At 70.0% G+C, this 56,165-nt stretch carries 55 protein-coding genes, 1 tRNA gene and 1 riboswitch (2 of these 57 cut by a window edge); of the genes, 37 read left to right on the forward strand and 19 right to left on the reverse strand.

Annotated elements, in window-relative coordinates:
• The 17 genes from sftH to ACZK39_RS13705 all read left to right on the forward strand — a co-directional run.
• Positions 1–1,447: the 3' portion of a DNA 3'-5' helicase SftH gene (sftH, locus tag ACZK39_RS13625; RefSeq protein WP_463613607.1), read on the forward strand. The gene continues 803 nt to the left of window position 1, outside the view; only the last 1,447 of its 2,250 coding nucleotides appear in the window; the start codon falls outside the window, past its left edge; its stop codon occupies positions 1,445–1,447.
• Between the two features lie 146 nt (positions 1,448–1,593).
• A complete protein-coding gene (locus tag ACZK39_RS13630) occupies positions 1,594–1,794 on the forward strand; it encodes a DUF4244 domain-containing protein (RefSeq protein WP_182782125.1) in 201 nt (66 codons plus the stop codon).
• A gap of 20 nt (positions 1,795–1,814) precedes the next feature.
• The gene (locus ACZK39_RS13635) at positions 1,815–2,165 is read left to right on the forward strand and encodes a hypothetical protein (RefSeq protein ID WP_463613608.1); all 351 of its coding nucleotides are present in this window, start codon (positions 1,815–1,817) and stop codon (positions 2,163–2,165) included.
• Entirely contained in the window at positions 2,165–2,524 is a 360-nt protein-coding gene (locus tag ACZK39_RS13640) for an Rv3654c family TadE-like protein (protein ID WP_463613644.1), read from the forward strand. Before ACZK39_RS13635 ends, ACZK39_RS13640 begins: the two co-directional genes overlap by 1 nt.
• 84 nt (positions 2,525–2,608) lie before the next feature.
• Complete coding sequence (mgrA, locus tag ACZK39_RS13645; protein WP_463613609.1) at positions 2,609–3,658, forward strand: L-glyceraldehyde 3-phosphate reductase; 1,050 nt, start codon at positions 2,609–2,611, stop codon at positions 3,656–3,658.
• A 115-nt stretch (positions 3,659–3,773) separates the two neighbouring features.
• On the forward strand, positions 3,774–5,261 hold the full coding sequence (locus ACZK39_RS13650; protein WP_463613610.1) for a DUF7059 domain-containing protein: 1,488 nt from the start codon (positions 3,774–3,776) through the stop codon (positions 5,259–5,261).
• A 91-nt stretch (positions 5,262–5,352) separates the two neighbouring features.
• Positions 5,353–8,034, forward strand: coding sequence for a type I DNA topoisomerase (gene topA, locus ACZK39_RS13655; protein WP_463613611.1), 2,682 nt, complete (start codon positions 5,353–5,355; stop codon positions 8,032–8,034).
• 189 nt (positions 8,035–8,223) lie between these two features.
• Positions 8,224–9,609, forward strand: coding sequence for a hypothetical protein (locus tag ACZK39_RS13660; protein WP_463613612.1), 1,386 nt, complete (start codon positions 8,224–8,226; stop codon positions 9,607–9,609).
• The gene (gene tmk / locus ACZK39_RS13665) at positions 9,606–10,223 is read left to right on the forward strand and encodes a dTMP kinase (RefSeq protein ID WP_370586048.1); all 618 of its coding nucleotides are present in this window, start codon (positions 9,606–9,608) and stop codon (positions 10,221–10,223) included. The genes ACZK39_RS13660 and tmk overlap by 4 nt, the downstream gene beginning before the upstream one ends.
• A gap of 34 nt (positions 10,224–10,257) precedes the next feature.
• Positions 10,258–11,406 (forward strand): DNA polymerase III subunit delta', encoded by a 1,149-nt coding sequence (locus ACZK39_RS13670; RefSeq protein ID WP_463613613.1) that lies wholly within the window; start codon positions 10,258–10,260, stop codon positions 11,404–11,406.
• Between the two features lie 81 nt (positions 11,407–11,487).
• Entirely contained in the window at positions 11,488–12,918 is a 1,431-nt protein-coding gene (locus tag ACZK39_RS13675) for a DoxX family protein (protein WP_463613614.1), read from the forward strand.
• 62 nt (positions 12,919–12,980) lie between these two features.
• Positions 12,981–13,838, forward strand: a complete 858-nt coding sequence (locus tag ACZK39_RS13680; protein ID WP_182782135.1) for a PSP1 domain-containing protein — start codon at positions 12,981–12,983, stop codon at positions 13,836–13,838.
• Positions 13,831–15,486 (forward strand): alpha/beta fold hydrolase, encoded by a 1,656-nt coding sequence (locus ACZK39_RS13685; protein WP_463613615.1) that lies wholly within the window; start codon positions 13,831–13,833, stop codon positions 15,484–15,486. The genes ACZK39_RS13680 and ACZK39_RS13685 overlap by 8 nt, the downstream gene beginning before the upstream one ends.
• Positions 15,487–15,545: 59 nt before the next feature.
• Positions 15,546–15,621: transfer RNA gene (locus tag ACZK39_RS13690), tRNA-Thr, on the forward strand.
• 101 nt (positions 15,622–15,722) lie between these two features.
• A complete protein-coding gene (locus ACZK39_RS13695; protein ID WP_463613616.1) occupies positions 15,723–17,960 on the forward strand; it encodes an AGE family epimerase/isomerase in 2,238 nt (745 codons plus the stop codon).
• Positions 17,961–18,043: 83 nt separating this feature from the next.
• Positions 18,044–19,393 (forward strand): flavin monoamine oxidase family protein, encoded by a 1,350-nt coding sequence (locus tag ACZK39_RS13700; protein WP_182799128.1) that lies wholly within the window; start codon positions 18,044–18,046, stop codon positions 19,391–19,393.
• Positions 19,371–20,468, forward strand: coding sequence for a winged helix DNA-binding domain-containing protein (locus ACZK39_RS13705; protein WP_463613617.1), 1,098 nt, complete (start codon positions 19,371–19,373; stop codon positions 20,466–20,468). The genes ACZK39_RS13700 and ACZK39_RS13705 overlap by 23 nt, the downstream gene beginning before the upstream one ends.
• A 64-nt stretch (positions 20,469–20,532) precedes the next feature.
• Here the strand turns inward: ACZK39_RS13705 and ACZK39_RS13710 are convergent, their stop codons facing one another.
• From ACZK39_RS13710 to ACZK39_RS13730, 5 genes are all read right to left on the reverse strand, one after another.
• Positions 20,533–20,871, reverse strand: coding sequence for a P-II family nitrogen regulator (locus tag ACZK39_RS13710; RefSeq protein ID WP_182782138.1), 339 nt, complete (start codon positions 20,869–20,871; stop codon positions 20,533–20,535).
• Positions 20,868–22,199: an ammonium transporter gene (locus tag ACZK39_RS13715; RefSeq protein WP_463613618.1), complete on the reverse strand. Its 1,332-nt coding sequence runs from the start codon at positions 22,197–22,199 to the stop codon at positions 20,868–20,870. Before ACZK39_RS13715 ends, ACZK39_RS13710 begins: the two co-directional genes overlap by 4 nt.
• A gap of 275 nt (positions 22,200–22,474) precedes the next feature.
• On the reverse strand, positions 22,475–22,966 hold the full coding sequence (locus ACZK39_RS13720) for a SixA phosphatase family protein (protein ID WP_463613619.1): 492 nt from the start codon (positions 22,964–22,966) through the stop codon (positions 22,475–22,477).
• A 44-nt stretch (positions 22,967–23,010) separates the two neighbouring features.
• Positions 23,011–24,015, reverse strand: coding sequence for a TRM11 family SAM-dependent methyltransferase (locus ACZK39_RS13725; protein ID WP_463613620.1), 1,005 nt, complete (start codon positions 24,013–24,015; stop codon positions 23,011–23,013).
• 82 nt (positions 24,016–24,097) lie between these two features.
• Positions 24,098–24,634, reverse strand: a complete 537-nt coding sequence (locus ACZK39_RS13730) for an inorganic diphosphatase (RefSeq protein ID WP_370585717.1) — start codon at positions 24,632–24,634, stop codon at positions 24,098–24,100.
• A 108-nt stretch (positions 24,635–24,742) separates the two neighbouring features.
• On the opposite strand from ACZK39_RS13730, the gene dacB reads away from it, so the two are divergent.
• The 11 genes from dacB to ACZK39_RS13785 all read left to right on the forward strand — a co-directional run bounded on the left by dacB (position 24,743) and on the right by ACZK39_RS13785 (position 34,335).
• A complete protein-coding gene (gene dacB / locus ACZK39_RS13735; protein WP_463613621.1) occupies positions 24,743–26,173 on the forward strand; it encodes a D-alanyl-D-alanine carboxypeptidase/D-alanyl-D-alanine endopeptidase in 1,431 nt (476 codons plus the stop codon).
• A complete protein-coding gene (locus ACZK39_RS13740; RefSeq protein ID WP_255443531.1) occupies positions 26,173–27,144 on the forward strand; it encodes an Rv3626c family coenzyme F420 biosynthesis-associated protein in 972 nt (323 codons plus the stop codon). The genes dacB and ACZK39_RS13740 overlap by 1 nt, the downstream gene beginning before the upstream one ends.
• Positions 27,137–28,102, forward strand: a complete 966-nt coding sequence (gene tilS, locus ACZK39_RS13745) for a tRNA lysidine(34) synthetase TilS (protein ID WP_182799122.1) — start codon at positions 27,137–27,139, stop codon at positions 28,100–28,102. The genes ACZK39_RS13740 and tilS overlap by 8 nt, the downstream gene beginning before the upstream one ends.
• A gap of 11 nt (positions 28,103–28,113) precedes the next feature.
• The gene (gene hpt / locus ACZK39_RS13750) at positions 28,114–28,665 is read left to right on the forward strand and encodes a hypoxanthine phosphoribosyltransferase (RefSeq protein ID WP_182782145.1); all 552 of its coding nucleotides are present in this window, start codon (positions 28,114–28,116) and stop codon (positions 28,663–28,665) included.
• Positions 28,666–28,787: 122 nt separating this feature from the next.
• A complete protein-coding gene (gene ftsH, locus ACZK39_RS13755; protein WP_182799274.1) occupies positions 28,788–30,818 on the forward strand; it encodes an ATP-dependent zinc metalloprotease FtsH in 2,031 nt (676 codons plus the stop codon).
• Between the two features lies 1 nt (position 30,819).
• Positions 30,820–31,386 carry a GTP cyclohydrolase I FolE gene (gene folE / locus ACZK39_RS13760; protein ID WP_182782146.1) on the forward strand — a complete coding sequence of 189 codons (567 nt, stop codon included), beginning with the start codon at positions 30,820–30,822 and terminating at the stop codon, positions 31,384–31,386.
• A 4-nt stretch (positions 31,387–31,390) separates the two neighbouring features.
• Positions 31,391–32,200 carry a dihydropteroate synthase gene (gene folP / locus ACZK39_RS13765; RefSeq protein WP_182782147.1) on the forward strand — a complete coding sequence of 270 codons (810 nt, stop codon included), beginning with the start codon at positions 31,391–31,393 and terminating at the stop codon, positions 32,198–32,200.
• The gene (gene folB / locus ACZK39_RS13770) at positions 32,175–32,627 is read left to right on the forward strand and encodes a dihydroneopterin aldolase (protein WP_463613622.1); all 453 of its coding nucleotides are present in this window, start codon (positions 32,175–32,177) and stop codon (positions 32,625–32,627) included. The genes folP and folB overlap by 26 nt, the downstream gene beginning before the upstream one ends.
• On the forward strand, positions 32,620–33,183 hold the full coding sequence (gene folK, locus ACZK39_RS13775; protein WP_182799119.1) for a 2-amino-4-hydroxy-6-hydroxymethyldihydropteridine diphosphokinase: 564 nt from the start codon (positions 32,620–32,622) through the stop codon (positions 33,181–33,183). The genes folB and folK overlap by 8 nt, the downstream gene beginning before the upstream one ends.
• A complete protein-coding gene (locus tag ACZK39_RS13780) occupies positions 33,180–33,671 on the forward strand; it encodes a DUF3180 domain-containing protein (protein ID WP_182782150.1) in 492 nt (163 codons plus the stop codon). Before folK ends, ACZK39_RS13780 begins: the two co-directional genes overlap by 4 nt.
• 58 nt (positions 33,672–33,729) lie before the next feature.
• Positions 33,730–34,335, forward strand: a complete 606-nt coding sequence (locus ACZK39_RS13785) for a hypothetical protein (RefSeq protein WP_182782151.1) — start codon at positions 33,730–33,732, stop codon at positions 34,333–34,335.
• A gap of 11 nt (positions 34,336–34,346) precedes the next feature.
• Here ACZK39_RS13785 and ACZK39_RS13790 read toward each other — a convergent pair whose 3' ends face one another.
• Entirely contained in the window at positions 34,347–35,447 is a 1,101-nt protein-coding gene (locus ACZK39_RS13790) for an NADH-quinone oxidoreductase subunit D-related protein (RefSeq protein ID WP_459056210.1), read from the reverse strand.
• Between the two features lie 88 nt (positions 35,448–35,535).
• Here ACZK39_RS13790 and ACZK39_RS13795 point away from each other — a divergent pair, with 88 nt between their 5' ends.
• Complete coding sequence (locus tag ACZK39_RS13795; protein ID WP_182782153.1) at positions 35,536–35,856, forward strand: histone-like nucleoid-structuring protein Lsr2; 321 nt, start codon at positions 35,536–35,538, stop codon at positions 35,854–35,856.
• 110 nt (positions 35,857–35,966) lie between these two features.
• Complete coding sequence (locus ACZK39_RS13800; RefSeq protein ID WP_182782154.1) at positions 35,967–38,477, forward strand: ATP-dependent Clp protease ATP-binding subunit; 2,511 nt, start codon at positions 35,967–35,969, stop codon at positions 38,475–38,477.
• Positions 38,478–38,610: 133 nt separating this feature from the next.
• Here the strand turns inward: ACZK39_RS13800 and ACZK39_RS13805 are convergent, their stop codons facing one another.
• Together ACZK39_RS13805 and ACZK39_RS13810 are read right to left on the reverse strand one after the other, a co-directional pair.
• Positions 38,611–38,952 (reverse strand): DUF202 domain-containing protein, encoded by a 342-nt coding sequence (locus tag ACZK39_RS13805; protein ID WP_463613623.1) that lies wholly within the window; start codon positions 38,950–38,952, stop codon positions 38,611–38,613.
• A complete protein-coding gene (locus tag ACZK39_RS13810) occupies positions 38,949–39,311 on the reverse strand; it encodes a YidH family protein (RefSeq protein WP_182782156.1) in 363 nt (120 codons plus the stop codon). Before ACZK39_RS13810 ends, ACZK39_RS13805 begins: the two co-directional genes overlap by 4 nt.
• Positions 39,312–39,413: 102 nt before the next feature.
• Between ACZK39_RS13810 and pgsA the strand changes: the two genes are divergently transcribed.
• Complete coding sequence (gene pgsA, locus ACZK39_RS13815) at positions 39,414–40,016, forward strand: phosphatidylinositol phosphate synthase (RefSeq protein ID WP_463613624.1); 603 nt, start codon at positions 39,414–39,416, stop codon at positions 40,014–40,016.
• Between the two features lie 14 nt (positions 40,017–40,030).
• Here the strand turns inward: pgsA and ACZK39_RS13820 are convergent, their stop codons facing one another.
• The 5 genes from ACZK39_RS13820 to ACZK39_RS13840 form a co-directional block, all read right to left on the reverse strand.
• On the reverse strand, positions 40,031–41,002 hold the full coding sequence (locus ACZK39_RS13820; RefSeq protein WP_182799106.1) for an ABC transporter ATP-binding protein: 972 nt from the start codon (positions 41,000–41,002) through the stop codon (positions 40,031–40,033).
• Entirely contained in the window at positions 40,996–42,660 is a 1,665-nt protein-coding gene (locus ACZK39_RS13825; RefSeq protein WP_463613625.1) for an ABC transporter permease, read from the reverse strand. The genes ACZK39_RS13820 and ACZK39_RS13825 overlap by 7 nt, the downstream gene beginning before the upstream one ends.
• On the reverse strand, positions 42,639–43,685 hold the full coding sequence (locus ACZK39_RS13830; RefSeq protein WP_182799104.1) for a thiamine ABC transporter substrate-binding protein: 1,047 nt from the start codon (positions 43,683–43,685) through the stop codon (positions 42,639–42,641). The genes ACZK39_RS13825 and ACZK39_RS13830 overlap by 22 nt, the downstream gene beginning before the upstream one ends.
• Before the next feature lie 30 nt (positions 43,686–43,715).
• A riboswitch (TPP riboswitch) is annotated at positions 43,716–43,821 on the reverse strand.
• Between the two features lie 52 nt (positions 43,822–43,873).
• Entirely contained in the window at positions 43,874–44,911 is a 1,038-nt protein-coding gene (gene disA / locus ACZK39_RS13835) for a DNA integrity scanning diadenylate cyclase DisA (protein WP_463613626.1), read from the reverse strand.
• 26 nt (positions 44,912–44,937) lie between these two features.
• Entirely contained in the window at positions 44,938–46,623 is a 1,686-nt protein-coding gene (locus tag ACZK39_RS13840; protein ID WP_459056218.1) for an ABC1 kinase family protein, read from the reverse strand.
• Positions 46,624–46,756: 133 nt separating this feature from the next.
• Here ACZK39_RS13840 and ACZK39_RS13845 point away from each other — a divergent pair, with 133 nt between their 5' ends.
• Positions 46,757–47,524 (forward strand): HEAT repeat domain-containing protein, encoded by a 768-nt coding sequence (locus ACZK39_RS13845; protein WP_463613627.1) that lies wholly within the window; start codon positions 46,757–46,759, stop codon positions 47,522–47,524.
• On the opposite strand, the gene ACZK39_RS13850 is transcribed toward ACZK39_RS13845, so the two are convergent.
• Genes ACZK39_RS13850 through ACZK39_RS13860 form a run of 3 tightly spaced genes read right to left on the reverse strand, consistent with a single transcriptional unit; the run spans position 47,467 to position 50,655 of the window.
• Complete coding sequence (locus ACZK39_RS13850) at positions 47,467–48,591, reverse strand: HEAT repeat domain-containing protein (RefSeq protein WP_463613628.1); 1,125 nt, start codon at positions 48,589–48,591, stop codon at positions 47,467–47,469. The two genes, ACZK39_RS13845 and ACZK39_RS13850, sit on opposite strands and share 58 nt — an antisense overlap.
• A 7-nt stretch (positions 48,592–48,598) precedes the next feature.
• Entirely contained in the window at positions 48,599–49,984 is a 1,386-nt protein-coding gene (gene radA / locus ACZK39_RS13855) for a DNA repair protein RadA (RefSeq protein WP_182782165.1), read from the reverse strand.
• A 35-nt stretch (positions 49,985–50,019) separates the two neighbouring features.
• The gene (locus ACZK39_RS13860; protein WP_463613629.1) at positions 50,020–50,655 is read right to left on the reverse strand and encodes a VOC family protein; all 636 of its coding nucleotides are present in this window, start codon (positions 50,653–50,655) and stop codon (positions 50,020–50,022) included.
• Positions 50,656–50,735: 80 nt separating this feature from the next.
• Here ACZK39_RS13860 and ACZK39_RS13865 point away from each other — a divergent pair, with 80 nt between their 5' ends.
• The 3 genes from ACZK39_RS13865 to ACZK39_RS13875 are packed head-to-tail and all read left to right on the forward strand — an operon-like array spanning position 50,736 to position 53,234.
• Positions 50,736–51,548 (forward strand): sugar phosphate isomerase/epimerase family protein, encoded by an 813-nt coding sequence (locus ACZK39_RS13865; protein ID WP_463613630.1) that lies wholly within the window; start codon positions 50,736–50,738, stop codon positions 51,546–51,548.
• On the forward strand, positions 51,535–52,443 hold the full coding sequence (locus ACZK39_RS13870; RefSeq protein WP_463613631.1) for a proline dehydrogenase family protein: 909 nt from the start codon (positions 51,535–51,537) through the stop codon (positions 52,441–52,443). The genes ACZK39_RS13865 and ACZK39_RS13870 overlap by 14 nt, the downstream gene beginning before the upstream one ends.
• The gene (locus ACZK39_RS13875; RefSeq protein WP_463613632.1) at positions 52,440–53,234 is read left to right on the forward strand and encodes a CPBP family intramembrane glutamic endopeptidase; all 795 of its coding nucleotides are present in this window, start codon (positions 52,440–52,442) and stop codon (positions 53,232–53,234) included. Before ACZK39_RS13870 ends, ACZK39_RS13875 begins: the two co-directional genes overlap by 4 nt.
• An 11-nt stretch (positions 53,235–53,245) precedes the next feature.
• On the opposite strand, the gene ACZK39_RS13880 is transcribed toward ACZK39_RS13875, so the two are convergent.
• From ACZK39_RS13880 to ACZK39_RS13890, 3 genes are read right to left on the reverse strand one after another with little or no spacing between them, the layout of a single operon-like run.
• On the reverse strand, positions 53,246–53,611 hold the full coding sequence (locus ACZK39_RS13880; protein WP_182782169.1) for a fluoride efflux transporter FluC: 366 nt from the start codon (positions 53,609–53,611) through the stop codon (positions 53,246–53,248).
• Complete coding sequence (locus ACZK39_RS13885; protein ID WP_463613633.1) at positions 53,608–54,048, reverse strand: FluC/FEX family fluoride channel; 441 nt, start codon at positions 54,046–54,048, stop codon at positions 53,608–53,610. Before ACZK39_RS13885 ends, ACZK39_RS13880 begins: the two co-directional genes overlap by 4 nt.
• Positions 54,045–54,584: a universal stress protein gene (locus tag ACZK39_RS13890; protein ID WP_463613634.1), complete on the reverse strand. Its 540-nt coding sequence runs from the start codon at positions 54,582–54,584 to the stop codon at positions 54,045–54,047. The genes ACZK39_RS13885 and ACZK39_RS13890 overlap by 4 nt, the downstream gene beginning before the upstream one ends.
• A 117-nt stretch (positions 54,585–54,701) precedes the next feature.
• On the opposite strand from ACZK39_RS13890, the gene ACZK39_RS13895 reads away from it, so the two are divergent.
• Together ACZK39_RS13895 and proC are read left to right on the forward strand one after the other, a co-directional pair.
• A complete protein-coding gene (locus ACZK39_RS13895; RefSeq protein ID WP_463613635.1) occupies positions 54,702–55,721 on the forward strand; it encodes an aspartate-semialdehyde dehydrogenase in 1,020 nt (339 codons plus the stop codon).
• Positions 55,718–56,165, forward strand: partial view of a pyrroline-5-carboxylate reductase gene (gene proC, locus ACZK39_RS13900; RefSeq protein ID WP_463613636.1) — the 5' portion only. The gene runs 350 nt beyond the window's last position; only the first 448 of its 798 coding nucleotides appear in the window; it begins with the start codon at positions 55,718–55,720; its stop codon lies beyond the right edge, outside the window. The genes ACZK39_RS13895 and proC overlap by 4 nt, the downstream gene beginning before the upstream one ends.

The raw sequence follows: 56,165 nt of genomic DNA on the forward strand, positions 1-56,165 counted from the left end.
GTCGCTGCGAGCGGACACCGCGGAGCTCCTGGCCCAGCTCACGGACCACGAAGCGCAGACCATCGCGTTCGTCGCCTCCCGGCAGGGGGCGGAACTGGTGTCGCTGGCCGCCCAGGAGCTATCGCGGGAGCCCGCCAGGATCGCGTCCTACCGGGGCGGCTACCTCGCAGCGGATCGCCGCACCTTGGAGGCGGACCTTCAATCGGGCGAGCTGCGAGGCCTCGCCAGCACCAACGCCCTGGAACTCGGGGTCGATGTCGCGGGCATGGACGCGGTGCTGGTGTCGGGCTACCCAGGGAAACTGTCGTCGTTCTGGCAACAGGCGGGTCGGGCGGGCAGGCGCGGTCAGGATGCCCTCGTCGTGCTTCTGGCCCGCGAGGATCCGCTCGACGCCTACCTCGTGGAGCACCCGGAGCTCGTGTTCGACGCCCCGGTGGAGCGGGCTGTGCTTCACCCGGAGAACCCTCGGGTGCTGGGACCCCACCTGGCGGCGGCAGCACAGGAGCTCCCCCTCTCGGACGCAGACGAGCAGTGGTTCGGGCCCACCGTCCCGGCGCTTGCCCGCGCCCTCGCGGACCAGGGCGTGCTGCGGCACAGGAGGGACCGCTTCTACTGGACCCGCCCTGACAGGGCCGTGGATTTCATCAACCTGCGCGCCACGGCACAGCGTCCAGTGGACATCATCGAACGTCACACCGGCAGGGTCCTGGGCGTCATCGACGTGGCGGCCGCCGATCGCACGGTGCATCCGGGGGCCGTGTACCTGCACCAGGGCGAGGCGTTCACCGTCGAGGAACTGGACCTGGAGGAGCATCAGGCGCTGGTCGTCCAGGCCAGACCCACCTATTACACCCAGGCCCAGGCGTCGTTCGACATCCAGATCGTCGCCGAAGTGGAGCGCCGCGCCCTGGGCGCCACCCAGGTGTCCCGCGGAGACGTGCGGTTGGATTCCCAGGTGATCGGCTACCTTCGGCGCGACGAGATCACCCACGAGGTGTGGGACTCGACACCGCTGGACCTTCCCCGGCACAGAATGACCACCCAGGCCGTGTGGTGGACCGTGCCGCAGTCCCTGGCCAGACGGCTCGGCTGGGCAGAGCTGCAGACGGGCGCCGCCGTGCATGCCATGGAACACACGGCCATCGGGCTCCTGCCCGCCTTCGCGCCCTGCGACCGGTGGGACATCGGAGGGGTCAGCACGGCCCTCCACCCGGACACGGGTCTGGCCACGGTGTTCGTGCACGACGGGATGGCAGGCGGGGCCGGTTTCGCGCATCGCGGGTTCGACGTCGCGGAGGACTGGCTGCGGGCCACCCTGGACAGGTTGGAGCGGTGCACCTGTGAGTCCGGCTGCCCCTCCTGCGTCGTCTCGCCCAAGTGCGGAAACGCCAATCAGGTCCTCAACAAGGCCGACGCCGCTGAGCTCCTGCGCCTCATCCTCGGCTGAGGCGGGCTTCCGTTGTGCACAGGCATCGGTGTTGTCCGTTGCCGTCGTCCACATCTCGCGTTCGTGCCCGGGAAACGCCGGAGGCCACTTCCGAACAAGGGGGTGACCGGCTGACAGGCAGCCGGCGCACCGAAAGGACGCCTCCCATGGCTCACCTCGTTCCCACGCGCTCGGCCCGGGCCCGAACCCTGGCCCAGCGCGGACTCACCACCGTCGAGTACGCGCTCGGGCTGCTGGCCGCGGCCACCGTCGCCCTGGTGCTGCTGCGCATCTTCGGCGACAACCAGTTCTACAAGACGCTCTTCGACTGGGTGGTCAACGTCTTCACCCACATGGCCAAGGGCTGAGCCCGGCTCCCATGACCAGCATGCGAAGATCCCGGCGGGGTGAGCGCGCCATGGTCACAGTCGAGCTCGCCATCGGCCTTCTCACGGTGGCCGTCCTGGCCACCTGCCTCGCGGGGCTCTCGCTGCTGGGCGTGGCGCAGGCCACGGTCTCCGAGTCCAGCGCGCAGCTCGCCCGCCAAGCGGCGAGGTCCGATGAGGCGGCCCTCCGCGAAGCGCGCACGCGGGCTCCCGAAGGCGCGGTGATCGATGTACAGCGGGGGAGGGACGGCGTGTCCGCCACTGTCGCGATGGCCGTGGCGGTGCCCGGCATCGGGCCTGTCGAGGTCGCCGCCACCTCCTGGGCGGCCTATGAACCCGGGGCCGGTCCGTGATGCGCCGCCGCGACGATCGGGGGGCTGCCGGGTCGGTCTTGGTGGCCGGCCTCTGCCTCGTGCTGGTCAGTACTTTCATGGGCGCGGCGGTGCTCATCCAGTGGTTCTTCATCGCACGCCGGGCGGAGCATTCGGCTGAGCTGGCGGCGCTCGCGGCCGTCAGCGCGGCGGTCTCGGGCCGGCTTCCGTGCCCAGCGGCCGAGGAGGCAGCCGCACGCAACCAGGCGGACCTCGCCGTCTGCCACGTGCGAGGCGAGGGCCGGTCCATCGTCGTGGAGGTGGGGATCCGGGCCGTGCTGCGGCCGTCACTGCCAGGGCTGCCGGGTGAGCTGGTGAGGTCGGCCACGGGCGGCACGTGAGGGCAGCTCGCATGGCTGAGGCGTGGCGGGGGAGGAGATCCGCGACACCCTCGGGCCCACCCGCGCGGCGATACAGTGCGAGGCATGACCTACATCGCCGCGGATGACCGCTACACGTCCATGCCGTATCGCCGCCTCGGGACTTCGGGGCTCAAGCTCCCGGCCATTTCGTTGGGGCTCTGGCACAACTTCGGCGACGACAAACCGGTCCAGACACAACGCGACATTCTGCGCCGGGCCTTCGACCGCGGGGTGACGCACTTCGATCTCGCCAACAACTACGGTCCTCCCTACGGCGCTTCAGAGACCAACTTCGGTCGAATCATGACGGAGGACTTCACCCCGTACCGGCACGAGCTCGTGATCTCGTCCAAGGCCGGATGGGACATGTGGCCCGGCCCCTACGGCTTCGGGGGGTCCCGGAAGTACCTGCTGAGCTCGCTGGACGACTCGCTGCGGCGCATGCGCCTGGAGTACGTGGACATCTTCTATCACCACCGCCCGGATCCGGAGACGCCGCTGGAGGAGACGATGGCCGCGCTGGACCAGGCCGTGCGCTCCGGCAAGGCGCTGTATGCGGGGATCTCCTCCTACTCGGCGGCGCTCACTGCGAAGGCCCAGGAGATCGCCCGCGCCCTCGGCACGCCGCTGGTGATCCATCAGCCGTCGTACTCCGTGCTCAACCGGTGGGTCGAGGAGGGAGAGCCTTCCCTGTTGGAGGCCTGTCGCGACGCGGGCATGGGCGTCATCGCCTTCTCGCCGCTGGCGCAGGGCATGCTGACCGACCGCTACCTCGACGGCATCCCCGCAGACTCGCGGGCCGCGCAAGGCAAGTCGCTTGGCTCAGACCTGCTCACCGAGGACAACATCGCCCATCTCCGGTCGCTCAATCACATTGCTCAGGGCCGCGGGCAGAGCCTGGCGCAGATGGCCATCGCCTGGGCGCTGCGAGACCAGGGTGACGCGTCGGTCACCTCCGTGGTCCTCGGTGCATCGTCGGTGCGGCAGCTCGATGACAACCTCTCGGCCCTGGCCAAGATGGACTTCTCGGCCGAGGAACTGGCTGCCATCGATCGGCACGCCGGCGTCGAGGGCGTCAACCTCTGGCAGGGAGCCACCGACTCGGTGTCGTGACGCCCGAACTGGACGTTCGGGCGCCTGCGTGCGAGGCCGGCGCTGCGGACCCGGGCCACCCGGCCCCGAAGGGAGCTCCAGCCGATGGCGTGAGTGGGGCTCCTAGGATGGCGGCATGCCTCTCGATGTCTCCGCGCTCCGTTCCAGCCTGAGGGCGGCCCGATTCACCGTCGACGCCGTCCTGGACAGGATCGGCGAGGAGGGGCAGGCCGGCCTCGGCCGCAACTGCACGGTTCCGGCCGACGTGGCCCTGGGCGAGGCCACGGATCCGCTGGCGACGCTGATCAGGCTGTTCATCCTCCAGCAGGTGCTCCCGGAGCGGCAGGTGCGCGCCGCGTTGGACCTGACACCGCTCCTCGACGCCGGGTACCTGGCGCGCGATGCGGACGGCATCAGGGCCGGGGTCGACATCCGGCCCTACGGTTCTCCCGACGACGGTGCGACGGGGTGGATCGTGGCCGATCCGACGCCCGGAATGGACGGGCGGACCGAGCCCACTCGGCCGGACTATGTGCTCGGCGTCTCGCCGGCGTCGACCACGCTGGCCCAGCTCACGATGCGCCGCACCGTCGGCCCCGTCCTTGACCTGGGGACGGGGTGCGCGGTCCAGTCCCTCCATCTCGCCCGGCACGCCTCGCGCGTGGTGGCCACCGACGTGAACCCCCGGGCCCTTGAGCTGGCCCGCCTCACCGCCGCTCTCAACGAGGTTGTGGTGGACATCCGTGAGGGGTCGCTCTACGAGCCGGTGTCCGGCGAGCGCTTCGACCTGATCGTGTCCAATCCGCCGTTCGTGATGAGCCCACCCAGCGAGGAGGCCAGCACCCTGGCCTACCGGGAGACCAACTTCGAGGGTGACTCACTGCTGGAGCAGTTGGTCCGTGGGGCTGCTGCGCACCTCAATCCCGGAGGTAGCCTCCAGCTGCTCACCAACTGGGCCATCCTGGGGGACTCCTGGGAGGAACGGCTGGCCGGGTGGGTGCCGGAAGGGTGCGACGCCTGGGTGATCGAGCGCGAGCGCCTCGACATCTTCTCCTACATCGAGATGTGGCTGACCGACGCAGGGCTGTCCGGCTCGCCCCGGTGGCGCGCGGCCTACAACGAGTGGCTGGACTACTTCGAGAGGCTCGGCATCAGGGCCGTCGGCATGGGCTGGATCCTGGTGACCCGCGCGGAGCGTGCCGAGCCGCACGTCCGGTGCGAGAGCTGGCCCCACGCCGTCGCCCAGCCGGTCGGGGACGTGTTCGCCCGGCACGCCGAGGCGGTCACGGCCGCGACACTCCCGCTCGGCGAGCTCCTCGAGACCTCTCCCCGGCTGGTGGGCGTCGACCAGGAGACCATCGGTTCCCCGGGGGCGGAGCATCCCGAGCACATCGTCTTCCGGCAGCGTGGGGAGCTCCGCAGGGCGATCAAGGCGGACACGGCTCTGTCCGCCGTCCTGGGATCCCTCGACGGCGACCTGACGCTGGGTCAGGTGATCAGCGCCGTGGCGCAGGTGCTGGATCTGGACGCCGCCGAACTGGCCGCGGCCGTCGTGCCCGAGGTGCGCGTCGCGCTGCTGGACCAGCTGCTGCGTCCCGACGGCGGGCAGGCCCCGCGCGGCTGACGGGCCCCCGCCGCGACACCCGAGGCTCGGGCCACGTTGACAGCACAGGCTATTGTTCGGAGAGTTTCCCGACCGGAGGGCTGAATCACCCATGGCTGCCAAGCGTCTCGTGATCGTCGAGTCGCCGACGAAGGCGACAAAGATCGCCGGTTTCCTCGGCTCCGACTACATCGTCGAGTCCAGCCGAGGCCACGTCCGCGACCTCCCCACGTCGGCCGCCGAGGTGCCCGCCAAGTACAAGGGGGAGAAGTGGGCGCGCACCGGCGTGGACGTGGATAACGACTTCCGTGCCATCTACGTGGTCTCGCCGGACAAACGCTCCACCATGAAGGATCTGAAGGCCAAGCTCGCCGGAGTCGATGAACTCCTGCTGGCTACCGACGGTGACCGCGAGGGCGAGGCCATCGCGTGGCACCTCATGGACGAGCTGAAGCCGAAGGTGCCGGTCAAGCGGATGGTGTTCCACGAGATCACCAGGTCCGCCATCGAGGAGGCGGTCACCAATCCCCGGGAGCTCGACGTCGACCTGGTCGACGCGCAGGAAACCCGACGCATCCTGGACCGGCTCTACGGCTACGAGGTCTCTCCCGTGCTGTGGAAGAAGGTCATGCCGAGGCTCTCGGCGGGCCGCGTGCAGTCTGTGGCCACGAGGCTCGTCGTCGATCGGGAGCGTGAGCGCATCGCCTTTGTTCCCGCGTCCTACTGGGATCTCGACACCCACCTCGACGCCGGACCGGACGCGGACCCCCGCAACTTTCCGGCCCGGCTCGCCACCGTCGGGGGAGTGCGGGTGGCACAGGGCCGCGACTTCGACGCGGAGGGCCGGCTGACGGCCCAGGACGTCCTCGTCCTCAACGAGGCGTCCGCCCGGGCCCTCGCGGACGCTCTCCGCGCCTCATCCGTCACGGTGGGGGCGGTCGAGGCGAAGCCCTACACGCGCAAGCCGTACGAGCCGTTCCGTACCACCACGCTGCAGCAGGAGGCCGGCCGCAAGCTCGGGTTCACGGCCCAGCGCGCCATGTCGGTGGCCCAGGAGCTCTACGAGAAGGGCTTTATCACCTACATGCGAACGGACTCCGTGACGCTGGCAGGGCAGGCCATCGCGGCCGCGCGCGCCCAGGTCAAGGAGCTCTTCGGCGAGAGGTACCTCCCCGCGCAGCCCCGGGTCTACACCTCGAAGGTCAAGAACGCCCAGGAGGCCCACGAGGCTATCCGTCCCGCGGGCGACACATTCCGCCACCCGGACCAGACCGGCCTCGTCGGGGACACCTTCCGCCTCTATCAGCTCATCTGGCGCCGCACCCTGGCCTCCCAGATGGCCGATGCCAAGGGCGAGTCGCTCACCATCCGCATTGACGCGTCCTTCGCCCCCACCGTCGTGGGGGGCTCGGAGGTGACCACCTGTGGTCTGGTCGCGTCGGGGCGCACCATCACCTTCCCGGGCTTCCTCAAGGCCTACGTGCAGGGGGTCGACGACGAGTCCGCCTCTGATGATCAGCAGACGCGCCTCCCCATCCTGACGCAGGGCCAGGGGCTGGAGGTCGCCAGGGTGGAGGCGGCGGGCCACGAGACCCGTCCGCCCGCGCGCTACACCGAGCCGTCGCTGGTGGCGAAGCTGGAGGAGCTGGAGATCGGCCGCCCCTCCACTTACGCCTCCATCATCCGCACCATCACGGCCCGCGATTACGTCTTCAAGAAGGGCTCCGCCCTGGTGCCGACGTGGCTGGCGTTCGCCGTCACCAGGCTTCTGGAGGAGCATTTCTCCGAGCTGGTGGACTACGCCTTCACCGCGCAGCTGGAGGATCAGCTCGACGAGATCGCCTCTGGGAAGGCCAAGCGGCTCACGGTGCTCTCGGAGTTCTACCGCGGGCCTGAGGGCAGCGCGCACCACGGCCTGGAGACGCTGGTGACCGAGCTGGGGGAGATCGACGCCCGTGCGCTCTCCACGTTCCCGTTGCGTGACTCGGGTATCGACGTGCGGGTGGGCCGCTACGGCACCTACGTCGAGTCGTCGGACGGCCGCCGGGCCAACGTCCCCGACGACCTGGCCCCGGACGGTCTGACCGTCGAGGTGGCGGAGGAACTGCTGAGTAAGCCACTCGACGAGGAGCGCGAGCTGGGCGTGGACGAGGCCTCCGGAAACCTGATCGTGGCCAAGAACGGGCGCTACGGCCCGTACGTCACCGAGGTCCTCCCGGAGGACGCCCCCAAGTCCGCCAAGCCGCGCACGGGTTCGCTGTTCCAGTCCATGTCGCTGGACTCCATGGACCTCCCCACGGCCTTGAAGCTGATGAGCCTGCCCCGCGTGGTGGGTGCGGACGCCGACGGGGTGGAGATCACCGCCCAGAACGGCCGCTACGGCCCCTACCTGAAGCGCGGCACGGACTCCCGCTCGCTGGCCAGCGAGGATCAGATCTTCGGCATCACGCTGGAGGAGGCCCTCGCCATCTACGCGCAGCCCAAGACCCGCGGACGTGCCGCGGCGGCGGCGCCCCTGAAGGAGTTCGGGGCGGATCCGGTCTCCGGCAAGCCCGTGGTGCTCAAGTCGGGCCGGTTCGGCCCCTACGTCACCGACGGGGAGACCAACGCCACCCTGCGCCGCGACGACGACCCGGAGGCGATCACGCCCGAGCGCGCGTTCGAGATGATCGCCGAGAAGCGTGCGAAGGGACCCGCGAAGAAGCCTGCCCCGAAGCGGGCCCCGGCGGCCAGGAAGCCCGCCGCGAAGACCGCGGCCAGGAAGCCCGCCGCCCGCACCGCGAAGAAGGCGTGACCGCTTCGCCGCCACTAGTGTCCTGCGCCAGAAGTTCGTTGATGGGTGGCGATGTCCCAGGGGATGGATCGCAAGGCCGACGAGCGAAGTAGCACTTGGTTGTTCGTCGAGCGAGGAGAACGCGGCGAGGCGCCGCTGGGGCGCCGTCAATCGCAGCGAGTTTCTGGCGCAGGACACTAGGGTTGGCGCATGGCTAAGAAGCGTCGCTCCGTGCTCAGGCTGGAGGCCCCCTTCAGTTCGGATCCGCCGCGGCTGACCTCAGAGGCGGTGGGCCTGCCGAGGATCCTGCGCCGGCCGGCCGCGTCCTACACCATGGACGTCACCATCCTCGACGTCGACGACGCCCGTCTGCTGCGGGCGGGGGTGATCGTGGCGCACCGGGTGATCGAGGGCACCGGGGAGTGGTACCTCGCGGCTCAGGGCTGGGCGCCACACCTCCCCGCTGAACAGGTGGAGCCGCTGGGCGCCTCCGGGGACCTGCCGGAGCACTACGCGCGCCTGATCCGGCCCCTCACGCGGAGGGGGGTCCTGGGCCCTTTGGCCGCGTTGCACTGCGAGCGCGACGAATGGGCGCTGCGCACCAGCGAGGGCCAGGTCGCCGCCGTCGTCCGGGACGAGCGGGTGAGGATCCGTCGCAGCGGCATCACCACCGCCCGCTACCGCGAGATCACCATCACCCCGACTGAGCATCTGACCGGTCAGCAGCGCGAGTTCCTCGTCAGTGCGGCGATGGCGGTCAACGCCACCGTCGTGGACCAGTACCCCACCGTCGCGCAGCGGCTGGGTGCGCCCGCAACGGGACTGACGAGCTTCCCGCGGCCGCGGGAGACGCGCCCGGACCCGTCCCTGGAGGAGTACGTCAGCTCGCTGTTCGCCGAGCATCTTCAGGGGATCGTGCGGGCGGATCTGGCACGCCGCGCCTCCTTTCTCGAGGACCTGGCCGATCTCAACGCCCGCCTCTGGGCGTTCGGGCGCGACCTCCGGGGACTTGCCCCGGTGCTCGAGCCGTCGTGGCGCGAGGCCACGGAGCGCTCGCTCGCCGGACTGCCGTACTCATCGCCGGCGGAGGCGGAGAGCCCGCTGCTGGATGTCATCGACGCCCTGGTGGGGGCCGCCCGGGCACCCAGGCTGGGAGACCTGGCGCACAAGCAGGCGGGTGAGCAGCTGTACCACCGCGCTGAGCAGGCCACCCTCATCCTGGCCGACCGGTGCCGCTCCCTCACAGCGGACTCTCCGGATGACCAGTGGCAGGGAGCGCTGCGCGCCGCCGAGCAGCTCGAGGTGGTGGTGGGGGTGGCTGCCCCCCTGTTCCCGAAGGTGGTGACCCGCATTCTGCGCCGGCTCGCGGACGTGACGCAGGAGCTGCGCGGGTGCGCGCTGGGCACGTTCGCTGGAGATCCCGCCCTCGACGGGTTGAGCGCGGCTCAGGCGTTCGCCCTCGGCCGGGACGCCGAACGCAAACGCGCCCTGGTCAAGGCGCGACGCGAGGCGTTCATCGAGCGCTGGCCGGCGCGCGTCGTAGAGGCCCGGAAGCTGATGCTGCGAGCCAAGAAGAAGCAGGCGAAGAAGCGGTGACGGGCGCGTTCATCGTCTTCGAGGGCGGCGACGCGGTGGGCAAGACCACCCAGGTGGAACGCCTGTCGGCCTGGCTGACACAGCGGGAGGCGCCGCACCTGACGACCCGCCAACCCGGCGGGACCCAGGTGGGCAACGAGCTCCGCCGACTGGTGCTGGACCCGGCGATGGGCCATGTGGACGCCCGCGCGGAGGCACTGATGTACGCGGCGGACAAGGCCCAACACGTGCACGAGCTGATCGCACCCGCGCTGGAGCGGGGAGAGACGGTGGTCTGCGACCGCTATGTGGACTCGATGATCGCCTACCAGGGGGCTGGTCGGGCCCTGGACATCGAGGATGTGGCGCGGATCGCATGGTGGGCCGTCGACGGGCTGAGGCCGCATCTGACCGTCCTGCTGGATGCGGATCCCTCGGATGCCGTGGAAGGGCTCTCCGAGAAGGACCGCCTCGAGGGGGCGGGGATCGCCCTCCACCGCCGCGCCCGCCACTTCTTCCTCGATCTGGCGGCTCAGGATCCGGAGCGCTACCTCGTGCTCGACGCCAGGGCCACGCGCGACGAGCTGGCCGGCGCCATCGCGGCACGCGTCGGGGCGCTGCTCGGGTTCGCCTGAGCGAACCGTCTGCGGGCCATGGCAGGATGGCGCCATGGGCGATGTGTTCTCCGAACTGATCGGGCAGCAGCGCGCCGTCGCCACCCTCCGTCGCGCCGTCGAAGGGCGTAGCCACGCCATGAGCCACGCGTGGCTCTTCGTGGGGCCCCCCGGTTCCGGCAGATCCAACGCCGCGAAGGCGTTCGCAGCGGCCCTGCAGTGCCCCGACGGCGGCTGCGGGCACTGCCAGGAGTGCCGCACCACGCTGGCGGGAGCGCACCCGGACGTCACCCTGTTGCGGACCGAGCAACTCTCCATCGGGGTCGACGAGGTGCGCGCACTCGTGGGCCGCTCCGGCATGGCCCCGGTGAAGAACCGCTACCAGATCGTCGTGGTGGAGGACGCGGACCGGATCACCGAGCGAGGCGCGGACGCCCTCCTCAAGGGGCTGGAGGAGCCGGCACCCAGGACGGTGTGGCTCTTGTGCGCGCCCAGCGCGGACGACGTCATCATCACCATTCGGTCGCGGTGCAGAGGCATCAAGTTGGTGACCCCCAGCGACGACGCGGTGGCGGAGCTCCTTGTGTCCCGCGACGCTATCTCCCCGGCGCTGGCGGCGCACGCGGCCCGGGCCGCGCAGGGGCACGTCGGCCGCGCGCGAGTGCTGGCGCGTTCGGAATCGGCGCGGATCAGGCGCCGCGAGATCCTCTCCCTCCCCGGCAAGCTCAACTCCGTCACCGCGTGCCTCACCGCGGCCGAAAACCTGGTCTCCTCCAGCGCGGAAGAGGCGGCCGCGGTCACCGGTGAGCTGGACGCGAAGGAGTTGGCCTCCCTGCAGGAGATGTTGGGCCTCGGCGGACGCGGCGCCAAGCCGCGCAACGCGCAGGCCGCGGTGCGGGACCTTGAGGACCAGCAGAAGGCGCGCGGGAAGCGGCTGCAGCGTGACGCCCTGGATCGTGTGCTCACCGAGCTGACCGGCTACTACCGAGACGTCCTGGTGAGTCAGACGGCCCCTGAGGTGCCGCTGGTCAACGCGGACCTGGCGGACGAGATCGAGCCGGTGGCGCGCCGCTCCACCCCGGAACAGACGGTCCGAGCCCTGGACGCCATCCTGCAGGCGCGCACGGCATTGGAGGGTAACGTGGCGCCCCTGCTCGCGCTGGAGGCGCTCCTGATCAGCCTCTCGCTCGCTGCCCGGACCTGACGTCGCGGGCGTGTCACCCGGACTGGGCCGCGGTAGTGGTGCCAAGATGAACAGCACGACTGCCCACGGATAGGGGAACTCATGTCCAACAACGATTGGGTCCAGGAAGGCACGCCTCGCGACGAGGAATGGACGGCCGAGCAGGACGAATACGGCGTGCCGGTGGAACCAGCCGAGTGGGATGACTACGCCTCGGAGCAGACCGTGCCCGTCCCCCCCGCCCCGGTCCAGCCGGCCGCGGAGGTCGAGCAGGGCGAGCCGCCGGTGACCGGTGAGGACGGGGACGGCGAGGCCGTTGAGCCCGCCCAGGAGGAGCCCCCTGCGGCCGAGGCGAACCAGCAGCCGGACGAGGAATGGCAGGCGGAGGTGCCGGCGTCGCAGGATATTTCCGCGGGTGAGGGTGCAGACCAGCGTGTCGACGACGAGTGGGCGGCCGACGAAGCCGTCGCGGACTCCCAGGGGCATCAGGTGGTCGATGACAGGGGGGCCGACGAGGAGCCGGTTGTCGAGGAGGGTGTTGCAGAGGAGTCCGTGGTCGAGGATGAGCCGGTTGTCGAGGACGAGGCCGCAGCCGAGGAACCCGTAGCTGAGGAAGCCTTCGCAGATGGGCCCGTTGTCGAGGATGAGCCCGTTGTCGAGGAGCCGACCGTCGAGGAGGCGCCCGTCATCGAGGAGGCGCCCGTCATCGAGGAGGCGCCCGCACCTGTGGGGGCGTTCGGGCGCCCGGCGGATCGCGAACCTCTGAGCGAGGACGATGCCGAGTCGACGAGGGCCATGCCCATGCTCGCCGGCGGGGCTGCCGGAGCCGCCGGGACGGCCAGCGCCGCTCCTGGAGCTGCAGCCGTGGCGGGCGCCGCCACGCTCGCAGGGCTGTATCGCGCAGACCGCGATCGTGCCGAGGAGACTCGCGTGATCGACGGCGCGCAGCGTCAGACCTATGACGATGAGCTCGCGGAGGAGGAGCGCCAGGCTCACCAGTTGAGGGCGGACAAGGAGGCCCGCAACCAACGCCTGGGGCTGGTCCAGACCTCGGACGCCAATGCTGTCCGTGACCCGAGCCCGGTCCGCCGCCGCGGCGTCGGGCACTTCGGTAGCTTCGGTCTCTTCGTGCTTCGGCTCGTCACCGCCGCGATCATCGGTGTGGTGGGTTATCAGGTGCTCAGCGACATCGATGCCACCGCCGAGTTCCTCGGCGCAACCCTCCTCCCAGAGCCGCGGCTGGTGGCGTGGATCGTCGGATTCGGGCTTGCCGTGCTCGCTGTGCTCCTTGTCATCGGGCTCGCCGTGCGGGTGGCGGGCCTCCTGTTGGCCGTCGTGGCCGTCGGGTCGCTGGTCTTCATCCGTTGGGGCCAGTTCAGCCCCTTCGTCGCCGGCATGGAAGGGTTCCTGGGGGACCACGACCTCCTCCTGGCCGCCGTCGGCATCCTCTTCTTCTCCCTGGGGGGCGGGCGTTGGGGTATCGACGGTGCCTTCGTCAAGGCGAGGGAGACCGCCCGGGAGGCGAAGCACTGACCGCCGGGCACGGAGCCGGAGGCCACCGCCCGAGCGCTTGGGCCGGTCACTAGGCTGTGGGCATGGCACGGGTGATGGCCGTCGCCTTCGAGCGGTACGGCCAACTGCACTACCTCGACCCAGGGGACCGTCACTACGCGGTGGGAGACTGGGTCCGGTTCCCCACGCCCGACGGCGAGGAGGTGGCCCAGTGCGTCTGGGCGCCGGAATCCGTGGCCGAAGGCTTCGAAGGGCTCCCCGTCTGCCCCGGTCCCGCCACCGCGTCGGACCTTGATCGTGACCGGGCGAACCGGCGGATCCGCACAGAGGCGGCAGACACCGCCAAGTCGCTGATCGCGAAGCACCGGCTGCCGATGAAGGTGGTGGGTGTCGACTTCCTGGACCGGTCGGCGGATTTCGACCGCATTGTCGCGGTGTACTACACGGCACCCCACCGGGTGGATTTCCGCAACCTTCTGGGGGATCTGGCGCGGGCCCTGGATGCGCGGATCGATCTGCGGCAGGTGGGTGCCCGCGATGCCGCCCGGCTGATCGGTGGAGTGGGCAGTTGTGGTCGTGAATTCTGCTGCACCACCTTTCTCACGGACTTCGAGCCGGTGTCGATGCGTCTTGCCCGCGTGCAGGGCCTGCCGCCCAACCCCCTGCAGATCTCGGGCGCGTGCGGGCGGCTGATGTGCTGCCTGAAATACGAACACCCGCTGTATGTGGACTTCATCCAGCGCGCACCTGCCGTCGGGGAGCAGGTGAGCGTCGACGGGAACCCCGGAGTTGTCACAGGTCACAGCGTGACCGAGCAGATGGTCACGGTGCGCCACGGCGGCGGTGAGATCGTGCGTTGCCCGCTGGAGTCGGTCTGTTCGACGGCGCGTGGCCGCAGCGCCTTCGCTCAGGGGTCGGCCGGGAAGGGTGCGGATGAGTAGGAGAGTCAACCTCGTCCAGGCGGTGCTCGGGATGATCGCCCTGGCCCTGGTGGCCACTCTGTTCATGGGCGGCTTCGTGGGGGGCACCAACAGGGACGAGCCTGCCTCGCCCAACACGCCAGGGCCCGCCACGCCGTCGGCGATGGATCCCGGTGCACGGATGCCGGGTGTGCCGGAGCGGCCCATCGCGGAGCATGAGACATTCCCGCCCAAGCCCGGGCAGAACGAGGACAGGCTCCTGGACTACCAGCCGTCGGCAGAACCGGCGGTGGATCTACTCCCCTCGGCCGGGGACCTCGAGGCATACGCCAGCCAGGTGGTGGACTGGGCCGTGTGCGACGACGGCTCCGGCGGGCAGTGCGCCACCGTGAAGGTGCCCCTGGACTGGGAGAACCCGGCCGGGAAGGCCATCGAGATCGCGGTGCGCCGGGTGGTCGACGGTGACTCCTCCCGGGGCCCCCTCTTCGTCAACCCCGGCGGCCCGGGCTTCGGCGGACAGGACTTTGCGCAGCGCCTCGCCGGGAGGTGGACCAACTTCGACGCCATCGGATGGGATCCCCGCGGCACGGGGGAGTCGACCTCCGTGGTCTGCGGCACCCTGGAGCAGACCGACGAGATCATGGAACTCGACGCGAGCCCCGACGACGAGGCCGAGGATCTCGCGCTGCAGCAGGGCGCCGTGGACTTCGCCCAGCAGTGCAGGGACAGCTCGGGGGAGTTGCTGGACCACATCACCACCATCGACGTCGTGCGGGATCTGGACCTCCTGCGTCACCTCCTGGGCGCCGAGAAGCTCAACTACGTCGGGGTCTCCTACGGCACGTATGTGGGCGCGATGTACGCGCAGTTGTTCCCGGGGTCGGTCGGCCGGCTCGTGTTGGACGCGGCTGTGGACATCACCGGCGAGGGGGACATTCCTCAGACGCAGGGCTTTGAGCGGGCGATGGGCAACTTCACGCAGTGGTGTGCCGGATCGGAGCTCTGCAGCCTCGGGGATGACCAGGCCGAGATCACCGACGGCATCGACGACTTCCTCACGGGCCTGGACTCGGCGCCCCTGCAGGTGGAAGGGCGCCTCCTCACCCAGACGATGGCGGCCACCGGCATCGCCTTGTACCTCTACGAGGACGAGGAGGCGTACCGAAGCCTGGATGAGGTCATCGCCAACGCCATGGCGGGAGACGGGGAGGCGCTGCTGTACTCCGCGGACCTCCTCAACGGGCGTGGACCCGCCGGCTACGACACGATCGCCTACGCGTTCCCCGCCATGGTGTGCGCCGACGCCGCGGACGAGGGCATCGCCCCCGTGCCGCAGGAGTGGCGCGACACCTTCGATGAGGCCCCCCTCATGGCGCCCCACATGGGGATGGGCTACACCTGCCAGCTGTGGACGGCCGCGCCGGCGCCACAGATCAGGATCACCGCCCCAGGAGCGCCGCCCATCCTCGTGGTGGGCACCACAGGGGACTCGGCCACTCCCTACGAGCAGGCCCAGTCCATGGCGGACCAGCTGGAATCCGGCACGCTCCTGACCCTTGACGGGGCCGGCCACGGGGCCGTCACTGGAGACAACGGATGCATCGCCGAAGCCGTCGACGCCTACCTGTATGACGGTGTGGCCCCCGAGGAGGGCACAACCTGCTCCTGAACGGGAGGGTCTGCACGCTTTGCCGCGGGGAAGCGTCGCCGGTATAGTTCCAGCTTGCCGCCGCCCTAGCTCAGTTGGTAGAGCGACGCTCTCGTAAAGCGTAGGTCACGGGTTCGATTCCCGTGGGCGGCTCCAGTGCCAGGCCCTGATCCCCGGATCGGGGCCTTCGTGCTTCCTGACGCGGGCTCCCCGGGTCTGAGGGCAGCACGGCGGTGGGAATCGCTAGAGTTCCGCCCATGGCCCAGTTCGATCTCCCCCTCGACGCCCTGCGCACCTACCAGCCCGACGTGCCCGAATCGCCGCGCTTCGACGAGTTCTGGTCATCCACGCTCGCTCACGACGAGCCCGTGGCGCTGCTCGAGGAGGCGCTGATCGACAACCGGCAGGCGCTGATCGACACCTACGACCTGACGTTCACCGGCTTCGGGGGCGCACCCGTCAGGGCGTGGCTGCACGTTCCCGCCGGCGCCAGCGGCCCGCTGCCCACCGTCGTGCGCTACCACGGGTACTCGGTCTCGCGCGGCATGCCGCTGGCTCCGGTGTTCGCCGCCGCCGGGTACGCGCAGTTCGACCTCGACAATCGGGGGCAGGGCTGGCACTCCGCGAGCGTGTTCGAGCGGACCCCGGATCCGGACGTGGCGGCGGGGGAGTTCGGCCCGGCCGGCCCCATGACGAAGGGCATCTCATCTCCGGAGACGTACTACTACCGCCGGCTCATCACCGACGCGGTGCGGATGCTTCAGCTGGCCGCCGGCCACCGGCTCGTGGACGCGTCCCGGCTGTTCGTCGCCGGAGGATCGCAGGGCGGCTACCTGACGCTCGCCGCCGCGGGGTTGGCGCCGTCGGTGGGGATCAGCCTGGCCGGCGCCATGCCGGACGTGGCGTTCATGTGTCACATCCGCAGGGCGGTGGGGCTCACCGACGACGCCCCGTTCTCCGACATCGCCCGCTTCATCAGGGCGGCCCCGCACCTGGAGGACGCGGTGTGGGAGACGCTTGGCCACTTCGACGGGGTGTCGTTCGCGCGGCGGGCCGAATGCCCGGCGCTGTTCTCGGTGGCGCTGGCAGACACCATCTGCCCCCCGTCGACGGTCTTCGCGGCGCACAACGCCTACGCGGGGCCGCGCGAGATGGTCGTGTATCCGCACAGCGGCCACGAGGGTGGCCAGGACGTCCAGGTGTGGCGCCAGCTCGGCTGGCTGCGCGAGAGCCTGAGAGAGGCCGGCGTGCCCGATCTCTTCGGCGACCATCCGGACCGCTTCGCGGACCCGACGCACCGTCGCTTCCTCGTCGACCACCGCCGGGCCCTCCTCGACTTCTACCAGCCGGAGGTCTGCCTGCCCTCCGGTGGATTCGCCTGGATCGGCAGCGACGGACTCGCGATGCCGGAGATGGGGGCGCAGCTGTTCATCGGTGCCCGGATGATGCACGTCTTCTCGCTGGCCGCCCTGGAGGGTCGCCAGGGCGCCCGCGAGGTAGTCGAGCACGGGCTGGACTTCTACCTCGACGGTCCGGGCCGCGATCCTGAGTTCGACGGATGGGTTCCCGTCCTGGGCGGCGACCAGCCTCAGGACCGCAAGGAGCTCTACGGCACCGCCCAGCTCCTGCTCGCCGCCAGTACGGCCACCGCCGCCGGCTTCAGCAGAGGGCGTGCGCTGCTGGACGCTGTCTCGGCCGTCATCGACCGCCACTTCTGGCGCGAGGAGGACGGGATCTGCGTGGAGGGCTACGACCGCACGTTCACCCAGCTCGACGAGTACCGGGGCCAGAACGCCAACATGCATCTCACCGAGGCATATCTGGCCGCCTACGAGGCCACCGGGGAGGCCACCTACCTCACCCGGGCGACGTCCATCGCGCGGCGCATCGCCGCCCAGGCGGCCGGCCAGGAGGAGGGCGCGTGGCGGCTGCCCGAGCACTTCACCGCAGGCTGGGAACCCGACAACCAGTACAACGCCGACGATCCCCGGCACGCCTTCAGGCCCTATGGCTCCCAGCCCGGCCACTGGCTGGAGTGGACCAAGCTGCTGCTCCAGCTCAGGGGCCTCGGCGTGGACGAATCGTGGTTGCTGCCCGCCGCGGCCGCGTTGTTCAACGGGGCGGTGCATGACGCGTGGAGCGAAGGCTTCGTCTACACGGTGGACTGGGACGGCTCCACCGTGGTGGAGGAGCGGTTCTTCTGGGAGGTGGCCGAGGCCATGGGCGCGGCGCGTTACCTGTGGCTCGACACCGGGGACGTCTCGTACCAGGAATGGTACGAGCGGCTCTGGCGCTTCGCCGACCGGCACTTCGTGGACCATGAGCTGGGCAGCTGGCACTCGGAGCTCGACCGCAGCCTCGTGCCGGTGACCCACACCTGGGAAGGCAAGCCGGACCTCTACCACGTCTACCAGGCCACCCTGTACGCTTCACTGCCGGCAGATCAGGGCTTCGCCGCGTGGCTCACTTCAGCCGAATCGACCGCCCTGGCTTAGGAGACTCCCGGCATCACCGCTGGAGGGGGCCTTGTAGGCTGGTCATCGCTTCCCCGATCCGGGGTACGTCAAGGAGGAACACCGTGTTCGACTGCGCCATCATCGGGGCCGGCCTGGCAGGGCTGGTCGCCGCGCAATACCTCACGGACCGCGGGCTGAACGTCACCGTCCTCGAGGGGCGAAACCGCGTGGGCGGCCGCGTCGAGAACAAGGTGCTGAGTGACGGCTCCTACGTGGAGCTTGGCGGCCAGTGGATCGGCCCCGGCTTCGACGAGCTCGTCGAGATCATCGACTCGCTGGGCCTCGAGACCATCGGCCTCCCCGCCCGAGGCAACCTGGTGGTCCGCCTGCGCGGACAGGCCCTGCAGGTGCCGTCGAAGGAGGACACCCCGGCGCTGACCCCGTTCGAGGTCTCTGATCTCGGGCAGGGCCTGCTGCGGCTGCGTCGCCTGGCCGAGCGGCTCCGCGACGACCCGGCCTGGCGCAAGGCCAACGACGTCTGGCTCAAGCAGGATCTCCGCCGGTGGGTCACCACCAACCTGCGGACCCATGGCGCGCAGCGGCGCTTCGGAGAGGTGTACGCCGCGGCGTTCGGGCCCATGCCGAAGGACGCCACGCTCGTTGAGGGTCTGCATCAGGTCAACTCCGGGCCGGATCTGGAATCCATGCTGGCCAGCAATGGCGGGCTCCATCAGCAGCGCGTGCAGGGGGGCATGGCCGCCGTGGCAGAGGCGCTGGCCGCCCGGCTGGGCGATGTGGTGCGGCTCGATGCCGAGGTGACCATGGTGGAGCACGCTGAGCGTTCTGCCAGGCTCAGGCTCGCCAACGGTCAGCAGGTAGAGGCCCGGCAGGTGATCTCCACCCTGCCGCCGAGGCTCGCCGTCGCGCTGCCGCACCAGCCGGCGCTGGCGGCGTGGCGCGCGGAGGCCGCGGACAAGGTGGCTCCCGGCAATGTGATCAAGGCCTTCCTCATCTACTCGCGCCCCTTCTGGCGCGAGTTGGGCTACTCCGGTCAGTCCAGTGCCGACGAGGGCGCGGTGCGGGTCACCTTCGACACCACGTCGGACAACTCCGAGCGCGGGCACCTGATGGGCTTCTTCGAGGGCGCCGACGCCGACAGCCTGTCGCGCCGCTCAGTCACGTTGCGTGAGCGGGCCTTCGTGGATTCTGTCGTGCGCACGTTCGGTGACGTGGCCGCGTTCCCACTGTCCTACATCGAGCGTGACTGGTCCGCGGAGAGGTTCACCGGCGGCTGCCACGGCGCGCACTTCGCGCCCGGCGTCTGGACCACCAACGGACCCGTCCTCGCCGAACCCGAAGGGGTTCTGCACTGGGCGGGGGCCGAATACGCCACCCGCTTCAACGGGTACCTGGAGGGTGCGGTGCGCTCGGGCCGCGAGGTGGCAGCCGTTGTCGCCCGGAACCTCGCCTGACGCACGGCTCGGCCGGCTGCGCCTGGTGGCGCAGGGCCTGATCACGCGGCCGTTCGGCACGCCCGCCGACGCGGTGGCCGCGCTCGGTGCCATGCAGGGCCAGGACCTGCCCGGGGTGCTGGCCTCGGCCGCTCTGCGGACGCCGCTGGGCATCGAGGCCGTGCTGTCGGACGTCGCTGAGGGACGGCTGGTGCGGGGATACCCCATGCGGGGCACCGTCTTTCTCCTCCCCGCTGCCGACGCTGCCTGGATCACCGAGCTCTGCGCCCGTCCAGCGATGCGCGCGGCCTCCGCCCGCAGCCACCAGTTGGAACTCGACGAGGCGCAGATACTCCACGCCCGCGACCTCGCGATCGAGGCGCTGGACGCCGGCCCGATGCCAAGGGCCGCGCTCTTCGACCACTGGGAGGCCCACGGGCTGAGGCCCAAGGGCGGCCGCGGCTACCACCTGCTGTTCCACCTCATTGCCGGCGGGACGCTCTGCTACGGGCCGTGGAACGGCGCGGATCAGGATGTCGTGCTGGCCTCCCGCTGGCTGCCCGCGGGGTCGTCGCTGGAGTCGCGGTTCAACGGGGATCGGGTCGCCGCAGTCGCCGAGCTGCTGCGCCGGTACCTGACCAGCCACGGTCCCGCCACCATCAGGGACTTCGCGTGGTGGACGAAGTTGGGGCTCGGGGAGATCCGCTCGGCACTGCCGCTGGTGCTGGGTGACCTGGAGGGCGCGGCAGGGGGGCAGGAGGCCAGCCACTGGCGCCCAGGCCTGGTGGAGGAGGCCGCGGCGCTGGGGCGCCGGGCGTCGGCGCCGCTCCTGCTGCCGGGCTTCGACGAGTTCGTGCTCGGGTATCAGGACCGCCTGTTCGCGCTGACCGCTGAGGAGCACCACCAGCTGGTGCCCGGCAACAACGGGGTGTTCAAGAAGTCGATCGTGGCCGGCGGTCTGGTCCGCGGCATCTGGACCCGCGCAGGCCGAGCTGGGGCTCGCAGGCTCGAGACCGTGGAGTTCACCGCTCTCAGCCCCACGGTGCGCAGGCAGCTGGCGGTCCGCTTCGCGGCCTTTCCCTTCGTCGCCCCCTGACCCCCCGGACACAGCGGGAGGGCGACGCGTGATGCGTCGCCCTCCCTCTGACAGTGCCGCTCGATCAGATGGCGGCCGAGCCCTTCTCGCCGGTGCGGATCCGGACGATCTCGTCCACGGGGGTGGACCAGACCTTGCCGTCGCCGACGGCTCCGGTGCGGGCAGCCTTGGAGATCACGTCGATGACCTCCTGCGCCTCGTCATCCTCCACGACGACCTCGATCTTGGCCTTCGTGATGAAGTCGATGGTGTACTCGGCGCCGCGGTAGAACTCCTTGTGGCCGCGCTGACGGGCGTAGCCGGAGCATTCGGTGACGGTCATGCCGGCCACGCCGTGCTGGGCGAGCGCGATCTGAACCTGGGTCAACATGGTGGGCTGAACGATTGCCGTGACGAGCCTCATGCCTGCACGTCCTCTCGGGGGATGGGAACGATCAGCGTCTGCCGAACGCCGTAGGTGGAATAGCCGACAGCGCTGAGGTCGTATCCGGTTTCAGCGTGCTCGACGGTGTCGATGCCCTGGGTCTCAGCCGCCTCGGGTACCCGCAGGCCCATGGTCTTGTCCATCACCTTGGCGATCACGAAGGTGACCACGAAGGAGTAGACCATGACGATCACTGCTCCGAGCGCCTGGCGCCACAGCTGGTCGACGCCGCCGCCGTAGAGGAGGCCGGCCACACCGGCGGGGGACTCCGGATCGGCCAGGAAGCCGATGGCCAGGGTGCCGACGAGGCCACCCACGAGGTGGACGCCCACGACGTCGAGCGAGTCGTCGTAGCCGAACTTGCTCTTCAGGCCGATGGCGTAGGCGCAGGCCGCACCGGCGAGGATGCCGATGATCAGGGCGCCCAGCGGGCTGACCGAGGCAGCTGCCGGGGTCACACCGACCAGACCGGCGACGATGCCGGAGGCGGCACCCAGCGAGGTGGCGTGTCCGTCGCGCAGCCGCTCGACGAGGAGCCAGGCGAGCATCGCCGCGGCGGCGCCTGCCAGGGTGTTGATCCAGGCCACACCGGCCATCGCGTTGGCGCCCAGCGCCGAGCCCGCGTTGAACCCGAACCAGCCGAACCACAGCAGGCCGGCGCCGAGCATGACGAGGGTCAGGTTGTGGGGGCGCATGGGGGTGCGTCCGAAGCCCATCCGCGGGCCGATCGCGATGGCCAGGGCCAGCGCCGCGGCGCCCGCGTTGATGTGGATGGCGGTACCGCCGGCGAAGTCGATGGCCTGGATGCTGTTCGCGATGAAGCCGCCCTTCTCAGCGGTTCCGCCGTCGAAGCTGAACACCCAGTGGGCTGCGGGGAAGTACACCAGCAGCGCCCACACGGCGGCGAAGACCGCCCAGGCGGAGAACTTCATGCGGTCCGCGACCGCGCCGGAGATGAGGGCCACCGCGATGATGGCGAAGGCCGCCTGGAAGCCGGCGAAGACCATGGCCGGCACCGTGAAGGTGGCGAGCTCGGGATCCATCATCCCTTGGAGGAAGAGGAACTCCAACGGGTTGCCGATGAAGCCGCCGATGGAATTGCCGAAGGCCATGGAGTAGCCGACGATCACCCAGAGGACGCCGACGATGCCCATCGTCGTGACCGACATCATGAGCATGTTGAGCACGCTCTTGGCGCGGACCATGCCGCCGTAGAAGAACGCGAGACCGGGGGTCATGAGGAGCACCATGGCGGCGCTCACCAGGACCCAAGCGGTGTCGCCTGCACTGATTTCGAGAACTGTCATGCCGCAAAGCTTGCAGGGCGCCTATTTCGGCGGGTTCGTCGCAGCGTAACGGTTGAGTTAGGGAAATCCCGGCCGACGTATCGATCGGGTGTCGGCTAGTTACCGTCGCGTTAAGGAAGCACTGATCAATGCTGTTCTCGGCGAGGACGTGCCGGGCGGGATGAGGTGGCGCCACTCCATCTGGTGCGTGTACTTGACGTCCATATCCAGATGGAGAGGGGTCAGATCGCCCGATCCGGTGCGCCGCAGCCAGGACATGATTGATCAGTGGTTCCTCAACCCCGTCGTCGCACGTTGTCCAGGTGCACTGCGGAGAAGTCACCTTCGGCCAGATCTGCCCACTCGCCGTCGAGGGTGAAGGTGCTGAAGGCCGAGGTGGGGAACCAGCACTGCGCCTGGTCCGCCTCAGCCCGGTTGCTGGCGAAGGCCAGCTCAGCGACGAGGCTGGGGATGGTGGGTGCGTGCCCCACGACGAGCAGACCGGTGACGTCGGGGTCCGTTTCGCCGATCCGCTGCAGCATCGTCTCGGTCCCCTGGTAGTACAGGGCGTCCTGGAACTCGGCGGGGACGTCCAGCCCCAGGGCCGCGAACGTCTCACGCGTGCGCTGTGAGGTCGACACGAGGGCGTACTGCAGGCCGAGCTCCCGCAGCTCCCGGCCCGCCTCCTGGGCGTCCTGAACCCCGCGCGGCATGAGGCGGCGGGCCTTGTCGCCGCCAGCATTGTTGGATTCCGTCTTCGCGTGGCGCATCAGCACGAGTCGTCGCATGCGCCGAGCCTACGCCGCCGCGCAACGGCGGGCGCGCCCCTCCGTCAGGGTTTCACCGCGACAATCAGGTCGCGCTTGATGGACGAGTCGACGCGATGGCCGAACCGCTCCCAGGCGCCGCCGGTGCACACCACGAGGCCGGCCTCTGACAGCATCGCAGCGAGGTCGTCGCGGGACAGACCGAAGGTGTTCCAGCTGAGCCCCAGCGCGCCGCCGTGCATCAGCTGCCCTGCCCAGACCGGGAGGGCCTCGCGGAGCAGGCCCGCGGGGGACCGGTCCCGCTTGCCGGACACGCCGCGGACGTCCGTCGTGGAGCCATGGGCGATGCCGTAGGGAGCGTCGGTGACGATGGCGTCGAACTTCTTCCTGCCGAAGAGGGTGGCGGACTCGCGGGTGTCGCCGACGAACGAGGTGATGTGCAGCGTTGCCCCGTCGGTCCTGATCTCGGCGTCGAAGCGCCTGCTGACAGCCTTGCCATCGCGGCGCACGGGGGTGGTCTCAGTGGTGTGCTTGAGGCGCTTCCGGCGAAGGTAGGTGGTGTAGAAGGAGGCCATCTGCTCAAACGCCTTGGCATCACCTTCGACGCCGTAGGCGTCGTGGCCGAACAGCAGCGCCGTGGACAGCGTGGTGCCGCGCCCGGCGAGGGGATCAAGGATCTGGCGGGGCCCGGTGGGCTGGCGGGTGACCGCTGCAAGGGTGACCCCCAGCAGGAGGTGCGTGAACTGCTCGTTGGTCTTGCCCTGATACTTCGGGATGGTGACCAGGTCGTCGTCGAGGGCGAAGGTCCGGGGGAGCGCGATGGGCCGCAGCAGATCACCCGAGGACTCGAACAGGGCGAAGCACGCCGACTGCCTGGCGACGGTCTCCAGTTGGGCCTCGCCGAGGTCCGGGGCCTCGAATGATAGGTAGCCGACCCCCGCCACGTCGGTGTCGGTGATGTCCTCAGCGAACGGGGCCGTCAGCTCGAGCTCGGCCGCCGTCAGCGGCCCGGACTCGCCGCCGTAGACACGATTGGCCGAGGGCATGCGCAACATGAGGTAACGAGGCATTGGCACATTCTCCCACGCCCACCAGGGGTCGCCGCCACCGCGCAGAAAAGCCCCGCCGTGGCGGGGCTTCTCGAGGTTCTGGTCAGGCCAGGTTCACGTGGTGATGCTCGTACGGAGTGCCCTTGGCGCGCTCGAACGACGCCGCGACCTCGGCCTCGGCGTCCTCGCGGTTGGTCCACGTGGCGCCCTCGACCGACTTGCCCGGCTCCAGGTCCTTGTAGACCGAGAAGAAGTGCTCGATCTCCAGCAGCATGTGCTCGGGGACGGAGGACAGGTCAGTGATGTGCTTGCTTCGGGTGTCCGCCGTGGCCACGCACAGGACCTTGTCGTCGCCGCCCATCTCGTCGGTCATGCGGAACATCGCCACGGCGTAGCACTCGATGAGACAACCCGGGAACGTAGGCTCCGCGCCGATCACCATGGCGTCCAGCGGATCCCCGTCCTGGCCGAGGGTGGCCTCGACGAAGCCGTAGTCGTAGGGGTACTGGGTGGAGGTGAAGAGGGTCCGGTCCAAGCGGATCCGGCCCGTGTTGTGGTCCATCTCGTACTTGTTCTTGGTGCCCTTGGGGATCTCCACAGTCACGTCAAACAGGATCCGGCGTCCAGGGTCCACCGGGATGAGGCCGACGGGTGCGTCTTCGCTCACTGGGGCACTCCTATAGTTGAAGGTGATGCCCGCAGGTCACTGGGGCAGCTACCCCTGCAGGATACAGGCTCGGAGGACACCTTGCGGACACGCACGAGGACGGTTCAGGCGGTGCTCGCCTGGCTTCTCGTCGGCCTGTTGCTGGCCGGGGGGTTCTCGGTCGCGGTGGTGCATCAGCCGTTGCTGACGGCCATCGGCGTACTGCGCAGTGGCGCCCCCAGCTCCGTCCCCCCCACCCTGTTCTCCCCGTCGCCGACTCCCAGCCCGGAGGTGGACGCCGCGGGCACGGGGCTGGCCGACGCGGCCGACCTTCCACCGGTGGGGGTGCTGCCGGACCGCGCCACCCTCGACGCCCGCCTCGCGGGGCTGGATCGTTCACGACTCGTCGGGGTCGACGGGGGAGCCGTCCAGATCGCCTGGGAGGTGGTCGACGTGGCCACCGGCGAGGTGGTGGGCGCCGCCACCGAGACCACACCCCTGATCCCCGCGTCCAACACCAAGACGCTTACCACCCTGGCCGTGATGAACGCCTTCGCAGGCGACGAGCGCTTCGCCACCACCGTCGTCCAGCCTGCGCCGGGGCAGATCGTGCTCGTCGGAGGTGGGGATCCGATGCTGCTGAGCGAGCCGGCCGATCCGGGCAGCTACCCCCAGCCGCCCACCACGCAGCAGCTGGCAGCCGACACCGCCGCCGCGCTCAAGGCGGCAGGCCAGACCAGCGTCACCCTCGGCTTCGACGCCTCGCTCTTCGAGGACTCCGGCTGGAACGAAACCTGGCCGGCAGGCTACCGCGACCAGGTCACGCAGCTCTCGGCCCTCTGGGTGGACGAGGGGCGAACCGGCGGACCGCGCAGCCGAACCCCCGCCGTCGACGCCGCGACACTGTTCGCCGCGCAGCTCACAGCCGCCGGCGTCACCGTCACCGGCACGCCCACCCAGGCCACGGCCACCGGCACTGAGCTGGCAAGGGTGGAATCGCTTCCCGTCCACGTCCTCGTCGAGACCGCGATGAACCGCTCCAACAACTCCTTCACCGAGGTGCTCGGCTTCCAGCTCGCGCTCGCCACCGGCCACCCGTCCACCTTCGCCGGGTCGGTGGCGGCCATCGAGGAACAGCTCACCGCACTGGGGCTGTGGGACGACGGGTCCGTCCTGCGTGACGCCTCAGGGCTGTCGCGGAGCAACCTGGTCACGGCCCACATGCTGGCCGCGGCCCTCCGCGCGATGAGCACTGACGCCAGGCTGTCGGTGATCCTCGACGGGCTCCCGACGGCCGGCGTCACCGGCACCCTTGCTGACCGCTTCACCGACGAGGTCTCGCGCCCAGCGCGTGGGGTGGCCCGGGCGAAGACCGGCACCCTCTCCTTCGTGTCCACTCTCGCCGGCACCACACTGACCTCGGACGGCCGCCAGGTCACCTTCGCCTTCCTCATCAACGGCCCCCCGGACGGCTTTTCGGCCAAGCTGTGGGCGGACCAGGCGACGGGCGTCGTTGCGGCCTGCGGCTGCTGATGGAGCACGCCCCGATCGTGAACTGGTCCCTGGCGCAGCGCGCCGCGACGGTGACAGCGGGCACGCTGCCGCGGGTGACCCGTCCGGAGGCCGAGCAGCTGGTGGCCGATCTCCGGGTGACCGCCCACCGGGCGGGGCGGCTCGCCGCGCGCTATCTCGGGCTGGACAGCGTCGGCGCCGAGGTGGTCACGGTGGTGGACTGGGCCGGGTGGGCTCGGGCCGTCCGGTCGATGACCGACGGCGCCGTGACAGAGCTCGGTCTGCCTGCGCGGCCCCCGCATCCGCTCAACGCGCTGAGGGGGCTGGGCAACGGGCTGGCCGCCGGGTTGGCGCTGGGCGCCGTGAGCCGCCGCATGCTGGGCCAGTACGACGCCTTCACGGGCACCCGGGCCCTCTATCTCGTCGCCCCCACCGTCGTGGCACATGAGCGGAGCCATTCGTTCGTGCCCCGTGACTTCCGGTTGTGGATCGCCCTGCACGAACAGACCCACGCCCTCCAGTTCCAGGCCGCGCCATGGCTGCGCGATCACCTGAGGTCGTTGATGGCACGGCTGGCCGCCGACGACGCGAACCTGCTCGAGGCCCTTGCCGGGTGGCGCTCGACCGGTGAGGCCGCAGCCCTGCTGACGTCGACGAAGGGTCGCGCGGACCTGGCCGCCCTGACGGCGGCGATGACGTTCCTGGAGGGCCACGCCGATCACGTCTCGGACCGGGCTGGCCGGGGCCAGGTGAAGACCGTGGCGGCCCTGCGGCGGGCGTTCCGCCGGCCGAAGAGCACCACCGTCCTCAGCCGCCTCGTCGGGTCGCTCAGCAAGAACGCCCAGTACCGCGACGGCCTGGCGTTCTGCACCGCGGTGTACCGGTCGCGGGGAAAGCAGGCGCTGGCCCGGGCGTTCGAGTCCGCGGAGGCGCTGCCCACCCCGTCCGAGATCGCAGATCCGGGCGCGTGGATGCGCCGGGTCCATGGCTAGGCGCGAGCTCGGGCCGGCCGCGCTGCGGGTGGCCCACGCCGTCGCCGATGCCCTCCCTGACTCGCCGGTGATCGTCGGCTGCTCGGGTGGCGCGGACTCGACGGCGCTCGCGCTCGGAGCGCACTGGGCCGCACGCCGGGCGGGCACCTCCGTTCGTGTCATGGTGGTGGACCACGGCCTGCAGCCCGGCTCGAGTCAGGTCGCCGACGCGGTGGTGGGCCGATTGGCTGAGCGGGGCCTCGAGGCAACCGTCGAGCGCCTCCACCTCGGCCGCCCGCACACCGGTGGTGTGGAGGCGGCCGCCCGCGAGGCACGGCTGCAGGCGCTGGCGTCGCCCGGCCTGCCCGTCCTGCTGGGGCACACCCTCGACGACCAGGCCGAGACCGTGCTCCTGGGGCTCCTGCGCGGCTCGGGCACCCGGTCTCTGGCCGGCATGGCCGAGGAGCGTGGCCCGTTCCTGCGCCCGCTCCTGGGGCTCCGCAGGACCGACACCCAGCAGGCCTGCGCCCAGTGGGGTGTCGAGGTGTGGGAGGACCCCATGAACGACGACGCGCGGTTCGCCCGGGTCGCCGCCCGCGGGGTGCTCCGGGACCTGTCCGAGGCGTGGGGCCGCGACCTTGCTCCCGCGCTGGCGCGCACGGCCACCCTGGCCAGGGCGGACGCGGACCTCCTCGACGAGCTCGCCAGGGACGCCGTCGCGGATGCCGACGAGTTGGACGTCACGGATCTCGGCGGCCTGCCAGACGCGCTGCGGTGGCGCGCCATCCATCACTGGCTCGCGGCGTGGTCGCCCGAGGTGGGCATGGTGCACGTGCTGGCGGTGGCGGCACTCGTCGACCGGTGGCGCGGGCAGGGGCCGGTGGCCGTCCCGGGCGGCGCAGTGGCCAGGCGCTCCGGACGGCTTGCGTTCCAGCCGGGTGCTCCGACACCGGGTGCGGACTCCGCGCCGGGACGATAGGCTGACCAATCGTGGATGCCGCTGACGTTGCAGATGACCTGGAGAAGGTGCTTTTCACCTCCGAGCAGATCCAGGCCCGGGTGGCCGAGATCGCCGGACAGATCGACGCCGACTATCAGGGCCGCAACGTACTGCTCGTTGGCGTCCTCAACGGCGCCGTCATGGTGATGAGCGACCTGCAGCGCGCCATGCACAGCCACGTCGAGATGGACTGGATGGCCGTGTCATCCTACGGCTCCGGCACCCAGTCCAGCGGAGTGGTCCGCATCCTCAAGGATCTCAGCGTGGACCTGGAGGGCCGAGACGTCATCGTCGTGGAGGACATCATCGACACCGGCCTCACGCTGTCCTACCTGATGAGCAACCTCGCCTCCCGCAGCCCCTCGTCCCTGGAGATCATGGCCATGTTCCGCAAGCCGGACGCCGCCCAGATCACGGTGCCGGTCAAGTACGTCGGCTTCGAGATCCCCAATGAGTTCGTGGTCGGCTACGGACTGGACTACTCAGGCCGGTACCGCAACCTGCGCGATGTGGGAACGCTCGCCCCACGCGTCTACAGCTGACGCCCGATCGCCCCGACTGAACGCCCGAGGGGCCGGTTGAGGGCCGCTGGTAGTGTTTCGGTGCGCCACACTGTCGCCCTACTAGATCGGCTTTGACTGTGCAGAAGTTCTTCAAGAGCCCGATGGCCTGGATCGTGCTCAGTCTGCTCTTCCTCCTGCTCGGCATGCAGGTCCTCAGCAGCGTCACCGGGTATCAGACGGTGCCCACCTCCGAGACGCTCGCGCTGCTCGAGGGGGACCAGCAGCTGCAGGAGGTCGTGCTGGTCGACGGCGAGCAGATGATCCAGATCATCGACGAGACCGGCATCAAGACCCAGTCGGCGTGGGTGGGCAACCAGGTCGACGACGTGGTCCCTCTCCTGAAGGCGCGCGAGGAGGCCGGCACCCTGGAGCGGTGGACCGCCAGCAACCCGAGTCCTGGTCTGCTGTCGATGCTGCTGTACACCGGGTTGCCCTTCATCATCCTGCTGCTGGTGTTCTTCTGGATCATGCGTTCGGTCTCCGGTGGCGGTCAGGGAGGCCCGCTGTCGTTCGGGAAGTCGAAGGCCAAGCTGGTCAGCAAGGACACCCCCAAGACCACCTTCAAGGACGTGGCCGGCGCCACTGAGGCGGTGGAGGAGCTTGAGGAGATCAAGGAGTTCCTCGCCGAGCCAGCGAAGTTCCAGAAGCTGGGCGCCAAGATCCCCAAGGGCGTCCTGCTCTATGGTCCGCCCGGCACCGGTAAAACCCTGCTGGCGCGCGCTGTCGCGGGTGAGGCCAACGTCCCCTTCTTCTCCATCTCCGGCTCGGACTTCGTCGAGATGTTCGTCGGCGTGGGCGCCTCACGCGTGCGTGACCTGTTCAACCAGGCCAAGGAGAACGCCCCGGCCATCATCTTCATCGACGAGATCGACGCGGTGGGTCGGCATCGTGGCGCCGGCATGGGCGGCGGGCACGACGAGCGCGAACAGACCCTCAACCAGCTGCTGGTCGAGATGGACGGGTTCGACGTGCGCGGCGGCGTCATCCTCATCGCGGCCACCAACCGGCCTGACGTCCTGGATCCGGCGCTCCTGCGCCCCGGCCGGTTCGACCGTCAGATCGGCGTCGAGGCGCCGGACTTCGAGGGCCGCCACATGATCCTGCAGGTGCACGCCAAGGGCAAGCCGCTCGCCAGCGACGTGGACCTCGCCTCCATCGCCAGGCGCACGCCCGGCTTCTCGGGCGCAGACCTCGCCAACGTGCTCAACGAGGCGGCGCTGCTGTCGGCGCGCCAGAACATGGAGATGATCCGGCAGCCGCAGCTCGATGAGGCCATCGACCGCGTGATCGCGGGGCCGCAGAAGCGCACCCGTCTCATGAACGACAGGGAGCGCCTCATCACGGCCTACCACGAGGGCGGCCATGCTCTCGTCGCCGCAGCCCTGCCGGGCAACGACCCGGTGCAGAAGGTCACCATCCTGCCCCGTGGCCGTGCGCTGGGCTACACGATGGTGATGCCGGATTCGGACAAGTACTCGCAGACGCGGGGCGAGCTGCTGGACCAGATGGCCTACATGATGGGCGGCCGTGCCGCCGAGGAGCTCGTGTTCCACGACCCCACCACCGGCGCGTCCAACGACATCGAGAAGGCCACCAAGGTGGCACGTGCCATGGTCATGCAGTTCGGCATGAGCGAGCGCGTGGGCGCGGTGAAGCTCGGAGGAGGGGACTCGGAGCCCTTCATGGGCATGCGGGGCACCGACTCCAGCCAGGAGTTCTCCCAGGCCATGGCCGCGGTCGTCGACGACGAGGTGGCCAAGCTCATCCACACCGCTCACCAGGAGGCGTTCGACGTCCTCCACGAGAACCGCGACGTCCTCGACGAGTTGGTCCGTCAACTGTTCGCGCGCGAGACGCTGAACAAGGCCGACGTGGCGGAGGTCTTCAAGCCGCTGCGCCGCCGGGACAAGCGGCCGGCCTGGACGGGCTCGGACCTGCGGCAACCCTCCGACGTGCCCCCCGTCGACGTTCCGCCGGCGCCCGAGGCCCCACCCGACAGGCCACCGGTCCTCACCTCGCCGCCCTCACCGCCGGCGATCGGCCCGGACTTTCAGCCCGGGGGCTCGACGCCGCAGCCGCCCGAGACGGGGCCCTCGCCCTGGGGCCCGCCCATCCCGCCGGCAGGGCACTGATATGGCCGTGGATCATGGCCGCGCCGCGGCCGCGGTGCGAGAGCTGCTCATCGCAATCGGAGAAGACCCTGAACGTGACGGGCTGCTGGAGACCCCGGACCGGGTGGCGCGGGCGTGGGGGGAGCTGCTGGCCGGCCACGGCGTGGACGCCTCCGGCGTCCTGGGCAAGACCTTTGACATCGCCCACGACGAGATGGTGCTGGTCAAGGACATCGAACTGGTCAGCACCTGCGAGCACCACCTCCTGCCCTTCACCGGTGTGGCCCACGTGGGCTACATCCCCTCGGAGAACGGCCGCGTGACCGGGCTGTCGAAGCTCGCCCGGCTGGTGGACATCTACGCGCGGCGCCTGCAGGTGCAGGAGCGGCTCACCACCCAGATCGCGGACGCGCTGGTCGAGCACCTGGATGCCCGGGGGGTCATCGTCGTGGTGGAGGCCGAGCACACCTGCATGACCATGCGCGGGGTGCGTAAGCCCGGCAGCCGGACCGTGACCTCGGCCGTGCGCGGGCTTCTGCGTCATCCCGCCACGCGGGCGGAGGCGATGAGCCTCATCATCGGCAGGTGACCCGATGACGCTGGTGATGGGGATCGTCAACGTCACCCCTGATTCGTTCTCCGACGGCGGGCGCTACCTGGATCCCGAGCAGGCGGTCGTGCACGCGAGGCGGCTGCTCGCCGAGGGTGCCTCGCTGATCGACGTGGGCGGCGAGTCCACCAGGCCGGGCGCACAACGGGTGACCGAGGATGCGGAGCGGGCCAGAGTGGTGCCGGTGGTGCAGGCGCTGGCCGCCGACGGGATCCGGGTCTCAGTGGACACCATGCGCGCCAGCGTGGCCCTGGCCGCCATCTCGGCCGGAGCCGCCATCGTCAACGACGTCTCGGGCGGGCAGGCGGACCCGGACATGGTGGCCGTGGTGGCCGATTCCGGGGCCGACTTCGTCGTGATGCACTGGCGCGAGCACTCCGTCGGCATGCAGCAGCACGCCGTCTACGCCGATGTCGTGAGTGACGTGATCGCCGAGCTGCTCGTCCAGCGGGACGCCGCGCTCGCCGCGGGCATCCCTGCCGAGCGCATCATCCTCGATCCCGGGCTGGGGTTCTCGAAGTCCTGGGACCACAACTGGACGCTGCTGAGGCACCTCGACCGTTTCCAGGACCTGGGGCACAGGCTGCTCATCGGCGCCTCCCGCAAGGCCTTCCTCGGGGAGCTGCTGGGCGGGAGAGAGCCCCAGGGGAGGGACGGTGCCACCGCCGCTGTCTCGTTCTGGTCCGCCCTGCACGATGTGTGGGCCGTGCGCACCCACGACGTCCTCACGCAGAGCGACGCGGTCGCGGTGGCCCGCAGGCTCCGGCATGAGGCGCCGCTCAGGATCAGCTGAACGACGGGCCCGGGCCGTCGGCCGAGGGAGCCCGTGCGGTAGGGTCGGCACAACCGGAGGGAGCACGACAATCGACCGCATCACGCTCACAGGAGTGACCGCGATAGGCTTCCATGGGGTCTTTCCCCATGAGCGCCGCGAAGGTCAGCCCTTCGTCGTCGACGTCATTCTGGAGCTTCCCCTCGAGACGTCCTCGGATGAGTTGGACGACACCGTGAGCTACGCGGACATCGCGACCATGGTGGAGTCGGTGATCACCGGGGAGCCACGCAATCTTATTGAGACGGTGGCTGGGGAGATTGCGACGAGGTGCCTGGAGCATGGCAGAGTGGTGGGCGTCACGGTCACCGTGCACAAGCCGCGTGCGCCCCTCAGCCAGCACTTTGCGGATGTTGCCGTCACGATCAGCAGGAGTAAAGATGTCTAACGGCCCTTTCGATATCGATGTCGACACGCTGGGTAACCTTCGCCCCATCGCCAAGGTGGTACTGAGCCTCGGATCCAACATGGGGGATTCGGCCGCCATCCTGCAGGAGGCCGTCGATTACCTCGCCGAGACCCCGGACCTCATCCTGGTCGATGTCTCGCCGGTCTATGAGACCAAGCCGCACGGCGATGTTCAGGACCAGGACGATTTCCTCAACCTCGTCGTCGTGGCGGAATCCACCTTGGAGCCGCTCACCATCCTGGACCGGGCACAGGCCATCGAGGAGAACTTCGGCCGCACCCGCGAGCTTCGTCACGGCCCGCGGACGCTGGACATCGACATCATCATGGTGGGCAAGCGGATCTCGGAGGACAGCATCGAGTTGCCCCATCCCCGCGCGCACGAGCGAGCCTTCGTGCTGGTGCCGTGGCTGGACATCGACCCGAACGCGGAGATCGCGGGGCACGGGCCCATCGCGGACCTCGTCGAGGAACTGGACACGTCGACGGTGACCCGCCGCGACGATGTCGTGGTCACGGCCGTCACAGGATTTTGAGCCAGGGGCCGCGCCTCGGCCTGACCACCGCCCGTCAGGCCGTCATCTCGGTGCTTTCTGGCGCCGCCGTGTCCGGACTGCTGTTGCTCGCCTTCGAGGCCGCGGGCACGTTTCCTCCCGTCGTTCCGTGGTCAGTGCCCATCCTGACGGTGGTGCTGGCAGTGGGTGTCGCGGTCTACGCGCGACTTCTGCCGAAGCGCATCGAGGAGCACCGCGTGCAGTCGCAGGAGTCGGTTGCGGCTCTGGCCATCGGCAAGTCCATGATCATGACCGGCGCCCTCCTTGCCGGGGGGCACGTGGTCTATGTGGCGCGCTTCGTGCAGCTCTTCGACGCACCCCTTCCGTCGGCGCGCGTGATTCAGGGCGTCGCCACGATCGTGGCTGCCCTGCTGTTGGCCGCTGCGGGGGCGCTGCTGGAGCGTGCCTGTGTGGTGCAGGACAAGGATGACGACGACGATCCTTCGCCGGGGGTTGCCTCGCCGGCGTGATCCCGACACGCCCACCAGCCTGCCCGGAAGCGGACAGGCTGGGCAATACTGTGGCCGCATGTCTGGTCGACGCGCTTCTCGAAAGTCCACCGAGCGCACCCTTGCGCTCACGATCCTCGGCGTCGGTACCGCCGCCTCCCTGGCCTCCCTGGCGGGGGACCTGTGGGTCGTCCGTGCGGGTGTGCTGGTCGCCGTCGTGATGGCGTTCGCCGCGGTCTGGACCGCCTGGCGGGAGCTGAGTGCGGAGCGGGAGCGGCACGCTGTGGAGATGAAGCATGAGGTGGGCCTCCGCTCGCAGCAGGCGGCACGCTTCCACGAGGAGTCTGTAGCCATGATCGGCCGCTTCAACGCCCGGGCGGAGAACCTGCAACTCGTGATCGCCAAGCTGCGCAGCCAGCTGGGTGCCGCGAAGGCCGAGCTGAGCTCCATGCGCGGCAACGCCGTCTGGCTGAGGGCGGAGGTGGCTGAGCGCCAGGCCCGCATCGAGGCGTTGGAGTCGCGGATCGCGGAACTCGAGGCTGAGGACACGGCCAACATCGTCGACCTGCCCCGCCGGGTCTCACCCAGCATCTACGACGTGTGGGGCCAGGACGAGCACCCCACCATGGTGGACCTGGCCAAGCTCAACCTCGACGGCCTGCCGGAGCTGCGCCGCCACGCCTGAGGTTGACGCCTTCACTTGTCCGCATCGCCGACGGTGTAGCCCAGTGTGGCTACGACGTCGGCGATGCTGTCTGTTGGCACCCCTTCGAGTGCCCGCCCCAGCGCGGAGAGGTTGCTGAACGACGGGGTGCGCAACGCAACCCGCCACGGCGTCTGACCACCTCGCGAGACCATCAGGCACGATGCGACTCCCCATGGCGCCTCAAGGTCCGTCGAATGCTCCCCCTCCGGCACCTTCAGCCTGCGTGACAGCTTGATCCCCACGGTGCCGGGGGTCTGATCGGCCAGCGACCGCGCGCTCCGGATCATGGCGACGCTGGTGTCCAGCTCGTCGATGAGCACCGCGAGACGCGCCCGGCCGTCGCCGGCGTGCCGGGTGGGCGCTGGGACGAAGAGGGTGCCGTAGGCAAGGTAGCCCGACCGGCGGCGGTCGAGATCCACTCCGGCGGCCCTCGCCACCGGCCCCGACAGCCCGTACCCGAGGCACGCGTTCCGGTCCAGGACCGCCAGGCCGGAGAACCGCGTGGTGCGCGACAGCGCGGCGGCGAGGTCGCCGGCCAGGCGGGCCACGTCGTCGAGCAGTGGCGTGAGGCCGGCCAGCCAGCCGGGCGGGGCGTCGGCGGCCAGCCCGCCCACTCTGCAGAGCATCGGATGGACGCGGTTTCCGGTCCAGCTGAGCATGTGGTCACGCAATGCGTCCACCACCGTCCACAGTCGTGAGCCGAGTTCCCCGTCGGCGAGATAGCTGAGGAAGGACAGGTGACTGTGCAGGCGGGCGCATTCAGCCAGCAGCGTGCGGAGGATGGTGGCGCGCGCCGGGGGAGTCAACCGCATGGAATTCTCGATGGTGAGCACCAGGCTCAATTCGCCGCTGAAGGCCGCCAGCCAATCGTGCCGGTCCGCGAGCATGATCATGGCGCGATAATCGCGGACCTCAAATAGTTTCTCGGCAGCCCGATGCCCGAATCCTGAGGTCACGTCAGCATGGACAATGACGCCGGCCTCGATATCTGCGGCCAGGGTGATCAGTCCCACGGAGGTGGGATGCCTCAGCCCCAACGATAGGGGAGTGTGCCCGGCCAGGGAAAGTCCGCCAATGGTGAATGAGTTCATCGGCGGCATTCTATTCCCTCCTTCCGTCACGGGCCCTGAGGCGGTAATCTCTTTGAGGACTCTTCACCCCCCCGAAATAGGAGTAATCATGGCAAAGCAGGTTCACGTCATCCTCGTTGACGACATCGACGGGTCGAGCGACGCCCGCACGGTCGAGTTCTCTCTGGGGAGGGACGCTTACACGATCGATCTCTCCGAGAAGAATGCCAGCAAGTTGGAGGCGGCGCTCGCCCCCTACATCGAGAAGGCGACCAGGACGGGTCGCAAGGCCGCCCGGAAGCAGGCCGCGCGGCCCGGAAGCCGCGACACCAACGCCATCCGGGAATGGGCGCGGGCCAACGACGTCCAGGTCTCGGACCGCGGCCGCATCCCGGCTCAGGTGCTCGCGGCCTACGAAGCGGCGCACTGACCGTCCACGTTCGCGGCCGGTGAACCGTGGAGCATTGGTTCCCTCGGGTACGTCAGTAAGCTAGAGGTGGTTGCTCGGCGCACGTCGCCGGGCCGCAGGAGGGAAATCACATGTTCGAACGGTTCACGGACCGCGCTCGGCGCGTCATCGTCCTGGCGCAGGACGAGGCGAAGCTGCTCAACCACAACTTCATTGGCACCGAGCACATCCTGCTCGGCCTCATCCACGAGGGTGAGGGCGTGGCCGCGAAGGCGCTCGAATCGCTCGGGATCGCATTGGAAGCGGTGCGCGAGCAGGTCGAGGAGATCATCGGCCAGGGGCAGCAGGTTCCGACGGGGCACATCCCCTTCACGCCGCGCGCCAAGAAGGTGCTGGAGCTCTCGCTGCGCGAGGCGCTCCAGATGAACCACAACTACATCGGCACCGAGCACATCCTGCTCGGCCTCATCCGCGAGGGCGAGGGTGTCGCGGCTCAGGTGCTGATCAAGTTGGGCGCGGATCTCAACCGCGTCCGCAATACCGTGCTTCAGCTCATCACCGGCTATCAGGGACGCGAGGCTTCGATGTCTGGCGCCCCGGAGACCGGCCCCGAGAAGGGCACCTCGCAGGTTCTGGACCAGTTCGGCCGCAACCTCACGCAGGCCGCGCGCGAGAACCAGCTGGATCCGGTCATCGGCCGCGCGCACGAGATCGAGCGCGTCATGACGGTGCTCAGCCGTCGCACCAAGAACAACCCGGTGCTGATCGGTGAGCCCGGCGTCGGAAAGACAGCCGTGGTGGAGGGCCTCGCCCAGGCCATCGTCCGGGGCGACGTGCCCGAGACGCTCCGCGACAAGCAGATCTACACCCTGGACCTGGGCGCCCTCGTTGCGGGCTCCCGGTACCGCGGCGACTTCGAGGAACGCCTGAAGAAGGTGCTCAAGGAGATCAAGACCCGCGGTGACATCATGCTGTTCATCGACGAGATCCACACCCTCGTCGGGGCCGGCGCCGCCGAGGGCGCCATCGATGCCGCGAGCATCCTCAAGCCCATGCTGGCCCGAGGCGAGCTGCAGACCATCGGTGCCACCACCCTGGACGAGTACCGCAAGCACATCGAGAAGGACGCCGCGCTGGAGCGTCGCTTCCAGCCCATCCAGGTGGCCGAACCGTCAGTCGCGCTCACGGTGGACATCCTCAAGGGCCTCCGGGACCGGTACGAGGCCCACCACCGCATCACCATCACGGACGAGGCGCTCGTCGCGGCGGCCACCATGGCGGACCGCTACATCCAGGACCGCTTCCTGCCGGACAAGGCCATCGACCTGATCGACGAGGCAGGCGCACGCCTGCGGATCCAGCGCATGACCGCGCCGCCGGACCTGCGCGAGTTCGACGACATGATCGCCGCCAACAAGCTCGAGAAGGATGCGGCCATCGACGCGCAGGACTTCGAGCGGGCCGCGCGCCTCCGCGACGAGGAGCAGAAGCTCCGAGCCCAGAGGGCAGAGAAGGAGGAGGCCTGGAAGCAGGGCGATTCCGACATTCCTGCCGTTGTGGGTGAGGAGGAGATCGCCATCGTGTTGTCCGGCTCCACCGGCATCCCCGTCTTCAAGCTCACGGAGGAGGAGTCCCAGCGGCTGCTCCGCATGGAGGAGGAACTGGGGAAGCGGTACATCGGTCAGCACGATGCGGTCAAGGCGCTCTCCCGCTCCATCCGCCGCACCCGCGCCGGGTTGAAGGATCCCAAGCGTCCAAGCGGCTCGTTCATCTTCGCCGGCCCTTCCGGGGTCGGAAAGACCGAGCTGACCAAGGCGCTCACCGAGTTTCTGTTCGGCGACGAGAATGCCCTGATCACCCTGGACATGAGCGAATACTCGGAGAAGCACACCGCGTCGCGGATGTTCGGCTCCCCCCCGGGATACATCGGCTACGAAGAGGGCGGTCAGCTCACGGAGAAGGTGCGGCGCAAGCCGTTCTCGGTGGTCCTGTTCGACGAAATCGAAAAGGCTCACCCGGACATCTTCAACTCGCTGTTGCAGATTCTGGATGAAGGCCGGCTGACGGACGCCCAGGGTCGAGTGGTGGACTTCAAGAACACCGTCATCGTGATGACCACCAACCTGGGTTCGCGTGACATCTCGAAGAGCGTCAATCTCGGATTCACCCGTTCGGGGGATGCCGAGTCGAGCTACGAGAAGATGAAGGCGAAGGTCTCGGACGAGTTGAAGCAGCATTTCCGTCCGGAGTTCCTCAACCGTGTGGACGAGATCGTGGTGTTCCACCAACTCTCGCAGGCCGACATCGAACGGATTGTTGACCTCATGGTTGCGCAGATCGAGTCCAGGCTGAAGGACAAGGACATGGGCATCGAGCTCACGCCCGCGGCCAAGACACTGATCGCCAAGCGCGGATTCGATCCGGTGTTGGGTGCGCGCCCGCTGCGTCGGGCGCTTCAGCGTGACATCGAGGATCTCCTCGCCGAGAAGATTCTCTTCGGTGAGCTGCAGGCGGGCCAGATCGTCCAGGTCGACGTCACTGAGGAGGGCGCGGAGCTGCCGTTCAAGTTCACCGGCGTGGCGAAGGCGGATCTGCCTGAGCTGGCTGTGGCACCGGGGACCGACGGCGCGGCCACGGCCTGACGCCACCCACGACGAACGGGGCCGACCAACGGGTCGGCCCCGTTCGCTTCCTCCCGACCTCGGGCTGGGCGCCCCACCGCAGAGTTGCCTCACGCCGCACGCGCCTGCTGACAATGGCGGACCTGGTCGTCACTCACAGACGCGGAGCGTCGCTGACAAGGGACAGGATGAGGGCGACGGTTCCCGCCGCCGCGACCGACACTGCGACGACGGCGGGCAGCAGGCCGTCGGCGAGTTGCCGGCCACCGCCGACCAGCGTCCGGTGGGTGAAGGAGTACCTCCGCCTGGACCAGACACCGATGAGGGCAGCCAGAGCCAACCCAGCGGCGGCGAACGCCCACGACCACAGTCCCAGGGCAGTGGCCTCGATGCGGGCGAAGACCAGGGCTCCCGCGCCGATGGAGAGTGCCGTGCGCTGCCAACTCAGGATCGTGCGCTCGGCTGCCAGGCCGGGGTCTGAGGGCCGTTCGTTCATCGCACCAGGAAGCCGACGAACACGAGCATTCCGCTGACCGTCACGGCCACCGCGACAGGCAGGGCGAACAGCGACGACGGCAGGGGGGTGCCGCTGCGCAGCGCCCGCTCGTAGCGCGCCCATCCCCACCAGGCGAAGGGGGCGGCGGCGATGCCGGTGACCATCAGCAGCACCGATGCGGCGATCCGAAACGACTCCTGAATTCCCAGCCCCAGCACCTCAAGGGCGATGCCGCCGGCCAGCAGGGCCAGCGAGGTCCGGATCCACGCGAGGTAGGTGCGCTCGTTGGCCAGCGTGAACCGGGGGTCCGGCTCGTCGCCGGCCGCGTAGACGGATCGGGGGAATCGTTCTCGGGCCACGGGACCACCGTAGCGCCGTCGACCACGCCGGCATCAGTCGGCGCGGGGCCGCTCAGTGGGTGCCGCGGGTTCGGGTGGTGCGGACCTCACTAGTCTGGTGGGGTGCTGTCCTTCCTCCGCGGTGCCTACGGGCGCGCCCTGACCCCACTGGCCCGGCTGCTCCTCAGGCTCGGCGTCTCGCCGACGGCGGTCACCGTCGGCGGCACCGTAGGGGTCTGCGCGGCCGCGCTCTGGTTCCTCCCCAAGGGCGACCTGGTGCTCGGGGTGATCGTCGTCGGAGTGCTGCTGCTCGCCGATGGCCTCGACGGAACCATGGCTCGCCAGGGAGGCAGGGTCACCCGCTTCGGGGCGTTCCTGGACTCCACGGCGGACCGCGTGGCTGACGGCGCGGTCTTCGCCGGGCTCGTGATCTGGGCGGCGGCCAACGCCGAGCCGACTGTCCTCTGGCTGGCGTTGGCCTGCCTCGTCTTCGGCTTCGCGGTGTCCTACTCCCGGGCCCGTGGAGAGGCTGAGGGCTGGGACATGGCGGTGGGCATCTTCGAGCGCAGCGACAGGCTCGTGGTGGCGGGCGCCGCGACCCTGGCAGTCGGGCTCGGCGCGCCGTGGTGGGTGTTGGCGGCGGGGCTCGTGGCCGTGGCGGCGGGCAGCGCCGTCACGGTGGGGCAGCGCGTCCGGGCGGCGTGGGTGGCCTCGGCCGGCAGCTGAGACCGTGGCGGCGGTCAGGCCGGGGTGACGGCGCCGCCGATGAGGCGAACCCGCACCGTCGGCTCGTGGATCCGATCGGGCGAGGACACGGTAGCCCGCTGGCCGTCAGGGAGGCGCACCCCGATCTCGACGTCGTCGACGGTGTACCCCTGATCCACGACCTCCACGTCCACGCCCGAGTCGTCCAGCACCAGCGAGCTCGGCCCCACGCCGAGCACGAAGCCCACCGGCAGCGAGCCGTGCCATCCCAACTCCCGCGCCTGGTGCTCGGTCACGAACGCGCGGTAGCCCAGGAACGCCGCCACCTGTTTGGAGGAGGGCGCGCTGCGCAGCGCCTCGGGGTCGGCCATCTGCAGGAGCCTGCCCTCGTGCAGCACCGCCACCGAATCGGCGATGGTGTAGGCCTCCTGATGGTCGTGGGTCACGTAGACCGCGGTGGTGTGGGTTTCGCGCAGAATCCTGGCCAGGTCGTCGGCGAGGCGACGGCGCAGCCCGGTATCCAGCGCAGAGAGCGGCTCGTCAAGGAGTAGGGCGCGCGGCGACGGCGCCAACGAGCGGGCCAGCGCCACCCGCTGGGCCTGGCCCCCGGACAGCTCGGTGGGGCGGCGCTGCTCGTAACCGGGCAACCCCACGAGCTCCAGCATCTCCGCCACCCTCGCGCGCTGTTCCTCGCGTGCCAGCCGCCCCAGCCCGTAGGCGATGTTCCTGCCCACCGTCATGGTGGGGAACAGCTGCGCGTCCTGGAAGACGAGCCCGAAGTTGCGCTGGTGCACCTTGGTGCCGGCGAGATCCTGCCCCTCCCAGGACACCGAACCGGCCACGAGCGGCTCGAGCCCCGCGATGGCGCGCAGGAGGGTCGACTTCCCGGACCCCGACGGCCCCAGGAGGCCGACCACGCTTCCCCGCGGCACGGCCACGGATACGCCGTCGACCGCGACCGTGTCGCCGTAGCGCACGACGGCGTCTCGAACCTCGAGTGCTACCACGTGGCTACCTCCTTCGGCCGCACGCGTTCCGCGAGCGCCATGGTGATTCCCGCCAATACTGCCAGCAGCACCGAGGCGGCCAGGGCGAGCCCGTAGTTCTCGACGCCTGGGCGGCCGAAGGCCCTGAAGATCAGCACGGGCAGGGTGGGGTTGTCGGGACGCGCCAGGAAGGAGGTGGCCCCGAACTCGCCCAGCGACGTGGCGAACGCGAACCCGGTGGCCAGCCCGAGCCCGCGCGCCAGGTGGGGCAGCTCGATCCGTCGCAGCACCTGGAGCGGCGTGGAGCCGAGTGTCGCGGCGGCCTCCAGTTGCCGGGGATCGATGGCGCGCAGGGTGGGCAGCAGCGTCCGCACCACGAGGGGGAGGGCCACCACAGCCTGGGCGATGGGGATCAGCACGATGCTCGAACGCAGGTCCAGCGGCGGCCGGTTCAGCGTGATCAGGTAGCCGAAGCCGACGGTGACCGCGGAGACCCCCAAGGGCAGCAGGAACAGCCCCTCCAGGGCGGCCAGGGCGTGACGGCCGCGTCGGCGGCGTGGGCGCCTCGAGGCCACCAACGCCACGAGCATGCCGAGCGTCAGGGCGATGGCGGTGGCGCTGAGCGCGGTCAGGACGGTGGTGCGGAGCGCACCCCACACCCCGGCCCCGGGTCCACCGGCGTCGGTCAGGAGCGCGAAGTTGCCGAGGCTGAGCCTGCCGCCGACATGGAGCGAGCGCCAGAGGAGGTTGGCCAGTGGAAGGCCCAGCAGCACGACGGCGACGGCCAGCGTGAGCGCGGCCGCCGGCCAATCGGCGCGAAGCGCCAGCGGGCGGGCCGTCACCACGTCGGGCTGCAGGCGCAGCGCCCGCGTCATGCGGGCCTGCGCCCGGGCGCTGAGCCAGAGTGTCGCGGTGACGATCACGAGCTGCGCCACGGACAGGGCCGCCGCCGCCGGGAGGTCCAGCAGTTGAGTGGTGAGGAACCAGATCTCCGTTTCGATCGTGCGGAACCGGGTCTCGCCCAGCACCATCACGATCCCGTAGGAGGAGGCGCTGAACAGGAACACCAGCGAGGCCGACGACAGCAGCGCGGGCGCCAGGGTGGGGAGGGTCACCGTCACCAGCACCCGCGCCGGGGACGCGCCGAGGGTGGCAGCGGCCTGCGTGAGCCGGGGGTCGACGCGGGCCCAGAAGGTACCGACGGTGCGCACCACCACCGAGTAGTTGAAGAAGACCATCGCGGCGAGGATCGCGGAGGCGGTCCCGCCGAGGCCCAGCCAGCCGAGCAGCCCGTCGGGGCGCAACAGCGACCCGAACGCCACGCCCACCACCACCGTCGGCAACACGAAGGGGATGGTCACCAGCGCGCGGAGCGTGTCTCGGCCGCGGAAGCGGCGACGGTACAGCAGGTGCGCGCCGGGAAGACCGAGCGCGAGGCAGAGCACCGTCGATAGGGACGCCGAGCCGAGCGTGAAGCCCACTGCCCCCCACGTGCGGGGGGAGCCGAAGACCGACGCGAAGCCCTCAAGCGTCCAGGCCGAGCCGTCGTGGAGGCCGCGGGCGACGAGGCTGGCGGCCGGCCACGCGAAGAAGACGGCCAGGAAGGCGGCCGGCACCCCCGCCGCGACCGTCCAGCCCGCCCACCAAAGCCCGCGGCTCAACTGGTGGCGTCGGTCCACGCCCTGATCCACTCGTCGCGGTTGGCGCCGATCTCGGACTGCGGGACGTCGATGGGCTCGTCGGGGAGCACCGCGAACTTCTCCCACTGCTCGGGGAGGGGAGTGCCAGGGACGACGGGGAACATGTAGAGGTTCTCGGGGATCGCGGCCTGCACCTCGGGGGTGAGCAGGAAGTCGATGAACTTTCCGGCCCCCACCGCGTTCTCAGCCCCGGCGATCACGCCCGCGTACTCGACCTGCCGGAAGCAGGTCTCCAGGAGCGCGACGGTGGTGGACTCGTCCCCCGCGACAGTGAAGGCCGGTGAGGTGGCGTAGGACAGCACGAGGGGCCGTGGGCCCTTCCCGTCGGCGCCGGAGAAGTCCGTGTAGTAGGCCTCCGTCCAGCCCGAGGCCACCTTGGCGCCGTTGTCCATCAGCGCGCGCCAGTAATCCAGGTAGCCGTCGCCCTTGGCGCCGACCGTGGCGATGAGGAAGGCCAGGCCCGGCGACGACGAGGCCGGGTTCGTGACCGTCAGCAGGTCCTTGTAGGCGGGCTCGGCCAGGTCGTCGAGGGTGACCGGTAGGAGGAGGTCGTTGGCCTCGAACCAGACGGTGTCGGCGTTGATGCAGACGTCGCCGTAGTCGAAGGGGGTGAGGTCCGTGGCGAGGAACTCCTCGGGCAGCGACGCGGATGCCGGGGAGGTGTAGGGGGCGAGGACCCCCGCCTCGGAGGCCCGCGACGCGAACGTGTTGTCCACGCCCACCACCACGTCCCCGAGCGGGGAGTCCTTGGTGAGGATCAGCTGGTTGACCAGGGCGCCAGCGTCGCCCGGGGTGGTGTAGGTGACCTCGTAGCCGGTCTCCTCGGCGAAGCGGGCCTTCAGCTCGTCGGGCAGGGTGAAGGCGTCGTGGGTGAACACGGTCAGTGAGCTGGTCTCGGTGGTGGTGGCCGTCGGCGCTCCGGTGGTGGCGGGCTCGCCGCCTGCGCAGGCGCTGAGCGCCAGGACGGCTGCCCCGGCTGCGAGGGCGCGGCTGGTGCTGATCATGGTGGTTGTCTCCTTTCGGAGGCTCGGCCGGGCCGAGGAGATCTCACTCCCTACGCCGGTGCTAACCGGATCAGGTTTGAGGGTCTGCGGACTTCCCGCACTCTCAGCGCCCCGTGGCGCTCCCCTGTGTTGCCCCCAGCCTATACCGGCGGCAGGGGGCTCCTCCACTGGTCCGCGGCCGTGTGCAGTCAGTTGATCTCGGCGATCCTCGACATCGCGTCGCGGACCTGGCGTGCCCGCAGCTGCCCGATGCCCTCCACCTCGAGCAGCGCGCTCAGCGGGGCGGCGAACAGTTCCTGGATGGTGAAGCGGTCCACGAGCCTGGTCACCAGGGGCGCCGGCAGGCGCCCCACCTTGGTCAACAGGCGGACACCTCGTGTGGCGACCGCCTGCTCCATGTTGGGGTTGGGCCCGAAGCCGAGTCGCTGCGCGACCAGCGCCCCACTGAACAGCTCCTCGGTGGAGAAGTTGTGCAGGCGGGCCAGATCGAACTCGGCGGGATCCCCCAGGTTGTGCGCGTAGTCCTCCGTCAGCAGATCGGCCACGCCGTCGAAGGCGGAGGCGAGCTCGGCGTGCTGCATCGCCACCATCCGGCCCTCGACCCCCAGGACGTCGGCGTGGAACTGCATCTCCGAGGACAGCCGGCGGGTCAGCTCCAGGCGGTGGACCACGTGGGCGAGATCGCGCAGGGTCACCTGCTCCCCGATCTCCAGGGCCGTGAACTGATCCATCAGGTCACCCAGCCGGGCGACCACCCGAGACAACGTGGCCAGCGTCTGGTTCGCCCTGCTGATCACCTGGGAGACGGTTTCGACGACGTGGCGCCGGCCGTCGAGGAAGAGCGACACGGTCGACATCGAGGCCGACACCGTCACCACCGGCACCCCGGCGGCCTGCGCGGTGCGGTCCGCCGAGCGGTGCCGGGTTCCGGTCTCCGCGGTGGGCAGGTCACCCGCCGGCACCAGGTGCACCCCGGCCGCGATGATCCGGGTGAGGTCCGTGGAGAGGATGATGGCGCCGTCGAGCTTGGCCAGCTCGCGCAGCGCCTGCTCGGTGCATTCCACGCCGATCTGGAACCCGCCCGAGCACACCTGCGTCACCTTGGAGTTGTTGCCCAGCACGATCAGCGCGCCTGTGTGACCCAGCAGGATGCGGTCCAGTCCGGCGCGCAGTGGAGTGCCGGGCGCGAGGAGCTTCAGGTAGCGGCGAACGGTGGACTTGGCCAACACACCTCCTTGTGGATCAGCCCAGTCTAGGTGCGCGAGGGGCCACCCGCGTCGTCGGAGAGGCGAGCCCTCCGGTCGGTCCGCTTGACCGTGCGGCGGAAGGGCCGATCGTGCCACAGGATGGTGGCCACCATCACGAGGCCACCGACGGCGGCGAGCAGGAAGAAGACCATCCCGAGCGCCGGGTATCCGAGGAGCCGCGGGCCGACGTCGGCGAACATCAGGAGGGCGGCCGCGATCGTGATGGCCGCCAGGATGAGGGCCGTGGACAGCCGGTTGGCCACCTGCTGCAGCACCATCAGGACGCGGTTCTCGTCGAAGGCGTTGACGGTGAACGCCAGCTCCCCCTCCGTCAGGGAATCCAGCAGGCGGTTGGCGCGGCGGGGGAGCCGCTCCAGGAACTCCTTGCCCTCGATGGTGCCGAGCAGGGTCTGCCCGGCGCTGGGCTTCAGGCCGGCGGTGAGGATGGTGGGGAGGTTTGCCTGGATGGCCTCGATGGGGGTGAAGCGCGGGTCCAGGTGCTGCGTGGCCTGGTCCAGGTTGAGCAGTGCCTTGGCCACCAGGGTCATCTCCGCGGGTGGGCGGAGGCCGTGCACGCCGGAGACGCGGGCCAGCTGCATCAGCACGCTGCCCGCCTGGAGGTCCGCTCCCATGGACAGCGTCGCCGACACCAGGTGCGAGACGTCGTCGCGGAAGGCCGCCGCGTCGTACTCGTCGGTGGGGTGACCCATGTCGGCCAGGATGGTCGCGGCGCCCTCGCCGTCGCCTTCACCGATGGAGACCAGCAGCTTGACCATGGCGCTCCGGAGCCGCCGTGGAAGCCGCACCACCATGCCGACATCGAGGATCGCCACCCGATGATCCGGCGTGAGGAACAGGTTGCCCGGGTGAGGGTCGGCGTGCAGGATGCCGTCGATCAGCATGGCGCTGAGCATGAAGCGGAACAGGGAGGCGGCCAGCCGGGCGCCGTCGACATCGAGCATCGCCAGCGGGCCGACGTCCGTGATCTTCTTGCCTGGGACGAACTCCATGGTCAGGACGTCGTCGGTGGAGTAATCCGCGATGTAGGCGGGCACCACGAGGTCCGGTTCGTCCTCGACGAGCTCCAGGAAGGTGTCGAGGTTGGCGGCCTCCTTGCGGTAGTCCAACTCGTCGGCCATGGACCGGCGGAACTGAGCGAGCATCTTGGCCGCCCCCAGGCGGGGGCCGATGGCGGTGTTGGCGTCGGCGAAGTCCGCCAGCTCGGCCAGCGAGGCCAGATCGCTGCGCACGCGTTCCCGGACGCCCGGACGCAGCACCTTGACCACCACGTCGCGGCCGGTGCGGGTGACGGCCCGATGGGCCTGGGCGAGCGAGGCTGAGGCGAGCGGGACGTCGTCGAACTCCGCGAACAGCGTCGAGACGGGGGCGCCCAGGGAGTCCTCGATGCGCTGCCGGATCTCCTCGACGGGGACGGCATCGACGTTGTCCTGCAGCCGGGTGAGCGCCTCGGTGTAGGAGGTGGGCAGCAGGTCCTGGCGGGTGGACAGCAGCTGGCCGAACTTGATGAAGGTTGGTCCGAGCTTCTCCAGCCCCTCGGTGAACTTCACGGCGTCCTCGGCCTGTGTGGCGTCGGGGGACTCGCCGGGTAGCGGAGAAGCGTCGGTGTTGAACGCCTTGAGGTGCCGGATGAGCAGTCCGCCGAGCTGGGTCATCATGGCGAGGTCTGGCATTTTTCTCCTGAGAGCGGTGGTCTGGCTCCACGCTACTGCTGACTGGCCCCCCGGTCGGGGTGAACCGGCTACGGAATCCTCCGTCAGCGAACCGTTTTGACCTTCACGCAGCGTCAAGGATTAGCGTCGAGCCATGACCGATGTTCAGACACTTATCCAGACCCTCGCCAGCACCGATGGCACCGCCCGGCGCCACGCCGCCCTCGCCCTGGGTGCCACGCGGGACGCCGCGGCCGCGCCGGCCCTCCTGGATCGGCTGCGGATCGAACGCGACCCCCGCGTCCGCGAGGACCTCACCTGGGCCCTTGTCCAGCACGCCGAGGAGGCGGAGGCGGACCTGCTGGCCATGCTGACCAGCCCGGAGGCGGACCAGCGACGCGCCGGTGCGCACGTGCTCAGCAAGATCGGCGACCCTGCCCACTTCGAGAGCCTCCGTCCGCTCGTCGGCGACGAGCACGCCGACGTGGCGATCAAGGCCTACCGCGCTGTGGCCAACACCGGGCGCCACGAGGCGGCCGGTGTGCTGGCCGAGCGTCTGGGCGACGGTGATGCGCTGCAACGCGACGCCCTCACCACCGCGATGCACCGCCTGGGGGAGAAGGCCGTTCCCGCGCTGACGGCCGCCCTCGGTGATCCCGACGCCGAGGTGCGGGCCCACGCCGCGGAGGCGCTCGGCCACCTCGGCGGACCGCATGCCGACCCAGCGGTGGACGCCTTGGAGACCTCCGCCGGCGACGGCGACGCCACCGTCGCGCTGCATGCGGTCTCTGCCCTGGGGCAGCTCAGCGAGGTGTCCGACGGCGCCCTGGCGCGTATCGCCGACGGCGGTGACGCACTGCTCGCTCAGGTGGCTGGTCGCTTCCTGGCCGCCCGTTCCGAGTCCGCCAAGGCGAAGGCCTGACGGTCCGCCATGAGGCGCCGGGCGAGGAGCCGGGCGCGCTGATCCGGTGAGTCCAACTCACCCGCGACGGCGCGCCCGGCCTCCTGACCGTCGATTTGACCGAGCGCCAGCAGGGCCGCGAAGCGCACCTCCCGGTCCGGGTCCGAGAGGAGGGCCGCCAGCGCCCCGACGCTCGCGGGCGCCCGGATCAGGCCCAGCGTCTCGGCCGCCAGCGCCCTGACCAATGGCGCGGGATCCGACGTGGCTGCCAGAAGCGGCTCCACCGCGCCCGCGAGGCGGGCCAGCGAGGCCGCGACCTCATCCCTGACGGCGGCTCTGGGGTCTGCGAGGGCCCCGATCAGCGCGTCCACCGCGCCAGGCCCGGCCACCTGTCCCAGGCTGAACGCGGCCTTGGCCGCCACGGTGGCGTCCTCGTCTTCCAGCAGCGCGGCCAGCATCGACACCGCCCCCGGGTCCCGGAGCTTGCCCAGGACGTGCGCCAGGGACAGGCGGGCGTCCCGGTCTCCGGTGGCCAGGGCCTCGCTCAGCTTGGCCGACGAGCCCTGCCCGCGTTGGGTGATCGCCCAGGTGGCGGCCTCACGGACGCCGGGCTCCGGATCGCTGCGCAGGATCTCGACGAGGTCCTCCAGGGGGGCGGCCTCGTGGCTGGACAGCGCCGCTCGGAAGCGGACCGCCGCATCCGGATGCCGTAACCGTTCGCTCAATGCGATGGCATCCAGCACCTCGTCCCAGCCGGCCTCGGCCGCCGTCGTCAGCCCCCTCAGCCTGGCGAGCAGCTCCTGCTCGGCCACGATCCTGCGCTCGAGAGCCTCGACGTGCTGCTGGAGGAGGGTCGCGGCGTCGAAGGCCGGATCGTCCAGGGCGCTGCGCACCTCGGTGAGTGAGAGCCCGAGCGACTTGAGGTGCGCGATGGCCAGGAGCCGCACGAGGTCCTCATGGGAGTACAGCCGGTAGTCACCCGTCGACCGTTGGCTGGGGACCAGCAGGCCGAGCTGGTCGTAGTGGCGCAGCGTCCGGGGCGACAACCCCGTGCGCCGGGCAATCTCCCCGATCCGCAGCGCCTCCACCTCGGCCTCAACCCTGCCCGGAGACGTGAAGGGCCAGCGTCTCGATCGCCTCCGCCAGAGAGCCCACCTCGGTCACCTTCAACCCGCCTAGCCGGGGGACCTTGACCGTCACGTCCCGTGAGCCCCTCGGTACCAGGGCGAGCTCGAAGCCCAGCCTGGCCGCCTCGGCGAGCCGCCGCTCCACGCCCGGCACCCTCCGCAGGTCACCCGCGAGTCCCACCTCGCCCAGCGCGATCAGCCTGCGTGGGTACTGCCAGTCCACGGCGGCCGAGGCGATCGCGATCGCGGCTGCGAGGTCCAGAGAGGGGTCCGTGACCCGCGCCCCGCCGACGGTGGAGACGTAGACGTCGTGCTGGGACAGCGGGAGGCGAACCTTCCGCTCCAGCACCGCCAGCACCATGGCGATCCTCGAGCTGTCCAGGCCGTGGGTGGTGCGCCGCGGGGAGGACTGGTAGGGCGACGGCGCCACCAGCGCCTGGATCTCGGCGAGCAGCGGCCTCCTGCCTTCCATGGTCACCGTGACGCAGGTGCCCGGCGTCGGCTCGTTGTGCTCTGTGGTGAACAGCCCGGACGGGTCCGGTACCTCGACGATGCCCCTCTCGCTCATCTCGAAGCACCCCACCTCGTCCGCGGGGCCGAAGCGGTTCTTCGTGGCCCGCACCATCCGGAACCCCGAATGCCTGTCCCCGTCGAAGGTGAGGACCACGTCCACCAGGTGCTCGAGGGTGCGCGGGCCGGCGATGGCGCCGTCCTTGGTGACGTGTCCCACCAGGATCACGGCCATGTCCTCGCGCTTGGCCACCCTGCCCAGCGCGCCCGTGACCTCCCGCACCTGCGCGGGGCCGCCGGGCGCTCCCTCGGCCTCAGCCGTGGCGATGGTCTGGACCGAGTCCACCACGAGCAGGCTGGGACGGACGCTCTCCACGTGGCCGAGCACCGTGCCCAGATCCGTCTCGGAGGCCAGGTAGAGCTCGTCCGCGACGGATCCCGTGCGCTCGGCCCGCAGCCGCACCTGGGAGGCCGACTCCTCACCCGAGATGTACAGAGTGCGCTGTCCGGACCTTGCCCACTTGGCCGCCACGTCCAGCAGCAGCGTGGACTTGCCGACCCCGGGTTCGCCTGCCAGCAGAATCACCGATCCCGGCACGATGCCGTCGCCGAGCACCCGGTCCAGCTCGGCGATAGTGGTGAGGCGTCTCTGGGCCGTGTCCGTGGGTACCTGCGAAATGGGCACGGCCGCGTCCATGGGAACGGAGGACGACACCTGCTTCAGCTTGGGTGCCCCGCGCTCGGCCACCGTGCCCCAGGCCTGGCATTCACCACACTTGCCGACCCAGCGCACGCTCGTCCATCCGCACTCGGTGCAGTGATAGGTGTCCTGCTTTTTTGCCACGCTGAGAGCTTAGGTGCCCCCTCCGACACATCGGGTCAGATGGTGACGGTGCCCTGGGGAGTTTCGAACGTCACGTTGGAGATTCCGGGCGTGCCGTGCGGGGCCACGAGGTCCAGGCTGATGCCGTCGATCTCGTCGGCCACCGGCATCGCCAGCCACTCCGAGAGGCGATCCGCGGAGCCCGAGATCTGCAGCGACGTCAGGCGCACCTCGCCGCGGAGCGCGGCAGGGCGGAGCGAGTCGTCGCTCTTCCACTCAAGGAAGTACGGCAGCTGCGGATCCGCGATGAGACCGCGGATCCCGATCTGGACCCACTCCAGACGGCGTCCGTCCGGGAAGTGGCGCAGACCTGGCACGGCGGAGCGGTTGAGGCGCTGCTCGTAGGGCGCGATGTCCGGAACGCTGATCACCCAGCCCATCCATCCGCCGCCCATCTCTGAGCGGGCCCGAACGGCCTGCCCGAAGGCGGCCTTGTCTGCGGCCGGGTGGTCCAGGACCTCGACCACCTCGATGTAGCGGGCGTCAGCCAGCGGGATGATGTGGTTGCGGGTACCGAAACGCGGATGGAAACCGCCGTCCTTGTACTCCGTACCCAGTGCATCGGCGAGCCGCGATGCCTCAGCCTTGAGGCCGTCGAGGCCTGTCGCAAAGATCAGATGGTCGACGTGCATGGGCCCATTCTTGCCCTGACCAGTGCTAAACAACTAATCGGGCTCAGCCGGTCCGGGGCTCCGGCGGGTAGTGTTGCGGTGTGTCCACGTCGAAGGTCCTGCTCTCGACCACCTCCGTCTTTCCGGAGGCTTCTGCCAGCGCGTTCGAGCTGGCCGCGTCGCTCGGCTACGACGGCGTCGAGCTCATGGTCGGCGTCGATGCCCTCTCCACCGATGTCGACGCCGTCGAGAAACTCTCCGCCTACCACGGGGTGCCCGTGCTGTCCGTGCATGCCCCCACCCTCCTGGTCACCCAGAGCACCTGGGGCTCGGACCCGTGGGACAAGCTGAGGCGCTCCGGTGAGGCGGTGCAGCGTCTCGGCGGAGACACCGTCGTGGTCCACCCGCCGTTCCGCTGGCAGCGCGAGTACGGCGCCGAGTTCGTGACCGGCATCAAGCGCCTCAACGCGGAGTCCCCGGTGAAGTTCGCCGTCGAGAACATGTACCCGTGGCGGACGCCCGCCGGCCACTTCCAGGCCTATCTCCCCGGCTGGGACCCAACTGTCTATGACTACGACCACCTGACGCTGGACCTCAGCCACGCGTCCACGTCGCAGCGCCAGTCGCTGGACCTCATGCACGCGTGGGGGGATCGCCTGGCTCACGTGCATCTCACCGACGGTCGAGGCTCCCTCAAGGACGAGCACCTCCTGCCGGGGGAGGGCGATCAGAACGCGTGGACCCTCGTGGAGGAACTCGCGGCACAGGGGTTCCCGGGCCACATCGTGCTGGAGATCTCCAGCCGCCGGGCGCGGTCGCGGCACGAACGGGAGGAGATGTTGGCGGATTCGCTGGCCTCCATCCGGAAGGTGCTGGCGAAGGGCTCTGCCAGGAGGGTCGATGTCGCGTCTTAACAGCGCGGTACGGGGTGTGATCAGGTCTCGGCGGGTGCAGGAGTCCGCCATGGCCTCCGGGGCGGCGCTGGATTTCGCCAGCTCCTACGTGGCGGGTGAGGGCATCGACGACGCGGTGGCCGTGACGCGGCGGCTCCAGGGGCAGGGGCTGCTGGTATCGCTGGCCTACCTTCCCAGCTCCGACGACGAGGCGGAGACCACGGACATGCTCTGCCGGGCCCTGGACGCGCTGGGGGAGGGCGCCGAAGGCGTCGAGATCTCCGTGAAGCCGTCCTCGCTCGGACTCCGCGACAGTCCAGCCAGCGCCCGCGCCCGCCTCGAGGATCTCTGCCGCGTCACCACGGCCAGCGGTGCCGTCGTCACCCTGGAGATGCAGGGCACCGAGGGATACGACGAGACCCTGCGGCTGTGGAGCGCCGCCCGCGCCGGCTGCGACCGGATCGGGCTGACCCTGCCCGCCGACATCCGGCGTTCCGAACGTGACCTGGAGCGGATCGGCGCCGACGGGGCACGGGTGCGGCTCTGCGTCGGGTCCTATCCGGTGCCGAAGGCCGAGGGCTACCGCCATGAGCACGAGAAGTCGTTGGCACTGGTGAGGTGCGTTCGCCGCGCCATGGAGGACCACGCCTACGCCATGGTGGCGTCCCACGACCCGACGATGATCGCCATCACGCAGGACCTGGCCCGACGCAACGCCGTCGGCCGGGACGGCTTCGAGTTCCAGATGTTCTACGGCGTCCGCCCGCTCGAGCAGCGGCGGCTCACGGACATCGGCTACCGCTCCCGCACCTACGTGCCGTTCGGGCCGGCCTGGTTCGAGTACCTCACCACGCGGATCGCCGCCCGGCCGAGGACGCTGTACAGCTACCTGCGGGCCATCTCGGACAAGCGGTGACGGCGCCCTCGGCGCTCGCGGTCGAGCCGTCCACCCGCCGCCTCCTGCGCACCGAGATGGTCATCGTGCTGCTGCTCTCGCTGGGGCAGTCGGCGATCTACGCCCTGCTCTCGATCATCGAGAAGCTCACCAGGCCCATCCCGCTCAACCAGCAGACCACCTCCATCAACAACAGCGCGACTCCGGACAGGCCCTGGCTGGACCTCGCCTACCAGCTCGCGTGGATGACGTTCCCGCTGGTGCCGGTGGCGTTGGCGCTGTACCTGCTCGCCACGCAGCACCGCCCGGAGGAGGGGCCCTGGCGCGTGATGGGCTTCGACCTGCGGCGCCCCGGCTTCGACCTGGCCTGGGGGTTGGGCGTGTTCGCCGTGATCGGGGTCGCGGGGCTGGCGTTCTACGTGTTCGCCGTCGAGATCGGCATCAACACCCAGGTGAGCACGGCCAACCTGGCCGCGAACTGGTGGACCGTTCCCGTGCTTGTGCTCCGGGCTGTGATGAACGGCGTGCTGGAGGAGGTGCTGATGATCGGCTACCTCTTCACCAGGTGGGCCCAGACGGGCGGCCGGATGTGGGTCATCGTCGTGGTCAGCGCCTTCATCCGCGGCGGCTACCACCTCTACCAGGGCTTCGGCGGCTTCGTGGGCAACCTGGTGATGGGCCTGGCCTTCGGATGGCTGTACCTGAAGATCAGGCGCGTGATGCCGCTGGTGATCACGCACTCGCTGCTGGACATCGTCGCCTTCGTCGGCGCCCCCCTGCTGCCCGTACTGCTCGCCTGGATCGGCCGCTGACCCTCTGGCGCTCAGCGGATGGCCGCGCCGACGGCCAGGCCGATCAGGGCGGCCGCGACGCTGAACAGGAGCATCGCGACCCCCAGCGCCACCGCTGCGGGGGCGCGGCCCACGCGCACCACGCGCACCAGCTCGACGCTGGCGGTGGAGAAGGTGGTGAAGCCGCCCAGGAAGCCGATCCCCGCGACGGCGCGCACGGCCTCGGCCCCACCGGCGGCCCACCCCGTCACGACGCCCAGCAGGAACGAGCCGGTCACGTTGATGATGAGCGTGGCGGTGGGTAGCGAGCGGCTCAGCCTTGCCGTGATGACCCCGTCGAGCATGAAGCGTGCCGCCGCGCCCAGGCCGCCGACCAGGGCCACCCAGAGCGGAATCATGCCCGCCGCCCAGCCGCGACCGCCCGGCGCACGAGCGCCATCGATGCGCTGGCGGCCAGGAACCCGACGGCGACGCTGGCACCGGCATAGGCCATGGCCAGGGGCAGGTCTCCACCGCGTCCCAGCGCGACCGCCTCCAGGATGAAGGTGCTGTAGGTGGTGTAACCGCCGAGGAGCCCGGTGCCCAGCGCGAGCTGCAGCGCCCTCCTCCGCCCGCTGTCAGCCGTCACCAGGGCAAGCGCCTCGAGGAGGGCGCCGAGGATCAGCGCGCCCGAGACGTTGATGGCGAACGTGGCCCACGGGAACTCGCCGGCGCCCGCCCCGAAGGCGGACTCCAGGGCGGACCGTAGCGTCGTGCCGGCCGCGCCGCCGAGGGTGACCAGACCGAGGAGGGAGGGCCGCAGGTAGGCGGGCAGCGACGAGGAGGGTGGGGTCACCGCCACTCCAGCGGTGTCTTCCAGTCCACCACCGAAGTGGGCACCGTGAGCACCGGGCGGTGCTGGTGGTGGACGAGGTGCGTGCCGACGGCGGCGTCGAGCAGGCCATGGAAACGGCCGCTCCGCCCGGGACGCCCGGTGCCGACGACGATCACCGCTGCGTCGACCGCCCTGGCGAGATGGGTCAGCGCCCGATCAGCGCGGCCGGCCAGATACCGGAACTCCCAGGGCACATCGCTGCCGGCCATCGATTCCCCGACCGCGGCCAGCAGCGTCTCCTGGCGCCGCCGCCACTCCTCGTCGTCGGACATGTCCGGGTCCATGTCGCTGTGCTCCACGGTGCCATCGGGGAACTCACGTTCGACGACCCGGCCGGGGTCCGCATAGGCGCAGTACAGGACACCTCCCTGCGCCCGGGCCAGCTCGGCGGCGGTCAACAGCACCACCTCCGGCTGCTCCGGCGTCACTCCGACGACGACGCAATGGTTGCTGAACGGCGTGATGCGCGACGGATGCGGTTGGGGAACCTGCTTCATCGTCGACCTCTTCTCTCAGACCCGACGAGGCGAACACTACCCAGTGGACAGGCGGGAATGGCGAGGCACTGGACACGACATGTCGCGCTCAGGCGGTGTCGTCGTAGACTTCCGCCCATGCGTGTTGGAGTCTTCGGCGCGACCGGGCAGGTGGGCGGCGTCATGCGTCGCCTCCTGGCGGAGCGCAATGTCCCGGTTGAGCAGATCCGCTACTTCGCCTCGGCGAGGTCGGCGGGCAGGGCGCTGCCCTGGGGTGCGGGAGAGGTGTTCGTCGAGGACATCGAGACGGCGGACTTCGCCGGCCTGGACGTGGCCCTGTTCTCGGCCGGTGGGTCGACCTCGAAGCTGTGGGCGCCGCGCGTGGCCGAGGCCGGCGCCACCGTCGTGGACAACTCGTCGGCCTGGCGGATGGATCCGCGGGTCCCGCTCGTGGTCTCCGAGGTCAACCCGGAGGACGTCGGGCAGGCCGAGCTCGGCATCATCGCCAACCCCAACTGCACCACGATGGCCGCCATGCCGGTCCTCAAGGCACTCCACGACGCAGCGGGCCTCGAGTCGCTGCAGGTGACCACCTTCCAGGCCGTCTCCGGGTCGGGAGTGAAGGGCGTCGAGGCGCTCGCCTCGCAGCTGGGCCAGATCGAGGACCCCCGCGTCCTCGCCCACGACGGCGCGGCATTCCACCCATCAGATGTGGCCCCCTATGTCGCCCCCATCGCCTACAACGTGGTGCCGCTGGCCGGCAGCCTCGTCGACGACGGCGAGGGTGAGACGGACGAGGAGAAGAAGCTGCGCAACGAGTCCCGGAAGATCCTGCACCTGCCGCAGCTGCGGGTTGCCGGCACCTGCGTGCGCGTCCCCGTCTTCTCTGGCCACTCGCTGTCGGTGCACGCCCGTTTCGCCGCGGACATCACCCCCGAGGAGGCCCGCGCGGCGCTGGCGAAGGCGCCGGGAGTGACGCTCGTGGATGTGCCCACCCCGCTGCAGGCCGCGGGCGCTGACGCCTCGTTCGTCGGCCGGATCCGTCAGGACCAGAGCGTGGAGGGCAGGCGCGGTCTGGTGCTGTTCATCAGCAACGACAACCTGCGCAAGGGCGCTGCCCTCAACGCCATCCAGATCGCTGAGCTGCTGATCCGATGAAGCTGACTCTGATCGGCGCAGGGGCGATGGGCGAGGCGCTGCTCGCGGGATGGCTCGCCGCAGGGCATCGGCCGGCGGACCTCTCCGTCGTCGAGCCCTCCGCGGAGCGGGCCGCCGCGGTCACCGCCGCACACGGGGTCCGGGCGGTCCCGCTGTCCGAGGCCGCCGTCGCCGATGTGGTGGTGCTGGCGGTCAAGCCTCACCAGATCGACGGGGTGCTGGAGGAGCTGTCGAGCCGCATCGAGGTGCGGGGGAACGTGCCACTGGTGGTCTCGATCGCCGCCGGCACGCCGATCGCGCAGCTCGAGGCCGGCCTGCCCGAGGGGGCCGCCGTCGTCCGCGTGATGCCCAACACGCCCGCTCTCGTGGGGCAGGGGATGGCCGGGGTGGTGCCCGGGCACCACGCCTCGGCGGAGCAGGTTGAGGCGGTCTCCGCGCTGATGG

This window comes from Tessaracoccus luoxuelianae (genome assembly GCF_055326245.1).

Bases quoted from the DNA above. Each gene is read 5' to 3' on its own strand.
- ACZK39_RS13650 (WP_463613610.1), top strand. From the start codon at position 3,774: ATGCCTCTCGATGTCTCCGCGCTCCGTTCCAGCCTGAGGGCGGCCCGA.
- ACZK39_RS13635 (WP_463613608.1), top strand. From the start codon at position 1,815: ATGCGAAGATCCCGGCGGGGTGAGCGCGCCATGGTCACAGTCGAGCTC.
- ACZK39_RS13860 (WP_463613629.1), bottom strand. From the start codon at position 50,655: ATGCACGTCGACCATCTGATCTTTGCGACAGGCCTCGACGGCCTCAAG.
- ACZK39_RS13785 (WP_182782151.1), top strand. From the start codon at position 33,730: ATGTCTGGTCGACGCGCTTCTCGAAAGTCCACCGAGCGCACCCTTGCG.
- ACZK39_RS13830 (WP_182799104.1), bottom strand. From the start codon at position 43,685: ATGATCAGCACCAGCCGCGCCCTCGCAGCCGGGGCAGCCGTCCTGGCG.
- ACZK39_RS13895 (WP_463613635.1), top strand. From the start codon at position 54,702: ATGCGTGTTGGAGTCTTCGGCGCGACCGGGCAGGTGGGCGGCGTCATG.
- ACZK39_RS13685 (WP_463613615.1), top strand. From the start codon at position 13,831: ATGAGTAGGAGAGTCAACCTCGTCCAGGCGGTGCTCGGGATGATCGCC.
- mgrA (WP_463613609.1), top strand. From the start codon at position 2,609: ATGACCTACATCGCCGCGGATGACCGCTACACGTCCATGCCGTATCGC.
- ACZK39_RS13800 (WP_182782154.1), top strand. From the start codon at position 35,967: ATGTTCGAACGGTTCACGGACCGCGCTCGGCGCGTCATCGTCCTGGCG.
- ACZK39_RS13695 (WP_463613616.1), top strand. From the start codon at position 15,723: ATGGCCCAGTTCGATCTCCCCCTCGACGCCCTGCGCACCTACCAGCCC.
- ACZK39_RS13715 (WP_463613618.1), bottom strand. From the start codon at position 22,199: ATGACAGTTCTCGAAATCAGTGCAGGCGACACCGCTTGGGTCCTGGTG.
- folP (WP_182782147.1), top strand. From the start codon at position 31,391: ATGACGCTGGTGATGGGGATCGTCAACGTCACCCCTGATTCGTTCTCC.
- ACZK39_RS13720 (WP_463613619.1), bottom strand. From the start codon at position 22,966: ATGCGACGACTCGTGCTGATGCGCCACGCGAAGACGGAATCCAACAAT.
- ACZK39_RS13870 (WP_463613631.1), top strand. From the start codon at position 51,535: ATGTCGCGTCTTAACAGCGCGGTACGGGGTGTGATCAGGTCTCGGCGG.
- ACZK39_RS13795 (WP_182782153.1), top strand. From the start codon at position 35,536: ATGGCAAAGCAGGTTCACGTCATCCTCGTTGACGACATCGACGGGTCG.
- folB (WP_463613622.1), top strand. From the start codon at position 32,175: ATGAGGCGCCGCTCAGGATCAGCTGAACGACGGGCCCGGGCCGTCGGC.
- ftsH (WP_182799274.1), top strand. From the start codon at position 28,788: ATGGCCTGGATCGTGCTCAGTCTGCTCTTCCTCCTGCTCGGCATGCAG.
- folE (WP_182782146.1), top strand. From the start codon at position 30,820: ATGGCCGTGGATCATGGCCGCGCCGCGGCCGCGGTGCGAGAGCTGCTC.
- ACZK39_RS13710 (WP_182782138.1), bottom strand. From the start codon at position 20,871: ATGAGGCTCGTCACGGCAATCGTTCAGCCCACCATGTTGACCCAGGTT.
- ACZK39_RS13805 (WP_463613623.1), bottom strand. From the start codon at position 38,952: ATGAACGAACGGCCCTCAGACCCCGGCCTGGCAGCCGAGCGCACGATC.
- ACZK39_RS13845 (WP_463613627.1), top strand. From the start codon at position 46,757: ATGACCGATGTTCAGACACTTATCCAGACCCTCGCCAGCACCGATGGC.
- ACZK39_RS13725 (WP_463613620.1), bottom strand. From the start codon at position 24,015: ATGCCTCGTTACCTCATGTTGCGCATGCCCTCGGCCAATCGTGTCTAC.
- ACZK39_RS13675 (WP_463613614.1), top strand. From the start codon at position 11,488: ATGTCCAACAACGATTGGGTCCAGGAAGGCACGCCTCGCGACGAGGAA.
- tilS (WP_182799122.1), top strand. From the start codon at position 27,137: ATGGCTAGGCGCGAGCTCGGGCCGGCCGCGCTGCGGGTGGCCCACGCC.
- ACZK39_RS13890 (WP_463613634.1), bottom strand. From the start codon at position 54,584: ATGAAGCAGGTTCCCCAACCGCATCCGTCGCGCATCACGCCGTTCAGC.
- ACZK39_RS13670 (WP_463613613.1), top strand. From the start codon at position 10,258: ATGGGCGATGTGTTCTCCGAACTGATCGGGCAGCAGCGCGCCGTCGCC.
- ACZK39_RS13660 (WP_463613612.1), top strand. From the start codon at position 8,224: ATGGCTAAGAAGCGTCGCTCCGTGCTCAGGCTGGAGGCCCCCTTCAGT.
- ACZK39_RS13630 (WP_182782125.1), top strand. From the start codon at position 1,594: ATGGCTCACCTCGTTCCCACGCGCTCGGCCCGGGCCCGAACCCTGGCC.
- ACZK39_RS13640 (WP_463613644.1), top strand. From the start codon at position 2,165: ATGCGCCGCCGCGACGATCGGGGGGCTGCCGGGTCGGTCTTGGTGGCC.
- folK (WP_182799119.1), top strand. From the start codon at position 32,620: ATGTCTAACGGCCCTTTCGATATCGATGTCGACACGCTGGGTAACCTT.
- ACZK39_RS13740 (WP_255443531.1), top strand. From the start codon at position 26,173: ATGGAGCACGCCCCGATCGTGAACTGGTCCCTGGCGCAGCGCGCCGCG.
- topA (WP_463613611.1), top strand. From the start codon at position 5,353: ATGGCTGCCAAGCGTCTCGTGATCGTCGAGTCGCCGACGAAGGCGACA.
- ACZK39_RS13880 (WP_182782169.1), bottom strand. From the start codon at position 53,611: ATGATTCCGCTCTGGGTGGCCCTGGTCGGCGGCCTGGGCGCGGCGGCA.
- ACZK39_RS13790 (WP_459056210.1), bottom strand. From the start codon at position 35,447: ATGAACTCATTCACCATTGGCGGACTTTCCCTGGCCGGGCACACTCCC.
- ACZK39_RS13840 (WP_459056218.1), bottom strand. From the start codon at position 46,623: ATGCCAGACCTCGCCATGATGACCCAGCTCGGCGGACTGCTCATCCGG.
- ACZK39_RS13680 (WP_182782135.1), top strand. From the start codon at position 12,981: ATGGCACGGGTGATGGCCGTCGCCTTCGAGCGGTACGGCCAACTGCAC.